The organism is Microbacterium sp. Root53 (genome assembly GCF_001426925.1).
In the GTDB taxonomy this organism is placed as follows: domain Bacteria; phylum Actinomycetota; class Actinomycetes; order Actinomycetales; family Microbacteriaceae; genus Microbacterium.
This window is the reverse complement of the sequence record NZ_LMFR01000005.1, coordinates 1-55,709: the sequence shown is the minus strand read 5'-3', so window position 1 is coordinate 55,709 and position 55,709 is coordinate 1. Positions and strand designations below refer to the sequence as shown.

Below are 55,709 nucleotides of genomic sequence, written 5' to 3'. Positions count from 1 at the left end.
GGTGCTGTACGGGCTCGACCTCGCCAAGCGCGACATCTCGCGCGGCGACCCGAAACGCGTCGTGGTCGTCGAGGGCTACACCGACGTCATGGCCTGTCACCTCGCGGGCGTGACCACCGCGATCGCGACGTGCGGCACGGCCTTCGGCTCGGAGCATGTGACGGTCCTGCGACGCATCATGGGCGACGAGTCGGCGTCGGGCGAGGTCGTGTTCACGTTCGACGGCGACGAGGCGGGCCAGAAGGCGGCGATCCGGGCGTTCGCCGAGGACGGCCGCTTCAATGCGCAGACCTACGTGGCGGTCGCGCCCGACGGGCTCGACCCGTGTGACCTTCGTCTGCAGCGCGGGGACGGCGCCGTGCGCGGCCTCCTTGACCACCGCGTGCCGATGTTCGAGTTCGTGATCGATCGGCGCATCGCGGGCTTCGACCTCGGGAGCGTGGAGGGACGGATCGGCGCGCTGCGGTCCGCCGCACCGATCGTGGCGGCCATCCGGGACCGGATGGTGCGCGCCGGCTACGAGCGCGTGCTCGCCCGCAAGCTCGGCATGGAGCCCCGCGACGTGCACGGCGAGGTCGAGAGCGCTGCGCGGCGCGCAGGCGGCGACCGGGCCGGCGGCTCCGGCGATCGTGCCGGCGGTCGCGGCGACAGCCCGGCACCGCGCGGCGACGGGCCCCGGCCCATGCCGGGCTCGGAGCCGGCGGCCCCGCCTGAGCAGCCGATGCAGCGGGTCACCCTCGAGACGCTGCCGCGCACCACCGACGTGGCGCTCGAGCGGGATGCGCTCACGGGCGTCCTGCTGTACGGCCACCGGATCGATCCGGGCATCCTCGCTCGCGCGCTCGCGATCCCGTTCCGCACCACCGCCCTTGAGGCCGTCCGCGCGAGCGTGGCCGCAGCCGCGGACCGCACGCGCCCGGGCTGGGCCATGGCGGCGATCGAGGCCGTGCGCGAGCCCTACCGTCTGCTCGCGGGCCAGCTGCTGGCGCGGGACTTCCCGGCGCGCGACGACGACCACGCGGTCGCATCGGTCACCGACATCTGCCGCCGCCTGGTGCTGCGCGCGCTGGATCAGGAGAAGACCGAGCTGCTCGGCGCCGTGCAGCGCACGTCGCCCACGTCGGACGAGGGCCGAGCGCTGCGGGTGCGGCTCCGCGACATCGATGCCGAGCGCCGCGCGCTCATCGAGGTCGACTGACCAGCGGGACTGGTGCTGGCCCGGCCGCCCTGCGGCGGGCAGGATGGGATGATGTTCCGCGTCCCGGATGACCCCGCCAACGCAGTCGTCTGCAGCGACCTGAGCGTGAGCCGCCGCGGCCGCGGTCCCGAGACCCGGGCGGTGGACGGGGTGACGTTCACCCTCCCGGCGGGCGAGACGCTGTGCGTGTCGGGCCCCACCGGATCGGGCAAGTCCAGCCTGCTGTCGGTGCTGGCCGGTGTGACGGACGACTCACTCGTGGTGTCGGGCGGGCGCGCGAAGGTCACCGGCATCGACGTGCGCCGCAAGGGCCGGGACCGGCGGGTGCTGACCTACCGCGTGGGGCACGTGCCGCAGGGGGCCGCGGCCATCCTGCCCGCACGGCTCACGGTCGGCGAGACGATCGCCGAGCCGATCACGTCGCGCGACCGGCGCGTCAACGCCCGGGCGGTCGCCGTGCGCGTCGCGGCGCTGCTGGACGAGATGCACCTGCCCCTCGGCGCGGCCGAGAAGTTCCCGTTCGAGCTCAGCGCCGGCATGCGTCAGCGCGTGGTCTTCGCCCGGGCGCTCGTGCTGGATCCGCGCGTGCTGGTCGCGGACGAGCCGCTCGCCAACATCGACCTCGAGGTGCGGCACGTCGTCTACGACGCGATCGTGCGCCGCCGCCGCGAATGGGGCATGGCGGCGGTGATCGCGACCAACGACGAGGCATTCATCCGGGAGCTCGGCGCAGCTCAGCTGCGCCTGCACGCGGGGCATGTCGTCGCCCAGACGGCCGGGGGACAGGTGCTGTGGACGCCCGACACGCCAGGGCGCACGCCCGTGTCGTGAGCACGCTCCGGCGTTTGCTAATATCGTCTGGTTGCCCCGATGCGGGCGACAGTGATCCTCGGTAGCTCAATTGGCAGAGCAGCCGGCTGTTAACCGGCAGGTTCTTGGTTCGAGTCCAAGCCGGGGAGCCACTCCGAAAGCCCCGTCCTCGCGACGGGGCTTTCGTCGTCTGTGCTCATGCCGCGGCCCGTGGCACCCTGCTACGGTCGGGGTCAGCGGCCTCCGGCCGTCGGACGAACGGGGGATGGCCAGTGGCGGAACGCAGGACCTGGGTCCTGGTCGACGGCGAGAACATCGACGCAACCCTCGGCGGCTCGATTCTGGGGCGTCGGCCGCAGCCCGACGAGCGACCGCGGTGGGACCGCCTGCTCACATTCGTCGCGGAACGGTGGGGCAACCCAGCCAACGGACTCTTCTTCCTGAACGCCAGCACGAATCTGCCCATGCCCTTCGTTCAGGCGCTGCTCGCTCTCGGTTACCAGCCGGTTCCGCTGTCCGGCGCGGCTGACGCGAAGGTCGTGGACATCGGCATCCAGCGCACCCTGCGCGCGCTCGCCGACCGCGAGGGTGACGTGGTCCTCGTCAGCCACGACCGCGACTTCGTCGACGACGTCGCGCGGCTCGTCGGCGATCGGCGCGTCGGCGTGCTCGCTTTCCATGAGTTCCGCAGCGCTGAGTTCTCCGGCATCCCGGGACTCGAGCTGTTCGACCTCGAGTACGACGCCCGTGCATTCGACGCTCCGCTGCCGCGCGTGCGCGTCATCCCCATCGAGGAGTTCGACCCCGCCGACTTCCTGCGATGACGGATGCCGCGGCCCGCGGCCGCTGGGCGTCTCGCCGCGATGTCTGCGGGGCCTGGGCCTGAGCGGTGCGCGCCGCGGAGGCGACGATCACGGACGTGGCCAGGACGCGTTCGGCGATCACGACGTGCCGAGCGCACTGGTGGGCGTGACCGTGCTGGGCTACGAGGACCAGCTCGTCGAGATCGAGGCTGTCGCGGCGATCGCGGCCGACAGGCCTGGCGACTGAACTGCCCTCGGTGGTGGGTCCCACATCCATCGCAGCGGTGATCTGGAATGGAGGGGAACCGGTTCCCCGCCGGGTGGGTGCAGGACGAACGGCCCGCCCCGCTCTCGGGTGATGCGGTGTCCGTGGTGGTGCAGGTTCATGTGATGGAACCGACAGAGGAGTATGCCCCGGTCGTGGTGGGCTTCGCAGTAGGAGGCGGGCATGCCGCAGCCGTGCCACATGCATCCGCCGTCGCGGACGGCGAGGGCGATGCGCTGTTTCGGGGTGAACAGGCGCTGTTCCCGGCCGACGTCGAGCGGGTTCCCGCACGCGTCGACGGTCACGGGGGTGTACCCGGTGTTGCAGATGGCCTGCTCGATCGCGGGGGCGGGCAGGGAGTGCCCGCCGTCCTCGGTGTGCCCGGGCCCGGGCTTGCTGTCCTCGAGCACCGACACGAGCCGCACCCCGGGCTGCCGCGCGCCGAACACCTGCTCGGCATCGGCGAGCGCGCCGGCCCGGAGCGCATCCATGAGCAGGTCGTACTGGAGCTGCTCGTTCGAGCGCGGGTCCTCCACCAGCGACTGCGCCTTCGCGGCCTCCTCGCTGTCGACGAAGCGGGGTCCGCCGAGTCGGGGTCGGAGCCCGGCGGCGATGAGGGACTGCACCCACGCGGCGCCTTCGTCGTCGAAGTCCAAGCGGGCGTGTTTGCCGCCGTGGGCGTCGGTCCACATCCGGAACCCGCGTGCCTCGTACCGGGCCAGGAACCTCTCTTCCGCCCCCTCGGGGTCCAGCCGGTCCCGCACTGCCCGTGCCGTGGCTGCGAGGTCCTCGACCGTGTACTCCGACACCGCCGTGACCAGCTGTTCGGCGGCGAGCCGCCACGCCTCCTCGGCTCCTTCCGGCGGGGCGCCCAGCCCGCGGGTGATGGCATCCATCTGAGCCGAGGTCAGCGCGCCGTCGAGGAGCGCGCGGTCCAGCGGCGCATGCCACGGCACGGCGACGGGCACATCCGGTGCGTCGGCGACATCCGGCCCCTCCGTCTGTGCGGTCTCGAGCAGCGACTGCCCCAGCCGCACCTGCCGCGCTGCTTCGCCGCGCGAGGTCCCGGCCACCTCCTGCACCAGCGCGACCGCGTTCCGGTGCCCGCGCCCCTGCGCCAGCCCGCCATGGCCGGCATCCCGCGAGGACCGCGAAGCGACCACCCCGGCCGCGATCACACTGAACCGGTCGCCGTGTTTGCGCAACGCGGCCGACAGGTCCATGAACCGCAGCGCATCGTCATCCGACATCGCTGCGACCTGCGCGACGTCCGAGGGCACGAGCGTGGCGATCGCGTCCACATGCGCCTGGAAGTCATCGAGGAACGTCATACCCCGATCATCCTCCGGGCCACCGACATCCGGACCCCGGGAATCCCAGGTCCAAAGTGAAAACCGCAACTTCAGTGGATAACTCCGCGAACGCGCATCCTGTGGACGAAGGGCGCGGCCCGGAGGGGAGGCTCGGTGACGTTTCGACTCCGGCGCTGGCGCCCCTCCGCTCAACGACCGGGGCGGAGGGTGAACCCGCGTCAGGCGTGCTGATCCGGCGCGTCCTCGGAGGGCTGCACGGTCCAGGCGGGCGGCTCGTCGGCGCCCGAGGACTCGTCGCGCTCGGCGTCCTCGCTCGTCTCCTGCACGATTCCGCTCGCGTGATGCACCGGCGCGTAGACGGTGTAGAGCCGCAGCGGCTCGTCACCCGTGTTGATGACGTCGTGCCACGTGCCGGCCGGCACCTGGATCGACCAGCCGTCCTCGACGTCCTGCTCGAAGTCGAGCCGGTCCTCGGCCGGCCCCATGACGCACCGTCCGCGGCCCGCGTCGATGCGCAGGAACTGGTCGGTCTCGGGATGCGCCTCGAGGCCGATCGACTCGCCGACGGGGATCGACATGAGCGTCACCTGCAGGTAGCGGCCGGTCCACGCGACCGTCCGGTAGGTGTCGTTCTCGATGGTGGCGGTCTCGATGTCGAACGCGTTCGGACGTGGGCCGTTGTCCTCGATGGTCATGGCGGCGGATCCCTCCTGTCGTTGCGGCTTCAGCGGGCGGATCCCTCGAGGGACCCTTCGATCTCGACCGGGGCGCCATCGCCCGGCTCATAGACGACGCACTGGATGAGCCGGTCCTGCAGGCCGGTGTCGGTCCATCCGGCCTCGGTCGGCGTGAGGTAGATGTACTCGAGAACGGACTCCTCGTAGGCCTTGCCGACGAACGGCTCGAACGCTTTGTAGCAGCCCTCGTCCGCGGCCTGCTGGACCGCCTCCTCGCCGGGCCAGTCGCCGTCGGGCAGCTCGAACTCGTGGTAGATCTCGTCGGTGTGCGGCTCGGAGCACGGGACCACCGACGCCGACGACAACTGGCTGTCGTCACCGAGGCTCAGGCAATCGCCCACCTGGAGCTGGAACACGTCGACGTCCGCCGACTCGGTCACCTGGTTGGTCTCGTCGTCACGCTGCGGCGCTCCGCCGCCGAACAGCTGTCCGATCGTCGCACAGCCGCCGATCGCGAGCGTCGTCGTCAGGATGCCCGCCGCCGCGATCGTTCGCGCCCGGTGCGTCTGGACCATGGTCCGCCTCCGATCGGGTCCGGGGCAGGCGTGCCGCCGCCTCTGCGGCTCACAGTAGACCGGTCCGCGGCGGCGGTGCCAGCGCCGGCCCCGCCCAACGGGCGGATCAGCTCTCGAGGTCGTCGATGCCCGGCATCCAGCTGGCGCCCGGGCGTCCCCATCCGCGCTTGCGCGCGATCTTCGCCACCAGCTTCGCGTCCGATCCGGTGAGCCGGTCGATGTACAGCACGCCGTCCAGGTGATCGAACTCGTGCTGCATGATGCGGGCGCGCCAGCCGTCGACCTCGATGCGGACGGACTCGCCGTCGAGGTCGGTGCCCGTCACGACGACCCGCTCCGAGCGGCGCAGCGCGAACCGCTCCCCGGGGAACGACAGGCACCCCTCGGACTCCTCATCCTCGTCCGGCTCGCCCGGGACGAGCGGCGTCATCCAGAGTTCGGGGTTCAGGATGACCCCGCGCCACGGCGCGCCCTCGTCGTCCTCGTACGAGTACGTGAAGATCCGCAGCGGGACGCCGACCTGCGGCGCGGCCAGCCCGACCCCGGGGGCGGCATCCATGGTCTCGAACATGTCCGCGACCAGTGCGCGGATCTCGTCCGTGATCTCCTCGACGGGGGATGCGGGAGCGTGGAGGACGGGATCGCCCATGATGCGGATCGGGAGCACGGCCATGCCTCCAGCGTAATGCGGGGGTCGGCGGGTACCGTGGGACCGTGCAGTGGGGGACTCTGGCCGGAGTGGACGGCGTCGGCGAGGTGCTCGTCGGAGCGTTCCAGAACCCCGGGCTGCTGCTCGGCATCCCGCTCGCGCTCGCGGGCGCGGTGTTCATGTCGCTCGGCGCGCAGTATCAGAGCCAAGGCGTTCGCAAGGTCGAGCGCATCTCGGGCGAGACGGGCGAGACGGGTCTCGGAATCTCGCACCTCTGGCGCCTGCTCACGCGTCCGTCCTGGGTGATAGGCACGATCCTGCTGGCCGTCGCGATCATCTGTCAGCTCAGCGCCCTCTCGGTCGCGCCGCTCATCGTGGTGCAGCCGCTCGGCGCGGTGTCGCTGGTGATCACGACGCTCCTGAACGCGCAGATGACCGGCCACATCCCCACGCGCGCATCGCTCGGGTCCATCGGTCTGTGCGTGGGCGGCATCTTCCTGTTCGTGATCGTCGCCGCCCTGTACGCGACCGAGCGGCCGCTGAGCGACTTCGAGCTGCTCACGGTGCTGGCGATCCTTCTGATCGTGACGATCCTGCTCATCACCACGTGGGTCATGCTGCGCCACAGGATGAGCGCCCTGTTCTACATCTCCGCCGCTGGCGTGCTCTACGGCTTCGTCGCCACGCTCGCGAAGGTCGTGATCGTCCGGATCAAGTCCGGCGACTTCGAATGGATCACGATCGTGTGCCTGGTGGCGCTGCTCGCCGCGGCCGCAGCAGGCGGGTACTTCGTGCAGACGGCCTACTCGTCCGGGCCGCCGGACCTCGTGATCGCAGGCCTGACCGTGATCGACCCCATCGTCGCGGTCCTGATCGGCGCCATCGTGCTCGGCGAGGCCTCGCACGCGCCCGTGTGGGCGCTGGTCGTGTTCGTGATCGCGGGCGCGATCGCCTCCTACGGCGTGTTCCTGCTCGCACGGCACCACCCGCAGGTCGTCAGCGAGAGCCAGGAGCTCGGGATCGCCCGCGGCCGCGACGAGGGCATCGACCGGGCCGCCCGTCAGACGGGGGATCAGCGGGGCGCGACGGCGCTCGACGAGCTGCGCGCGATGCGGGATCCGGACGACCTCCTGACCCGGCGCATGCCGCCGGACGACGAGTCCGACGACGCATCGCGCTAGAGCGACATCCGGCGGCTGTTCCCATGGCGGCGCGGCCGTTGTGCGCCTCCCGGCGCGTCTGCGAGAGTGACCGCATGGCCACGTGCGATCAATGCCGCAAGCGCTTCCCCGGACCGGGAAGAAAGACGGCCACCAGGACCCTCTGCGACGACTGCTTCGCGAGCTTCTCTGGACTCGCAGCGGGATACATGGCCGGCGGCACGGTCGAACAGGCGATCGCCACCGAGGGCTGGTTCACGAGGTCGATCGGGCGCGGGCGTCGCCGCTGACACCCCTCGGCGCGCAGGCGGTCGCGCCGCTCCGCGTTAGGCTCGTATCCACACGGGGCGGTGGCCAAGATGGTCAAGGCAGCGGGCTCATAACCCGACGATGCGTGGGTTCGAGTCCCACCCGCCCCACCACACCGCTCGGCTGTTGACCGGCAGGTTCTCGGTCCGGTTCATCCCGATGAGCGGGCCGCTGCGTCTATAGCGGAGCGCGGCCCTGCGGGGAAGAGCCTTTCGTCGGCGCCCGCGGCGTGCGCATGGTGGAGTATGCGCACGTTCGGCGTCGAGGAGGAGCTGCTGCTCGTGGATGAGCGCAGCGGGGTGCCGCGCGCGATCGCCCCCGCGATCCTCCGGAAGGCCGGCGAAGCGCCGATCCGCGGCTTCACGCTCGAGGCCGAGATGCAGCAGGAGATGATCGAGGTCATCTCGCGGCCCTGCACCGAGCGCGACGACCTCCTGCACTGCATGCGGGACGGTCGTCGCACGGCCGACGCGCTCGCCCGCGAACAGGGAGGCCGGGCGATCGCCCTGGCTGCCTCGCCGCTGAGCGTGCGCCCGCACGTCACAGTGAAGGAGCGGTACAAGGCCATCGAGGATGGCTACGCCGGCATGGCCCGCGCGACGCTCGAGTGCGGCTTCCATGTCCACACCGGCATAGACAGCCCAGATGAGGGCGTCGCGGTGCTCGACCGCATCCGCGTGTGGCTGCCCCTCTTTCTGGCGCTCTCCGCGAACTCCGCGTTCCGCGAGGGCGAGGACACGGGCTACGCGAGCTTCCGGTTCGTGGTGTGGCATCACTGGCCGACCGCGGGCCCCAACGACGTGTTCGGATCGGTCGAGGCGTACCGCGCGCTGGAGCGGGCGCTGGTCGACACGGGCGCGATCCTCGACACGGGCATGCTCTACTTCGACGCGCGCCTGTCGCACCGCCACGACACGGTCGAGACGCGCATCGCGGACGTGTGCCTCACGGCCGAGGACGGCGCCACGCTGGCCTGCCTCATCCGCGCGCTGGTCGACCACGCGGCGGACGAGTGGCGGCGCGGCGTGCCGCCGCCGGACGTGCCGACCCCGGTGATCCGGCTCGCGTCGTGGCAGGCCGCCCGGCACGGCGTGACCGACCGGCTCGTCGATCCCACGACCGGGCGTCCGTGCGCGGCACGAGACGTGATCGCGCGGATGATCGACACCGTGCGCCCCGAGCTGCGGCGCAACGGCGACGAGGATTTCGTGGAGTGCGGCGTCGCGGACATCCTGCGACGAGGCACGGGCTCGGACCGGCTGCGGGCGGTGCACCAGGAGACGGGATCCATCGACGCGGTGATCGCGGCGGCGGCCGCGGCGACGATCGGCGAATCGCGCGGTTGAGACGATCGCGCCGCGCGCGACACTCTCGGTCATGAGGACATCGCGGTTCCTGGCGGCCGCCGCCTGCGTGCTGGCCGTCGCGCTCGTCTCCGGATGCGCGAGCGGCCCCGGATCCGGTGTCCAGCGCGCGGGCGCGTCGATCATGATGGCGGCTCCGTCGAAGCCGGCGATGGGGATGGATGCGATCATCACCGGCACCCTGACCCGTCTTGACGGGGGGTGCCTGGGCCTGACAGTCGGCGGGCGCGAGACGCCGCTGCAGTTCCCGTTCGGCTCGATCCTCGCCGACGATGGCGAGAGCGTGGACGTGCCGGGGCACGGCACCGTGCGCATCGGCGATCTGATCCTCGGCGGCGGGGGTTGGGTGCCGATCCCCGATGCCCCGGAGGAGTGCGGCGTGGGAGCCGAGGGCGCGATGTGGCAGTCCGTGCTGTCCGCTCTGGAACGCGAGGCGATCTTCCAGGTCCCGGCCGTCGCCGCCGGATGGACGCAGGCCGACGACTTCCCGCTGGAACCGCGCGAGCACGCGGTCACAGCCTGGACGGGGGAGGAGCTGCTCGTGCTCGGCGGCTACGTCGGCCCGCCGTGCCCGCCGACCGCGGACTGCGTGATGGAGGGCTGGGCGGCCGACGGGACCGCGCTGAACCCCGACAGCGGGACGTGGCGAACGCTCGCGCCGGCACCGATGGAGCTCCGCGTGCCCGACGCGGCCTTCGCGGCGGGGCAGGTCTTCGTCAACGTCGGCACATCCGAGGGCTCCGCCGTGCTGGTCTACGACCTCGCCGAGGACGCTTGGACCGAGCTGCGCGACGTTCCCGACCTGCGCGGCATGATGCCGGTCGCCGACGGCGAACGGGTGCTGTTCGTCTCGCCCGACGATGAGCACGGTGAGCGCCCTGACCAGGCGTACGACCTCGATGCCCGAAGCTGGTCGGCCCTGGCGGACGACCCGTTCCCGTCGTCGTTCTCGCGGCACGCGGTCTCCACGCCCTTCGGCGTCGTGCTCTCGGGCGTCCCGATCTCGGACGTCGCCGAGAGCGCGCCAGGCTTCGAGCGTCTCGCGCTCCTCGAGCCCGGTGCCGAGGCCTGGCGCGAGCTGCCGACGACCGGGTCCATCCATCCCGAGGGCTGGGTCTGGACCGGCGAGCGGCTGGTGGATCCCGCGCTCGGCGGCTCCGACGGGGGAGAGGTGGACGGCTTCGGCGAGGTGCTGCCGTACGGCGGCGTCGTCGACCTCCCCGGAGGCGTCTGGTCCCTCCTTCCGGACCCGCCCGACGCCGAGGCGTTCTCGGGATGGCTGCACCGAGTCGAGGGCGGACGGTACTCGGTCGCCGACGGATACGTGTTCGACGACCGCCAGGGCACGTGGACGGCGCTGCCGCAGCCCGACGGCCTCCCGACCACGCCCGGCGACGCAGTGTGGGCGGGCGACCGGCTTGTGCTGCTCGGCGGCACGGACTGGGGCGGCGAGCACGGCATGGACGGCACGCGCAGCGACGCCGTGTGGATCTACACCCCGGGCGGATGACACCGCCGGAGAAGAGGAGCGAATGACACGCTTGTGATTCGAGGGCGCGCCGGTCATAATGCTGGGAGAACTGAAGAGATGTCAGCCGGATCCGCCGGTCAGGTCGTAGGGGAAGACGCACCTGACGAAACGGAGAGATCATGGCGACACCAATGGCGCGCGGAGTGGTGTACATCCACTCAGCGCCACGTGCGTTGTGCCCCCACCTGGAGTGGGCGGTCGGTCGTTCGCTCGGCCGGGCCGTGAACTTCGAGTGGGCGGATCAGCCTGTGCTGTCCGGATCACGACGCGCGGAGTTCTACTGGGAGGGCCCCGCCGGCACCGGCGCGGCCCTGGCCACGGGCATCCGCGGCTGGGAGCACCTGCGCTTCGAGGTGACAGAGGACCCCACGCCCCGCAGCGACGGCGGCCGCTGGATGCACACTCCCGACCTCGGCATCCACTACGCGCAGATGGACACCTCCGGCAATGTCGTCGTGCCCGAGGACCGGATCCGCTACGCGATGGAGCTCGCCGCGGGCGACCCGATCGAGCTGCAGCGCGAGCTCGACATCGCGCTCGGCTCCGCGTGGGACGAGGAGCTCGAGCCCTTCCGCCACGCGAGCGACGACGCGCCCGTCGTGTGGCTGCACAAGGTGGGATGAACCGCCCCTGAGACCACGGAGCGGCGTCGGTACCGGCTGTCGGTGAGCATTCCCGGCGGGTGAGAAGGCGTCACTCCGGAGACAGGAAAGAGGCCCCTGGAGAACCAGGGGCCTCTTTCGTGTGCGCCACCGGGGCGCGACGACTCAGTCGTCGTACGACGCGAACGCCGCGACGGCGTTGTGGCCGCCGAAGCCGAACGAGTTGCAGATCGCCAGCTGCGGGCCGTCGCCGAGCGGCTGCGGGCTGCTCGACGCCTTGAGCGGGATCTCCGGGTCCTGATCGACGAGGTTGATCGTCGGGGGAGCGACGCGATCGCGCAGCGCGAGGATCGTGAACACCGACTCGATCGCGCCCGTGCCGCCGAGCAGGTGGCCGGTCGACGCCTTGGTGGCAGACACGGGGATGTCGTGCACGCGGTCGCCGAAGACGGCCTGCAGGGCCTTGTACTCGGACGGGTCGCCGACCGGGGTCGACGTCGCGTGCGCGTTGATGTGGGTGACATCGTCGGCGGAGCGTCCCGCCTGCTCGAGCGCCTGGCGCACGGCACGGGCCGCGCCGGCGCCGCTCGGGTCGTTGGCGGTGATGTGGTGCGCGTCGGCTGTGACGGCCGATCCCACCAGGCGCGCATAGATCTCCGCGCCGCGGGCGACGGCGTGCTCCTCCGTCTCGAGGATGAGCACGGCCGCACCCTCGCCCATGACGAAGCCGTCGCGGTCCACGGAGAACGGCCGCGAGGCGGTCTCGGGGGAGTCGTTGCGGCGCGACAGCGCCTGCATCGACGCGAAGGACGCGATCGTGATGGGGTGGATCGCCGACTCGGCACCACCGGCGATCACCACGTCGGCGAGGCCGAGCTGCAGGTGCTCGTACGCGCTCGCGATCGACTCGACGCTCGAGGCGCAGGCCGACGCGACCGTGCGCGCGAAGGCACGTGCGTTGAAGTGAAGGGAGAGGTTTCCGGCCGCCGCGTTCGGCATGAGCATCGGCACGGTCATCGGCATGACGCGGCGCGGGCCCTTCTCGCGCAGCGTGTCCCACGCGTCCAGCAGCGTCCAGACGCCGCCGATGCCGGTCGCGAAGTCGACGCCGAGCCGCTCGGGCTCGACCTCGGGGGAGCCGGCGTCGGCCCACGCCTCCATGGCCGCGATCAGCGCGAACTGCGCGGACTTGTCCAGGCGCTTCGCGACGGGGCGCTCGAGCACCTCCTCCGGCCGGACGGACGCCTCGGCGGCGAACGTCACGGGCAGGTCGTAGGTCTTGACCCACTCGTGCTCGAGGGCGCGCGCGCCCGAGACGCCGTCGAGCAGGTTGCGCCAGTTCTCGGGGGCGGTGCCGCCCAGGGCGGAGGTCGCTCCGATGCCGGTGACCACGATGCTCTTGGTCATGCTGGTTCCTCGTACTCCGTTAGGTGATGCGGACGCGGGTGCCGCACCGCCGAGCGGCGATGCGGCACCCCACGACTCACTGGTTCGACGTGATGAAGTCGACGGCGTCCTTCACCGTCTTGAGGTTCTTGACCTCGTCGTCGGGGATCGTGACGCCGAACTTCTCCTCGGCGTTCACGACGATCGTCATCATCGAGATGGAGTCGATGTCGAGGTCGTCGGTGAACGACTTCTCGAGCGCGACCTCCTCGGCGGCGATGCCCGTCTCGTCGGTGATCAGCTCGGCCAGGCCGGCGAGGACCTCGTCGCTGGTGTATGCCATGGGGTTTCTCCTAGGGTTTCTCGGGTTATCGGACGACGGAACCGTGGTTCAGTCTAGGGTCGCGGCGCGCGCCGTCACGGGAGGACGACGACCTGCGCCGCGAAGACGAGGCCGGCGCCGAAGCCGATCTGCAGGGCGAGCCCGCCGCTGAGCTCGGGGTTCTCCTCGAGCAGCCGGTGGGTGGCGAGGGGGATCGATGCGGCCGACGTGTTGCCCGTCGTCTCGATGTCGCGCGCGATCTTGACGGTGTCCGGCAGCCCGAGCTGCTTCGCGAACTCGTCGATGATGCGCATGTTCGCCTGATGGGGGATGAACGCGGCCAGGTCCTCCGGCTGCACGCCAGCGGCCCCGAGCGCCTGCTTGGCGACCTTGGCCATCTCCCAGACGGCCCAGCGGAAGACGGTCTGGCCCTCCTGTCGGAGCGTGGGCCACTCCGACACGCCGTCGCGGAACTCCGTGAGCGTGTGGTTCATGCCCACGGCACCGGCCTTCGAGCCGTCCGAGCCCCAGATCGAGGCCGACACGCCGGGGGTGTCGCTCGGGCCGAGCAGCGCGGCGCCCGCGCCGTCGCCCAGCAGGAACGAGATGCTGCGGTCGGCCGGGTCGACGATGTCGCTGAGCTTCTCGGCGCCGACGACCAGCGCGTAGCGGGCGGCGCCCGCGCGGATGAGCGCGTCGGCCTGCGCGATGCTGTAGCAGTAGCCGGCGCACGCGGCGTTGACGTCGTATGCCGCGGCGGGGTTGGCGCCCACGCGGTCCGCGACGATCGCCGACACCGAGGGCGTCTGCTTCGGGTTGCTGATGGTCGCGACGATGACGAGGTCGACCTCGGCCGGGTCGACGCCCGCGCGCTCGATCGCCTGCTGCGCGGCCGCGCTGGCGAGGTCGATCGCGTCGGTCTCGGCGGTGGCGCGGACGCGCGTGACGATGCCGGTGCGCTGGCGGATCCACTCGTCGCTCGAGTCGATCGGTCCGATCAGGTCCTCGTTGGGCACGGCGTTCTCGCCGCGCGCGGCCCCGAGAGCGTAGATGCGGGAGTGCGGGGCCCCGACGGCCTCCTTGAGCGTGACGGTCATCCTGCGTTATCCGTTCTTCTTCAGGCCGCGAGCAGCTCGAGGGCTGCCGCGAGGTCGTCCGGCGTCTTCACGGCCACCGTGGGCACGCCACGCAGGCCGCGCTTGGCGAGCCCCGTGAGCGCGCCGGCGGGCGCGAGCTCGATCAGGCCGGTGATGCCCCGGTCCGCGAACGAGGCCATGCAGAGGTCCCAGCGCACGGGCGCCGCGACCTGGTGCACGATCAGCTCGAGCGCGCGCGGGCCGAAGCCCACCGTGCCGCCGTCGCTGTTGGTCCACAGGCGCAGGGCGGGGTCGGCGATGTCCTCGATCGCGTCGACCGCCGCCTGCAGGGCGTCCTTGGCCGGCGCCATGAAACGCGTGTGGAACGCGCCGGCAACCTGGAGCGGGATGACGCGGCTGCCGCGAGGGGCGTTCTCCGCGAGCGCCGCGAGGCCGGGCAGCTCGCCCGCCGCGACGATCTGGCCGGCGCCGTTGTAGTTCGCGGGGGTGAGGCCGTTGTCTGCGATCGCCTGGAGGACCTCGGCCTCGTCGCCGCCGACGACCGCGCTCATGCCGGTCTCGACCTGCGCCGCGGCGTCGGCCATCGCGCGGCCGCGCACGCCCACCAGTCGCATGCCGGACTCGGCATCGATCACGCCGGCGGCTACGAGCGCGGCGACCTCGCCGACCGAGTGTCCGGCGACGCCGTCCGGGCGGGCGCCGCTCGCGGTCAGCTGCTCCCACGCCAGCACGCTGGCCGCGACGATGAGCGGCTGCGCGATGCGGGTGTCGCGGATGGTGTCCGCGTCCGATTCCGTGCCGTGCGCGACGAGGTCCACGCCGGCGGCCTCGGAGAACGCGGCGAGGCGCTCGCGGGCGCCGTCCAGCTCGAGCCAGGGGGAGAGGAAGCCAGGGGTCTGCGAGCCCTGTCCAGGGCAGACGACGACGATCACCCGACCAGTCTGCCAACCTTCACGGGCGACCGCTGGCGGGGGCCTCACAAGATTCCCGCGAACAGTTGTATGTGTCGTGTAACGATCAGCGCGGGCGGCGGACCGCGGCGCGGCGCCGGCCGGCGTCGGCCGATCCGATCGACCCGAGGATCAGCGCGGTCTGCAGGATGAGCGCCTCACGCGGACCCGTGGCGTCCCATCCGATCACGTCGCTGACGCGCTTGAGGCGGTAGCGCACGGTGTTCGGGTGGACGAAGAGCTCGCGCGCCGTTGCCTCGAGCGACCGTCCGTTGTCGAGGTAGCTCCACAGCGTCGTGACGAGGTCCGTGGAGTGCGCCGCGAGCGGGCGGTAGATCCGGTCGACGAGCGTCTGCTTCGCGACCGGGTCGCCCGCGAGGGCGCGCTCGGGCAGCAGGTCGTCCGCCTCGACGGGTCGGGGCGCATGACGCCAGCCGCGCGCGACGGCAAAGCCCGCGAGCGCCGCCCGGGCGCTCTGGCTCGCGTCGACCAGCGCGGGCACGGTCGGACCCAGCACGAGGTAGCCCTCGCCGAACGACGGCTCCAGGTGCGTGGCGATCTCGCCGAACGGCATGCAGTCCGCGTCGGGCTCCTCGCCGGCGGGCTGCGCCCGGCCGATCACGACGACGAGCCGGGATCCCTGCACGCCCACCAGCACGTCCACGCCGAGCTTGCGCGCCGTGCGGCGCACCTGGTCCACGTCGAACAGCTGCGGGGCCGTGCCCACGAGCACGCAGACCTCGCCGTGGCCGTGCCACCCGAGCGCCGCGATGCGGCTCGGCAGCTCCTCATCGGCCTCGCCGGTCAGGATCGAGTCGACGACCAGAGCCTCGAGGCGCGCGTCCCACAGCCCGCGGGACTCGGCGGCGCGCGCGTACACGTCCGCCGCGGTGAACGCGACCTCGCGCGAGTACAGCAGGATCGCCTCGCGCAGGTCATCGCTCTTGGACGCGACCCGCTCCTCGACGACCTCCACCGTGATCCGGATCAGCTGCAGCGTCTGCTGGAGGCTGACGCTGCGCAGCAGCTCACGCGGCGCGGCCGCGAAGATGTCCGCCGCGATCCACGGGGTGGACGTCGGGTCGTCGTACCACTGGATGAACGACGTGATGCCCGCCTGCGCGACGAGGCCGACGGCCGATCGTCGCGCAGGCGGCATGTCGGAGTACCACGACAGCGACTGCTCGAGCCGCGTCGTGGTGGCCGTCGCCAGATCCCCGGAGATCCGGCGCAGCCATGCCAGCGTCGCGGTCTTGTCGAGCGGGGGCGTGGCGTCCTGAGCGTTCGCCACGACCGCGCTCAGCTCTCCCCGCCGGCGTTGCCGGACGTGCCGGCGTTGACGTCGTGGAGGCGGTACTTCTCGATGGCCTGGCCGATGACCGAGCGGTCGACCTTGCCCTCGTCGGCGAGACCCTGGAGCGCGCGGACCGCCATCGACGGGCCGTCGATCTTGAAGAAGCGACGGGCCGCGGCGCGGGTGTCCGAGAAGCCGAAGCCGTCGGCGCCGAGCGTCAGGTAGCGCTGCGGAACCCACGGGCGGATCTGATCCTGCACGGCGTGCATGAAGTCGCTGACCGCGATCACGGGCCCCTCGGCGCCGCGCAGCTTCTCCGTGATGTACGCGGTCTTCGGCTCGGCCTCCGGGTGCAGGAAGTTGTGCTCGTCGACCGCGAGGCCGTCGCGGCGCAGCTCGGTCCAGCTGGTGACGGACCACACGTCGGCGATCACGCCCCAGTCGTTCTTGAGCAGCTCCTGCGCCTCGAGCGCCCACGGCACGCCGACGCCCGACGCGAGCAGCTGCACGCGCGGACCGTCGCCCTGGCCCTCCGAGATGCGGTGGATGCCGCGGACGATGCCGTCGACGTCCACGTTCTCCGGCTCGGCCGGCATCACGATCGGCTCGTTGTAGACGGTGATGTAGTACATCACGTCCGGGTCCTCGTGCTGGCCGCCGTACATCCGCTCGATGCCCGAGCGCACGATGTGCGCGATCTCGTAGCCGTAGGCGGGGTCGTACGAGACCGTCGCGGGGTTGGTGGCGGCGAGCAGGTGCGAGTGGCCGTCGGCGTGCTGCAGGCCCTCGCCCGTCAGGGTGGTGCGGCCGGCCGTCGCGCCGATGATGAAGCCGCGCGCCATCTGGTCGCCGGCCGCCCACTGGGCGTCGCCCGTGCGCTGGAAGCCGAACATCGAATAGAAGATGTAGATCGGGATCAGGGGCTCGCCGTGCGTCGCGTACGACGTGCCGGTGCCCGTGAAGGCCGCGAGGGCGCCGGCCTCGTTGATGCCGACGTGGATGATCTGGCCCTGCGGGCTCTCCTTGTAGGCCAGGAGCAGCTCGCGGTCGACCGACGTGTAGTTCTGGCCGTGCGGGTTGTAGATCTTCGCGGTCGGGAAGTACGAGTCCATGCCGAACGTGCGCGCCTCGTCCGGGATGACCGGGACGATGCGGTTGCCGAAGCCGTCGACCTTGAGCAGGTCCTTCACGAGACGCACGAACGTCATCGTGGTGGCGACCTCCTGCGTGCCGGAGCCTTTCTTCAGCAGCGCGTAGTCCTTGTCCTGCGGCAGCGGGATCTGCGTGTACTTGCTGCGGCGCTCGGGCAGGAAGCCGCCCAGCTGACGACGGCGCTCCAGCATGTACTGGATCGTCTCGTCGTTCTCACCCGGGTGGTAGTACGGCGGCTGGTAGGGGTTCTCCTCCAGCTGCTTGTCGGTCACCGGGATGTGCATGGTGTCGCGGAACAGCTTGAGGTCGTCCAGCGTCATCTTCTTCATCTGGTGGGTCGCGTTGCGGCCCTCGAAGTGCGGCCCGAGGCCGTAGCCCTTGATGGTGTGGGCGAGGATGACGGTCGGCTGGCCCTTGTGCTCCATCGCGGCCTTGAACGCCGCGTACACCTTGCGGTAGTCGTGACCGCCGCGGCGCAGGCCCCAGATCTGCTCGTCCGTGTAGTCCTTGACGAGCTCGAGCGCGCGCGGGTCGCGGCCGAAGAAGTTCTCGCGCACGTAGGCGCCCGACTCGGCCTTGTAGGTCTGGAAGTCGCCGTCCGGCGTGCTGTTCATCAGGTTGAGCAGCGCGCCCTCGGTGTCGCGGGCGAGCAGGTCGTCCCACTCGCGGCCCCAGATGACCTTGATGACGTTCCAGCCGGCGCCGCGGAAGAAGCTCTCGAGCTCCTGCACGATCTTGCCGTTGCCGCGCACGGGGCCGTCGAGGCGCTGCAGGTTGCAGTTGACCACGAACGTCAGGTTGTCGAGGCCCTCGTTCGCGGCGACCTGCAGCTGGCCGCGGCTCTCGACCTCATCCATCTCGCCGTCGCCGAGGAACGCCCATACGCGGCTGTCGGAGACGTCCTTGATGCCGCGGTTGGTGAGGTACTTGTTGGTGAGCGCCTGGTAGATCGCGTTGATCGGGCCGAGGCCCATCGACACGGTCGGGAACTGCCAGAACTCCGGCATGAGGCGCGGGTGCGGGTACGACGACAGGCCGTTCGCGCCGGCCGACTTCTCCTGGCGGAAGCCGTCGAGCTGGCCCTCGGACAGGCGGCCCTCGAGGAACGCGCGGGCGTAGGTGCCGGGGGACGCGTGACCCTGGATGAAGATCTGGTCGCCGCCGGAGGGGTGGTCCTGGCCGCGGAAGAAGTGGTTGAAGCCGACCTCGTACAGCGACGCCGACGACGCGTAGGTCGAGATGTGGCCGCCGACGCCGATGCCGGGGCGCTGCGCGCGGTGCACGGTGAGGGCCGCGTTCCAGCGGATCCACGAGCGGTAGCGGCGCTCGAGCTCCTCGTCACCCGGGAACTCGGGCTCGTCCTCGGGGGCGATGGTGTTGACGTAGTCCGTGGTCGGCACCATCGGGACGCCGAGGTGCAGGTCCTTCGAGCGCTTGAGGAGGCTCAGCATGATCTCGCGACCGCGCTGGTGCCCCTTCGCGTCGACGAGCTCATCCAGTGACTGCTGCCACTCGCTGGTCTCTTCGGGATCGCTGTCGAGGGGTCCCTGCGAGTACGGATCCTGGTCGTGAACAGCCACCGGATGCCCTTTCGTCGAGCGGGGCAGGTCGTGCCTCGCGAAAACGTGCCTGCGCGTGCGCCGACGGGTCGGGTGCGCACGCGTGATCGCCCATCAGCCTAGCCCCACGCGGAGAGGCAGGATGGAAGCGTGCAATTCGTGCAGTCCCTGTACCGCCATCCTGTCAAGGGGTTCACGCCCGAGCGGCGCGAATCGCTGGTCGTCGGGCCGGACGGCCGGGTGGTGGGGGACCGCGTGCTCGCGCTCCGGTTCGCCGACGCCGCGACGCCGGAGGACCGGGACGGCCTGGACCACTGGCCCAAGAGCCGCGGCCTCGCGCTCGTGGACTTCCCCTCGCTCGCGCGCCTGCACGTGGCGTACGACGAGGAGCCGGGGCGCCTGCGGGTCGCGGACGAGGCCGACGTGCTCGCAGAGGACGTGCTGGACGAGGCGGGCCGCGAACGGATCTCGGAGGCGGTCGCCGCCTGGGTCCTGGACGGCCCGGACGCCCGTCGGCTGCGGGGCGAGGGGCGGCTCCCGCTGCGGCTGGTCGGCGACGGGGCGACGGCGCGGTTCCAGGACCGCCCGCGGGGCTTCGTGTCGCTGCACGCCGCGGCGTCGGTCGCGGCCCTGGACGCCGCGGTCGACGCGCCGGTGGACGACCGGCGGTTCCGATCCAACATCGTGATCGGCGGGACCGATGCCTGGGCGGAGCTGTCCTGGGCCGGCGGCGTCACGATCGGCGCGGTCGCCTTCCGCGTGCAGGGGCCGATCGGACGCTGCCTCGCCATCCACGCCAACCCCGACACCGGGGAGCGGGACGCGGGGCTCCTCCGGATCCTCACCCGCGAGTTCGCGCAGGCCGAGCCGACGCTCGGCATCCTGCTGCTGCCCGAGGCCGCCGGGGGCGAGATCCGCGTCGGGGATCCCGTCCGGCTCGGCTGACTCTCCTCGTCGCGGATGGCGCACGGCCGCCCCGTAGACTCGAGGAACGGGCCTTTAGCTCAGCTGGTAGAGCACCTGGTTTACACCCAGGGTGTCGTCGGTTCGATCCCGGCAGGGCCCACATGAAAGCCAACCCCTCCGCCCAGCTGCTCCTGCTCGACGTCGCCGACATCGACCGCCGCCTGGCGCAGGCCGAGCACGCGCGGAAGAACCCACCGCAGGCGGCCCGCGTGCAGGAGCTGATCGCGCAGCGCACGACGCTCGGCCGCGAGCTGGCCGCGCGCGCCGGCGCTCGCGACGACCTGCGGACCGAGCTCAAGCGCATCGAGGCCGACGTCGAGGTCGTGTCGGCGCGCCGGGCGCGCGACGCCGAGCGGCTCGCCTCGACCTCCAGCGCGAAGGACGCGCAGGGCCTCGAGCACGAGATCGCGAGCCTCGACCGCCGCCGCAGCGATCTCGAGGACGCCGAGCTGGAGCTCATGGAGAAGCTCGAGCAGGCCGAGGCCGCGCTGGCCGAGCAGCAGGCGCTCATGGACGAGACGACGTCGGAGGGCCAGCGGCTCAGCGCCGAGGCCAAGGCGCTCGTGGCGAAGGCGACGAGCGACATCGAGTCGCTCACGCGCGACCGCGCGGCCGTCGCCGGGCGCCTCCCGGCCGACCTGCTCGGGCTGTACGAGCGGATCGCGGCCCGCGGCGTCGGCGCGGCCCTGTTCACGCGCGGCATGTGCGGCGCGTGCAACATGGTGCTGCCGCCGAGCGATCTGCAGAAGCTGCGCGACACCCCCGCCGACGAGGTCGCGCACTGCCCCGAGTGCGGCACGATCGCGGTGCGGACGGCGGAGTCCGGCCTCACCCCGGGCGGCGTGCGGTTCACGGAGGGCGCCGAGTGAGCGCGGGGGCGCTCATCGTCGAGGCCGACGGCGGATCCCGCGGCAACCCCGGCGTCGCGGCGGGCGGCGCGGTCGTGATCGACCCCGCGACGGGCGAGGTCATCAGCGAACTCGGTGTCTACGTGGGCGTGGCCACCAACAACGTCGCCGAGTACAACGGCATGATCGCGGGCATCCAGGCCGCGCTCGAGCGCGACCCGAAGGCGATCCACGTGCGCATGGACTCCAAGCTGGTGGTCGAGCAGATGACCGGCCGCTGGAAGATCAAGCACCCCGACATGCAGGTGCTGGCGCGCCGCGCGCACGAGCTGATCGGCGGGCGCACCGTCACGTTCGAGTGGGTGCCGCGCAACGCGAACAAGCTCGCCGACGCGGCGGCCAACGAGTCGATGGACGCGCGCGCGAGCTTCCGCCGCGACCTCGACGCGCACTCGTCGGCGCCGGCGCCGGACGCGGTCGGCGGTGACGTCCTCTTCTGATCCGGTCGCGACCGCGTCCATGGGCGCGGACATGTCGCCGTGGGCGGATGCCGACCGGATCGCGCTGGGACGCACGCCCGGCGGGGGAGTCGTCGCGATCGCGCTGGACCGGGACCGCGAGCGCGGCCGACGGCCGCTGACCACCGCGGAGCTGCCCGCCTGGGTCGCCGAGCGCGAGTCGGAGGCGTCCGCCTCGGGGCGAGGGGTGCGCTGGGTCTGGTCAAGCACCGCCGCGTGGTACCCCGCACTGCTCGCGGCCGGCGTGCGCGTCGGGCGCTGCCACGACCTGCGCCTGTGTCACGCGATCCTCCGCGACGCGGTCCCCGGCGCGGCGGAGCTGCGGGCCGCGACGGCCTGGGATGCACCCGACGACGCGACGGCGGACCGCGCGGAGGCCCTCTTCGACCTCGATGCGGGGCCGTCGGCGCCGCGTCGGGACGACCTGCGCGAGATCGTGGCGGAGCTCGCGCGCCAGGATGACGCCGCGGCGCGCGCCGCGGATCCCGGGCGGATGCGCCTCCTGCTGGCCGCGGAGTCGGCCGGTGCTCTGGTCGCCTGCGAGATGCGCGTGGCCGGCGTTCCCTGGGACGCGGAGCACCACGCCGCCATCCTCGCCGACGTGCTGGGCCCCCGCCGGGTGGGCGGCGTCCCCGAGCGGATGGCGCGTCTCGCGGCGGAGGTGCGGGAGGCCCTGGACGACCCGACGGTCTCGATCGATTCCCCGCCGCGCCTGCTGAAGTCGCTGCACGACGCGGGGATCCTCGTGGAGTCCACGAGCAAGTGGGAGCTCGGCCAGATCGATCACCCCGCCATCCCGCCCCTGCTCGAGTACAAGCGCCTCGCGCGCCTGCTCACGGCGAACGGGTGGGCGTGGCTCGACGAGTGGGTGCACGACGGGCGCTTCCGCCCCGTCTACGTGCCCGGCGGCGTCGTCACCGGGCGCTGGGCGTCGTCCGGCGGCGGCGCGCTGCAGCTCCCGCGCCAGCTGCGCGGGGCGCTGCGGGCGGATCCGGGCTGGCGCATCGTCGGGGCGGACGTCGCGCAGCTCGAGCCGCGCGTGCTCGCCGCCATGGCGCGAGACGAGCGGATGGCCGACGCCGCACGAGGCCGCGACCTCTACGAGGGCATCGTCGCGAGCGGGGCGGTCGCGACGCGCGCCGAGGCGAAGATCGCGGTGCTGGGCGCGATGTACGGCGCGACGACCGGCGACTCCGGTCGCCTCGTGCCTCGGCTGCGCAAGGTCTTCCCGCAGGCGATGGGGCTGGTCGACGCCGCCGCGCGCATGGGGGAGGAGGGCGGCGTGGTCGCCACCTGGCTCGGCCGCACCTCGCCACCGCCCGAGGCGGCGTGGCGCGCGGCCCAGGAGCGGGCGTCCGGGCCCGCCGCATCCGCCGCCGACGAGAGCCGCGCCCGTCGCATCGCGCGCGACCGCGGCCGGTTCACGCGGAACTTCGTGGTGCAGGGGACCGCGGCGGAGTGGGCGCTCGCGTGGCTCGCCGACCTGCGCCTGCGCCTCGCGCAGCTGCCCCCGGTCGCGGCCGATCGGGCGGCGCCGCGGTCCGGGCCGGCGTTCGCCCGGCGCGCGCACATCGCCTTCTTCCTCCACGACGAGGTCCTCGTGCACGCGCCGGCCGAGCAGGCGGAGGAGGCGGCCGAGGCCATGCGCGCCTCGGCCGCCTCGGCCGGCCGCCTCCTGTTCGGGACCTTCCCCGTGGACTTCCGGCTGGACCTGCGGATCTCCGGCAGCGCCGCGAAGGACTGACGCCACCGGGGCCGCCCGAGCGAGACGGGCGGCCCCGGTTGCCGATTCAGCGGTCGAGCTCGACCAGGTGCTCGGCGTACGCCTTCACGGTGAGGAAGGCCGGGAACGTCTCGCTCAGTGCGACGTCGCGGAACACCGCGGCGGCCTCGTCGAAGCGGTCGCCGTCGTGGCGCGGCGAGGCGGCGAGCACTTCGTCGACCAGGCGTGACACGTGCTCGCGCGTGATGGGCGTGCCCTCTTCGGTGCTGCGCTCCTGCCGGATCCACTGCCAGACCTGCGACCGCGAGATCTCGGCCGTCGCCGCGTCCTCCATGAGCCCGTCGATCGCGACGGCCCCGATGCCGCGCAGCCACGCCTCGATGTACCGGATCGCCACCGAGACGTTGCCGCGCACGCCCTCGTCCGTGATGGGACGACCGATCCACAGATCGAGCAGCTGGCGGGGGAACACGGTGACGTCGTCGCGCGTGCGCTCCAGCTGGTTCGGCCGGTCGCCGAGCACGGCGTCGAACTCGGCGCGGGCGACAGGGATGAGGTCGGGATGCGCGACCCAGGTGCCGTCGAAGCCGTCGCCGGCCTCCCGGCGCTTGTCGGCGGCCACCTTCTCGAGAGCGCGCGCGTTGATCTCGGCGTCGTGCCGGCTCGGGATGAACGCGCTCATGCCGCCGATGGCGTACGCGCCGCGCCGATGCGCCGTCTTGACCAGCAGCTCGGTGTAGGCGCGCATGAACCCCACGGTCATCGTGACCTCGTTGCGGTCCGGCAGCACGAACCGTGCGCCACGGCCCCGGTAGGTCTTGATCGCCGAGAAGATGTAGTCCCATCGCCCGGCGTTCAGGCCCGCCGCGTGGTGGCGCAGCTCGTACAGGATCTCCTCCATCTCGAACGCCGCGGGGAGCGTCTCGATCAGCACCGTCGCGCGGATGGTGCCGCGGGGGATGCCGACGTACTGCTCCGCGAAGCTGAACACGTCGTCCCAGAGGCGGGCCTCCTCGGCCGACTCCAGTTTCGGCAGGTAGAAGTAGGGCCCCGCGCCGCGGGCGATGAGCTCCTCGGCGTTGTGGAAGAAGTAGAGCCCGAAGTCCACGAGCGAGCCGGATGCCGGGCGGTTGCGGCCGTGACGGTCGGTGAACCGCAGGTGGTGCTCCTCGAGGTGCCAGCCGCGGGGGCGCATCACGATGGTGGGCGTGCGTGCCGCCGTGACCTCGTAGCGCTTGCCCTCCGGGGTCGTGTGGATGAGCCGCCCGCGGATGGCGTCGCGCAGCGACAGCTGTCCGCCGATCACGTTCCGCCAGGTGGGGCTGGTGGCGTCCTCCTGGTCGGCGAGCCACACGTCGGCGCCGGAGTTGAGCGCGTTGACGGTCATCCGGGGATCGGTCGGACCCGTGATCTCGACGCGCCGGTTCTCCAGTCCGGGGCCGGGCCCGGCGACGCGCCAGCCGTCGTCGTCCCGGATGCGCGCGGTGTCGTCGCGGAACCGCAGATCCCGGCCGGTGCCGATCTCATAGCCACGACGCAGACGATCGGCGAGCCGGGCGTACCGCGCGGCGGCGAACAGCTCGTGGAGCTGCGCCAGGAACGCGAGCGCTTCCGGCGTGAGGATCTCCTCGAACCGGGGGTGGATGGCGCCCACCACCTCGATGGAAGGAGCGGTGGGTTCGGGCGTGGGGAAGTCCGTCCTCGTCGGGGCGGTGTCGATGATGGTCATGCTGCTCTCCTTGCGCTGGAGTGAATGCGGTGGCGCGCGGGGTGGGCGCTCAATGGAACTGCTCGGACTCGGTGGAGCCCACGAGGGCGAGGGTGGCGCTGTCGGGGTTGAGCGCCGTGGAGACGTGGTCGAAGTAGCCGGTGCCCACCTCGCGCTGATGCTTCGTCGCGGTGTACCCGTCCTTCTCGGCGGCGAACTCCGCCTCCTGCAGGTCGACGTACGCCGTCATGGCGTTCTCGGCGTAGCCGCGCGCGAGCTGGAACATCGAGTGGTTCAGAGCGTGGAACCCCGCGAGGGTGATGAACTGGAACCGGTAGCCCAGCGCGGCGAGCTCGTCCTGGAACGAGGCGATCTCGGCGTCCGAGAGCGCCCGCCGCCAGTTGAAGCTGGGCGAGCAGTTGTAGGCGAGCATCTTGCCCGGGTGCTCCGCGTGGATCGCTGCGGCGAACTCTCGGGCGAGCTCCACGTCGGGCGTGCCGGTCTCCACCCACAGCAGGTCGGCGTACGGCGCGTACGCCAGGCCGCGGGAGATGACCGGCTCGATGCCGTTCCGCACGCGGTAGAACCCCTCGCTCGTGCGCCCGCCGGTCAGGAACGGGCGGTCGCGCTCGTCGACGTCGCTGGTCAGCAGATCGGCCGCCAGGGCGTCGGTGCGGGCGATCTGGATGGTCGGGACGCCCGCGACGTCGGCAGCGAGGCGCGCGGCGTTGAGGGTGCGGATGTGCTGCTGCGTCGGCACGAGCACCTTGCCGCCGAGGTGGCCGCACTTCTTCTCGCTCGCGAGCTGGTCCTCCCAGTGGATGCCGGCGGCGCCGGCCTGGATCATCGCGTGCGCCAGCTCATAGGCGTTGAGCGGACCGCCGAACCCGGCCTCCGCGTCCGCGACGATCGGTGCCATCCAGTCGCGCGTCGTGCCGCCCTCGGCGTGCTCGAGCTGATCCTGGCGCAGCAGCGCATTGTTGATGCGGCGCACCACAGCCGGAACGGAGTTGGCCGGGTACAGCGACTGGTCGGGGTAGGTCTGGCCCGACAGGTTGGCGTCGGCCGCGACCTGCCAGCCGGAGAGATAGATGGCCTTCAGACCGGCGCGGACCTGCTGGACCGCCTGGTTCCCGGTCATCGCGCCGAGGGCGCGCACCGGCTCGGCGTCGGCCAGGCGCTGCCAGAGGGTCTGCGCGCCCCGCCGGGCGAGCGTCGCGTCCTCGCGGACCGTTCCGCGCAGCCGGATGACGTCCTCGGCCGTGTAGTCGCGCGCGATCCCGCTCCAGCGCGGGTCGGCGCTCCACTCCAGGCGCAGGTCGTCCGCGGTCTGCGTCTGATCGCCGGGGCGGGCGGGCATGGGGTGCTGATCGAGAGTGCTCATCGTCGTGCTCCTCGTCTCGGGGGACTTCTTGAGGTCCACGATCTGTGAAGAGAAGCGCGCGTAGACCAAGTTCGCCGGGAGAAGATCGCCAGATCTTCTGTTCTGCGGACGTTCTGTGGCATGATCCCGGCATGACCACGGCGGAACTTCTCGACGAAGACGGTCCCGATGCTCTCGCGGTGGGGCGCCGCATCCGGCAGCTCCGCGCCGAGCGCGGCATGACCCTGGATGCCCTCGCGGCGGCGGTCGGGCGTGCGCCGAGCCAGCTGTCGATGCTCGAGAACGGGCGCCGGGAGCCGCGCCTGTCGATGCTGCGGGCGATCGCGAAGGCGCTGGGCACCGGGCTGGACGCCCTGCTCGAGACCGAAGCGCTGGACGAGCGCGCGGGCTTGGAGCTGGCGGTCGAGCGCGCGCTGCGCTCTCCCCGGCTGCAGTCGCTGGGGCTGGAGCCGTTCCGGATCTCCAAGTCCGTGCCGGATCACGCGCTCCGGGCGATCCTGTCGCTCGCGGCCGAGGTCGACCGGCTCCACGACGAGCGCGCCGCGACACCGGAGCAGGCGCGGCGGGCGAACCTCGAGCTGCGCAGGCTCATGCGACGCCAGCACAACTACTTCGCCGAGCTCGAGCAGCACGCGCGCGACCTGCTCGCGGCGGTCGGGCACCCCGGTGGGCCGCTGACTCAGCGTGCCGCGAGCGACATCGCGGCCCATCTGGGATTCACGCTGCACTACGCACCGGACCTCCCGCAGACCACGCGAAGCGTCGCGGACCTGCGCCACCGGAGGATCTACCTGCCGGAGCGGGTGAGCGGCGATCCGCGCACCGCCGTCCTGCAGGCGCTCGCCAGCCGTGTGCTGGGGCATGCGGAGCCCGCCGACTACACGGAGTTCCTGCGTCAGCGGGTGGAGCAGAACTACCTCGCAGGGGCTCTGCTGATCCCGGAGGATCACGCGGTTCCGTTCCTGCGCGAGGCGAAGGCGCGGCGAGCGATCTCGATCGAGGATCTGCGAGACGCGTACGCCGTCTCGTACGAGAGCGCCGCGCACCGGTTCACCAACCTCGCGACGCGCCACCTGGACATCGCCGTGCACTTCCTCAAGGTGCACGAGTCGGGGACGATCACGAAGGCCTACGAGAACGACGACGTGAACTTCCCGACCGATCGGCTGGGGTCGATCGAGGGTCAGCTGTGCTGCCGCCGGTGGACGAGCCGGGTCGTGTTCGACATCGACGACCGGTTCAACCCCTACTACCAGTACACCGACACGGGAAACGGCACCTACTGGTGCACCGCGCGCGTCGAGCACTCGAGTCAGGGGGCCCACTCGGTCAGCGTGGGCGTGCGCTTCGACGACACGAAGTGGTTCGTGGGGCGCGACACGCCCCATCGCGGCGTGTCGAGGCACGCGGTGGAGACGTGCTGCCGACGCCCGCCGGCGGAGCTCGAGGCAGCCTGGCGCGACAGGGCCTGGCCCAACGCGGCCACGCCCCGCACTCTCCTCGCCACGCTCCCGACGGGCTCGTTCCCCGGGGTCGACACCACCGAGGTGTATGCGTTCCTTCAGGCGCACGCCCCCAGGGCCTGACGCGGCGCTCACAGGCGCGACGCCTACACTGGAACGTGCGAATGGGTCGGCCGGACGGCCGCGTCGCGGGCGGTCCGCCGCCGCGCGCCGAGGAACGTCCGGGCTCCACAGGGCAGGGCGGTGGGTAACACCCACCCGGAGTGATCCGCGAGACAGTGCCACAGAAAGCAGACCGCCAGGACCTCGTCCTGGTAAGGGTGAAACGGCGGTGTAAGAGACCACCAGGGGTCGCGGTGACGCGATCCGCTCGGTAAACCTCGCCCGGAGCAAGACCAGACAGAGGATGTTGACGCGGCCCGCCGAGTCCTCGGGTAGGTCGCTGGAGCGTCACGGCAACGTGTCGCCGAGAGAGATGGCCGTCAAGGGGGCGCGAGCCCCTGAACAGAACCCGGCGTACAGGCCGGCCCATTCGTCCCATGCAGAAGCGCCCGGATCCGTGAAGGATCCGGGCGCTTCTGTCTCAGGTCAGAGGGCCAGGGAGGCGGCGCCGATGATGCCGGCGTTGTTCAGGTGCGTCGCCGTGCGCATGGGCGCGCGCGTCTTCAGCAGCGGCATGAACTTCTCGGGGTTCTTGGACACGCCGCCGCCGACGAGGATCAGGTCGGGGGAGAACAGGAACTCGACGTGGTCGTAGAACTCCTGCAGGCGACCGGCCCAGTCCTCCCAGGACAGGTCCTCGCGCTCGCGCGCGGTCGGCGCCGCGTAGGCCTCGATCTTCTCGCCGTTCCACTGCAGGTGCCCGAGCTCGGTGTTCGGCACGAGGGCACCCTCGAACAGGAACGCGGAGCCGATGCCGGTGCCGAGCGTCGTCAGGATCGTGAGGCCCGGCTGGTCCTTGGCCCCGCCGAAGCGCAGCTCGGCCAGGCCCGCCGCGTCCGCGTCGTTCACGAAATGGATGCTGCGGCCGAGGCCCTCCTCGAAGAACTTCTCGGCCTCGAAGTCGATCCACTTCTTCGACACGTTCGACGCCGACATGGTGCGGCCGTGCTTCACGATCGTCGGGAAGCAGATGCCGACCGGGAGCTCCTCGGCGTCGGGGCCGAGCAGCTCGATGAGCTCCGTGACGGTCGCCAGGACGTCCTTCGGCTTCGCGCCCTTGGGAGTGGGGATGCGGACCCGGTCGCTGACAAGCTCGCCCTTGCCGAGGTCCACGATGCCGGCCTTCATGCCGGTGCCGCCGATGTCGATGCCGACGGCTCGATCCACGCTGTTCGCCATGCGCTCAGCCTATTGGAGCGGCGAGCACGCCGATGACGCATGACGTCCCGCGACGGCGGGCACACGAAAGACGCCGGCCACGCGGGCCGGCGTCGTCGTGGGGGAGTCGGTCAGGCCGACTTGGCGCGCGTGGGGTCCTCGCCCGCGCCGCGGCGCGCGCGGATGAACTCCAGACGCTCCGCCAGGATCTCCTCGAGCTCCGGGATGGTGCGGCGCTCCAGGAGCATGTCCCAGTGCGTGCGGGGCGCCTTGTCGCCGCTGTGGTCGACCTCGACCGTGCTGCCGTCGACCTTCAGAAGCGCCTCGCCGCCGCAGCCGCGGCACTCCCACGTCTCGGGGGCCTCGGCGTCGGCCGCGAACGTCAGGGTGGTGTCGCGGTCGCAGGCAGCACAGTGGTACGTGTACTGGGTCCGCTCCATGAAAACGACGCCCTCTTCGCTCTGGAGGCTCTGGGCGCCGAGTCGGATTCCGCGAAGGCTGCGATCTGCCATTGTGTGGTCCTCTCGTCGGTGACAGGTATAACGTCCCCGCCTGTGCACATCATCCGAAGCGGACGCCGCCATCCGCCTTTCCCAGCGGAATCCCAGCGGGATGGCGCGGTCAGCGCGCGAGCGTCTCGAGGGCGACGTCGGCGACGTCCGTGACGATCCCGTCCACGCCCATCGCGACCAGCTCGCGCATGCGCTCGGGGTCGTTCACGGTCCAGACGTGGACCTCCACGCCGTTCTCGTGCGCCCACGCGATGAGGCGCGGCGTCAGGACGCGGACCGCGCCCCGGCGCTCGGGGATCTGCAAGGCGTCGAGGCCGCGCAGCAGCCGGGTCGCGAGCGGCTTGAGGCGCAGGGCGACCGCCGTCACGAGGAGGGCGACCGTGCCCGTGCCGGGGGAGGTGGCGGGCAGTGCGGGCGCCGCCGCGGCGAGGGCCGCACGGCGGCGCGCATCCGAGAAGCTCGTGACGAGCACCCGATCGGCGTGCTCGGCGATCATCCGTCCGAGCGGCACGGCCGCCGCCGGCGCCTTCACGTCGAGGTTGAAGCGCGTCGTCGGGAACGCCTCGAGCGTCTGCGCGAGGGTCGCGAGCCCGCCGCGGTCGGCCATCAGCAGCTCGAGCTCGCGCAGCGTCACGTCCGCGAGCGGCCGCGGGTCGCCGGTCACGCGTTCGAGCGTGTCGTCGTGGAAGAGCACGACATGGCCGTCGGCCGTGAGGTGGCAGTCGGACTCGACGTAGTCGGCCCCTGCGGCGTGCGCGGCGGCGATCGCCGCGAAGGAGTTCTCGACCACGAACTCGTCGTCGTGCAGAGGTCCGCGGTGGACCAGGCCCCGATGGGCGAGGACGCGCGGGTGGGCCGTGCCCACCAGGTACGGGTGCGTCACGCCCTGTCGGCGGGGCGCGCGAAGCCGCCCGCGATGCCCTTGAGCGCCTCGGTGAGCTCGCTGGGGATGAGCCAGAGCTTGCTCGCCTCGCCCTCGGCGATCTTCGGCAGCGCCTGCAGGTACTGGTAGGCGAGCAGCTTGTCGTCCGGCGCTCCGGCGTGGATGGCGTGGAACACGGTCTGGATCGCCTGCGACTCGCCCTCGGCGCGCAGGACCTGGGCCTGCTTGTCGCCCTCGGCCTTGAGGATCTCGGCCTGCCGTGCGCCCTCGGCGACGAGGATCTGCGACTGCTTGTGCCCCTCGGCGGTCAGGATCGCGGCGCGGCGGTCGCGCTCGGCGCGCATCTGCTTCTCCATCGCGTCCTGGAGCGTCGCGGGCGGATCGATCGCCTTGAGCTCCACGCGGCCGACCTTGATGCCCCACTGCCCGGTCGCCTCGTCGAGCGTCGCGCTGAGCTTGGCGTTGATGACGTCGCGGCTGACCAGCGCCTCCTCGAGGTTCAGCCCGCCGACGACGTTGCGCAGCGTCGTGATCGACAGCTGCTCGACCGCGCCGAGGTAGTTGGCGATCTCGTACGTCGCCGCGCGAGGATCGGTGACGCGGAAGTACACGACCACGTCGACCGCGACCGACAGGTTGTCCTCGGTGATGACCTGCTGCGGCGGGAACGACACGACCTGCTCGCGCAGGTCGACCCGGGCCCGCGGCCGGTCGATGATCGGGAAGAGGAGGTGAGGGCCGCCGAACAGCGTCCGGTGGTAGCGCCCGAGCCGTTCGATGATGAACGCCTCGCTCTGCGGGACGATGCGGATCGCCTGCACCAGGATCGTGATGACGACGACCACCACCGCGGCGGCGAGGATCCACAGCAGGACCGTTCCGATGAGCTCCATGATTCAGGCCTCCTGTGCGGGGGTGGGCGCGGGTGCCACGACGGCGGTGGCGCCCTGGATCGACTCGACGACGATCGGGGTCTGCGGCGGCAGGTCGGCGCCCTCGCGCACGCGAGCCGACCAGGAGTCGCCGTTGACCAGCTTCACGCGGCCGGAGAGCGCCGTGACGGTCTCGGTCACCACGCCGCGGCGACCGACCAGCGCGTCGACGTTGAACTTCTGCGGGTCGGAGCCCTTGCGCAGGCGGCGCAGGAGCGGGGGCCGCAGCAGGAGGAGGAAGGCGACCGCGGCTACGGCCGCGATGATCACCTGCAGCCACAGCGGAGCATCGGCGAACGCCGCGATCATGCCGGCCGTGGATCCGAGGCCCAGCATGAGGAACGTCAGCTCGCCCGACATGATCTCGATCGCCAGGAACAGGGCGATCAGCGCCACCCAGCCGACCCAGGCCCACTGCTCGATGAACTCCATGCGGCCCTCCTTTTCCGCACCATACCAGCGCCGTGCGACGCGGGCATGGACAACGGCGCGCCCACGACATTGGAGGCTCGGCACACAGGCGCGCGCGACCGCGTTGGTACTGTCGAACAGACCCGGGCGCGCATCGCCGCGCCCATCCGGATCCCGCTCGAACCCCAGGAGTCCCCGTGACCGACGCCCCGTCGCAGCCCATCGCCCCCGGCACCCTGACCGGCAAGGTCGCGCTCGTGACCGGCTCGTCCCGCGGCATCGGCGCCGACACCGTGCGCTACTTCGCCCAGGCCGGTGCGGACGTCGTCATCAACTACCGCAACAAGGCCCCTCGCGCCGAGAAGCTGGCGAACGAGGTGCGCGAGCTGGGCGTGAAGGCGCTCGTGGTCGGCGCCGACCTCACGGACACGTCCACCGTGCAGGCGATGTTCGAGGCGGTCCAGGAGGAGTTCGGCGGCCTCGACATCCTCGTGCTGAACGCCTCGGGCGGCATGGAGTCCGGTATGGAGGAGGACTACGCCCTGAAGCTCAACCGCGACGCGCAGGTGGGCGCGCTGCAGGCGGCGCTGCCGCTGCTGCGCGAGGGTTCGCGCGTGGTCTTCGTCACGAGCCACCAGGCGCACTTCATCCGCACCACGCCGACCATGCCGGAGTACGAGCCGGTCGCGCTCTCCAAGCGGGCCGGCGAGGACGCGCTGCGCGAGCTCATCCCGTCGCTCGAGGAGAAGGGCATCGGCTTCACCGTGGTCTCGGGCGACATGATCGAGGGCACCATCACGGCGACCCTGCTCGAGCGCGCCAACCCCGGCGCGATCGCCCAGCGCCGCGAGTCGGCCGGCAAGCTGTACAACGTGTCGGAGTTCGCGGCCGAGGTGGCCCGCGCGGCCGTGGACCCCGTGCCCGCCGACAACACGCGCCTCGTCGGCGACGTGAGCGCCTTCGCGGGCGAGTAACGGGCGGCGGTCGCGGCCGCGGCGAGGTCCGCGGCCCGCACAATAGATCCATGCCCTCGCATGACGTCGTGGTCGTGGACCACCACGACAGCTACACCGGGAACCTCGTGCATCTGATCGCACGGGTCACCGGTGGGCTGCCGCGCGTCGTCGAGCACGATGAGTGCACCGCGGCGGACGTGCTGAGCCACGACTTCGTGGTGCTCTCGCCGGGGCCGGGACATCCGGCGGATCCGCACGACTTCGCGGTCGGGCGGGAGATCCTGCGCGCGGGGGAGCGGCCGGTGCTCGGGGTGTGCCTCGGCATGCAGGGCATCGTCACGGCCTTCGGGGGAGTGGTGGAGCGGGTCGACCCCGGTCACGGCGTCGACGCGACCGTGCGTCACGACGGATTCGGCCTGTTCGCGGGCCTTCCCGACGGCTTCCGCGCCATCCGCTACCACTCGCTCGCGGCGCTCGCGCTGCCGGACGACGTGCGGGTGACCGCGACGGACGAGCGCACGGGCCTCGTGATGGGCGTCGCGCACCGGACGCTGCCGATCGCGGGCGTGCAGTTCCATCCGGAGTCGATCCTGACCGAGCACGGCGAGGACATCGTGCGCAACTTCCTCGGCGCCGCGTGATGGGCGCGTTCCCGGCCGCGACGACGGCCGCCCGGTGCGTCTGGCTGCAGGCGGGCGACGGCGGGCCGCAGCTGGCGTGGCTGGAGCCGTCCGACGTCTCCCTGACGTACTCCGCGGCCCGCCGCGAGGTCACCCGCCACGTCGACGGGCGCGCCGAGGTCGTCGGCGACGATGTGTTCGCGGTGCTCGCAGCGGAGCTGGCCGGGGGCGCGGCGGATGACCGCTGGTACGGCTACTTCGGCTACGCGTCGCGCCCCGACCTGCCCGCGCGCTCCGACACGCGGCTTCCGGATGCGGTGTGGATGCGGCCCTCGCACATCGAGCGTCTCGACCTGCCGGCCGCTCCCGCCGCGGACGTGCTCGGCTCGCTCCCGCCCGAGCCGACCCCCGGCTGGTACCGGGACGCGTTCGACGCCGTGCAGGAGCACCTCCACGCCGGCAACTCCTACGAGGTGAACCTCACCCACCGGGCGAGCGTGCGGAGCGTGCTCGCTCCCGCCGAGGCGTTCGAGCGCCTGCGCGCCCTGAATCCCGCGCCCTACGCGGCGTATCTGCAGCACGACGTCCCGGGCGCGCGGGCGTTCGTCCTGGGATCCTCGCCCGAGCGCTACGCGCGGATCGATGTGGACGGGGGAGCGCGCACGATCGAGGCGAAGCCCATCAAGGGGACCACGCCGCGCGCCGCGACGCCCGCCGACGACGCGGCGGCAGCCCGGCGCCTCGCCACGGATCCGAAGTTCCGATCGGAGAACCTCATGATCGTCGACCTGCTGCGGCACGACCTGTCGCAGGTGTGCGAGGTCGGCACGGTCGAGGTGCCCTCCCTGATGGCGGTCGAGTCGTACGCGTCGGTGCACCAGCTGGTCTCGACCGTGCGCGGCACGCTCCGCGGTGACGTCGGGACGGTCGAGGCGCTGCGGGCGCTGTTCCCGGCCGGGTCCATGACGGGCGCGCCCAAGCTGCGCACGATGCAGATCATCGACGAGGTCGAGCCCACCCCGCGGGGTGCGTACGCCGGCGCCATGGGCTGGATCGCCGCCGACGGGCGCGCGGACCTCGGCGTGATCATCCGGACGCTCCTGACCGACGGCGGCGGCGAGTACGTGCTCGGAACCGGCGGCGGGATCACTGTGCAGTCGGACGCCGACGACGAGTACGCCGAGTCCCGCTGGAAGGCGGAGCGCCTCCTGCGCGCCCTGCGCGTGTGACCCGCCGAGGTCAGGTGCCGAAGATCATCGCGGCGGCGAAGACGACGGGGACGCAGCAGAACGTGGTGAGGAAGACGACGTCGCGCGCGAGCACCTCGCCCACGCCGTAGCGCTGCGCGTAGTTGAACACGTTCTGCGCGCTGGGCAGGGCGGCCAGCACCACCACGACCAGCATGGCGTGGCCGTCGAGCTGGAACAGCAGCCCGAACGCCCACGCGACCACGGGCATCACCAGCAGCTTCATGGCGGTGGCGAGCAGCACGTCGGGGCGCGACGCTCGGGTGGTCAGCACGCGCTGGCCGTGCAGGGACATCCCGAAGCTGAGCAGCAGGACCGGGACCGCGGCGCCGGCGAGCAGGCCCACGGGCTCCATGACGAGCGGCGGGAGGTCGACACCCGTGACCGCCACGAGAACCCCGAGTGCCGCGCCGATGATCATGGGGTTGCGCAGCGTGCGGCGCATCACGCGCCCGAGCTCGCGGGGCCCCGCGACGCCGCCCGACGACACCGCGTCGAGGATCGCGAGCACGATCGGCGTGATGACCAGCATCTGCACCAGGATGATCGGCGCGGAGTAGGCGCCGTTGCCGAGCAGGTAGGTGGAGATCGGGATGCCGATGTTGTTCGCGTTGACGTAGCCCGCGCCGAGCGCGCCGAGCACGATCTCGCCCGTCGAGCGCCTCCAGACCAGGCGCGCGACGAGCGCGTACACGAGGAAGATCGCGAACGCGGCGAGCATGGACACCGGCAGCAGCGCGGAGAAGAGCAGCGTGAGGTCGGCGTCCGACAGCACCGCGAACAGCAGGAACGGGTTGAGGACGAAGAACGTCAGCCGGCTCAGGACGTACCGCGCGTGCTCTCCCAGCAGGTCGATGCGCGCGACGATGTAACCGGTGACGATGGCGAGGCCGACGACCGCGAAGCCGGTCAGGACCCCGATCACCGGCTCGGGCGCACCCTGGGCGCCGGGAGCTCGGGCGGTGCGGCGGCGGGGGTCGCGGCCAGCCGGGCGAGCGCCTCGTCGATCGCGCGGTCGAGCTGCGGATCGTCCGCGCGGAGGATCTGCGCCGGGCTGTGCACGACCTCGATGTCGGGGTCGACGCCGTGGTTCTCGACGCCCCAGCCCTTGCCCTGCAACCAGTAGGCGTACCGGGGCTGGGTGATCTTCGTGCCGTCGACGAGGGCGAAGCGGCTGTCGATGCCCACCACGCCGCCCCACGTGCGCACGCCGACGACAGGTCCCACGCCGAGCGCCTGGGCGCGCGCGTTGACGATGTCGCCGTCGGAACCGGAGAACTCGTTGGCGACCAGCACGACCGGACCGCGCGGGGGGCGATCCGGATCCGGCATCATGTCGTCGAACTGCCGCGCGGCCGTCCACGCGATCACGCGGGACGCGAGCCGCTCCACGACGAGCTGGCTCGTGTGGCCGCCGCGGTTGTAGCGCACGTCCGCGATGACGCCCTCGGCGTCCGTCGCGATGCGCAGATCGCGGTGCAGCTGCGCCCATCCGTAGCTCTGCATGTCGGGGACGTGGACGTAGCCCAGGCGTCCGCCGCTGCGCTCGGCGACGTATGCACGGCGGGAGCGCACCCAGTCCTGGTACCGCAGCACCTCCTCGTCCGCCAGCGGGACCACCACCACCCGGCGGTCCTCGCCATCACGGCGGAGCGTGAGCTCGACCGGGCGCTCGGCCGCCCCGATCAGCAGCGCCGACGGGCCCGCCACCGGGTCCACCGGGGCGCCGTCCACCGCGACGATCACGTCGCCCGCACGCGCCCCGACGCCCGCCTGCCGCAGCGGGGAGCGGGCGTGCGGGTCGCTGGACTCGCCCGGCAGGATCCGGTCGATGCGCCAGCCGTCCGCCGCGGGGGAGAGATCAGCGCCCAGGAAGCCCAGACGCCGGCCCTGGTTCCCGAGCGGCGACGGGGGAGTCACGTACGCGTGCGAGGTGTTCAGCTCGCCCACCGTCTCCCACAGGATGTCCACGACGTCGTCGTGCGTGAGGGCGCGCTCGAGGACGGGGCGCCAGCGGTCGGTCACGGCGGCCCAGTCGACGCCGTCCATGTCGGCGCGCCAGAAGTGATCGCGCATGATGCGCGCGTTCTCGTCGAACATCTGGCGCCATTCGGCGCGCGGGTCGACGCTGAAGCGCAGGCGGGACAGGTCCACGCGCACCGCGTCATCCTTGGCGGGCCGGGTGGCGGGGACGACCGTGACCGCGTCGCGGTGGCGCACCACGACGCGCTCTCCGTCGCCCGAGACCGCGTATGCGTCGACGGCGTCGACCAGGGTCTCGACCTTGCGATCGGCGAAGGACCAGCGCTCGAGGCTGTCGGGCGTGGCCTCGTCCCGTACGCCCGCGCGCCGCGAGCCGAGCACACCCTGCTCGGGGTGCACGGCGACCCACAGCACGCCGCCATCGGCGCACGTGAGGTCGCGGTACTCCGCGGACGGCACCGGGAACGGCACGATCCGCTCCTCGGCGGCCTCGGCGTCCAGGTCGGGACACGCCACGGCGCCGTCCTCCGCCTTCCTCGGCGCGGAGAGCGGCCAGCCGTCGACGCTCGGGCCGAACGGGGCCGGCTCGGTCGCGGACAGGGGGATCAGCCAGGGCCGGGTCGCGCCGATGAACGCGAGGTCGAACGCGTGCTTGTTGTAGTGCGGATCGAACGTGCGGTCGGACAGGAACACGAGGTGCCTGCCGTCGTGCGTGAAGTCGGGGGAGCGGTCGTTGTACTGACCGGTGGTCAGGCGCACCGCCGGCGCCGATCCATCGGCCTCGGCGATCCAGATCGCGTGCAGGTCGCCGCCCGCGTCGACCGGCTGCGACCACGCCAGGTACCGGCCGTCGGGGGAGAAGCGGGGCGTGAGCGCCTCGCCGCGTCCGGAGCGGCCGATCTGCCGGGCCGTGCCCGCCACGGGGTCGATCACGCGGATCGCGCCGTCGTGCGAGATGGTCGCGATCCTGTCGCCCGCGGGCGAGGCCGCGAGGTGCAGCACCCGGCCGAGCTCCCCGGACAGGATGCGCCGCGGCGGCTCCGATCCGTCGAGCGCGAGCACGTCGATGCCGTCCTCGCCGGTCGCGTCGCTCACGACCGCGCCGAGGCCGGTGCGGCCCAGCACGATCGGCTCACGCGCGCGGATGCCGGAGTCGGCGAGCAGCGCGCGGGCCGGGCCCTCGCGGTGTGCGACCCAGAAGGCCTTGCCGCGCCACGCGACCAGGCTGCCCGAGGCGTCGTGGTCGGGCGCGAAGGCGTCGAGGCGGCGGTTCCCGCCCAGGACCAGGGACTCCGGCGCCGTGCCGGGCAGAGTGACCTCGATCGTGCGGGGCCGGGCGTCCAGCGCATCGAGGATCCGCAGCCGACCCCGGCTGTGCCACACGATCCGCGACCCGTCGGTGCTCGGGTCGCGGACATAGCCCTCGTCGGGGCCCTGATGTGTGAGCCGGCGCGGCTCGCCCTCGCCCGGGACGTCCCAGATCCACAGGTTCGCCTGCTCGTCGGCACGGTCGGGGAACGCGGCAGCCCGGTCGGACGCGAACACCAGCGCGTCGCCGACCCAGAGCGGGTCGGTGATCCCGGCGGTCTCGTCCGGCAGCAGCCGGCTCCAGTCGCCGTCGGCCTCGCGCAGCCACAGACGAGGAGCGGTGCCGCCGCGGTAGCGCTTCCAATGAGCGGGCGGGCGGCTGCCGGGCGTCGCCAGGGCGACGCGCCCGTCCGCGCGCAGGGCGACGCCCGAGGCCATCCCGAGGTCCAGGCGCTCCCACGAGCCGTCCAGGGCGACGGCCTTCACGACCGTGTGGCGCGTGTTCGACTCGCCGCCGCTCGACGCGACGAGGATGCGGCCGTCTTGCGTCCAGCCGAGCAGGATCGTGCTCTGCGCGCCCCAGTACGTGAGCCGGCGCACCCCGCCGCCGGAGACCTCCGCCACCATGACCTCGGGATGGCCGTCCCTGTGCGACACGTAGGCGATCACGCTGCCGTCCGGAGAGAAGCGGGGCTGGCGCACCGGAGCGATGTCGCTCGTCACGCGCCATGCGCGCCCGCCGGCGACCGGAGCGACCCAGACGTCGTCCGCCGCCGTGAACGTCACGAGCTCGCCGTGGAGGTGGGGGTAGCGCAGATAGGCGTCCTCTGTCGAGCTCACCTCTTCAACCTAGCCACGTCCGTAGGGTGGAGGCATGCACGCAACGCCTCCGAGCGACGGGCCGGCGCACATCCGCCGCGTCACCGTCTTCACGGGTTCCTCGCCCGGTCACGACCCCGCCTACCTCCGCGCTGCGGTGGACATCGGGCAGGCGTTCGCCGCCCGGGGGATCGGCGTGGTCTACGGCGGCGGGAACGTCGGTCTCATGGGAGCGGTGTCGACCGCGGCGCGCGAGGCGGGGGCGCCGGTGCACGGCGTCATGCCGCAGGCGCTGGTCGACAAGGAGATCGCGCACCCGGACCTCACCACGTTCGAGGTCGTGCCCGACATGCACGCGCGCAAGCTCCGGATGGCGGAGCTCGGCGACGCGTTCGTGGCCCTGCCCGGCGGCATCGGCACGCTCGAGGAGTTCTTCGAGGTGTGGACGTGGCTGCAGCTCGGGATCCACCGCAAGCCGGTCGCGGTGTACGACGTGCGGGGGTTCTGGCGCCCGATGCTGACCATGGTCGACCGGATGGTCGAGGAGGGATTCGTCGCATCCGCGTTCCGTGAGTCGCTCCTCGTCGCCTCGACCCCGCGCGACCTCATCCGCGGTCTGGAGGAGTGGGAGCCGCCCGCGCCGAAGTGGGTGAGCGACACCGGCGTCGAGGGCTGAGATCGTCGGGAGGGCGTGGCACGATATCCCCTGTGACCGGCCCCTCCGTCGACTCGACCGCGCAGGACGCGCGGCTGCGCGAGCTCGCGCTGCTGCGCCGCGTGCGCGACCGGATGGACCGCGAGTACGCCAGGCCGCTCGACGTCGAGGCGCTCGCGCGCGGCGTGCACCTGTCGGCCGGGCACCTCAGCCGCCAGTTCAAGGCGGCGTACGGCGAGTCGCCGTACCAGTACCTGATGACGCGGCGCATCGAGCGGGCGATGACCCTGCTGCGCCGCGGCGACCTGTCGGTCACCGAGGTCTGCTTCGCGGTCGGCTGCGCGTCGCTCGGCACGTTCAGCAGCCGGTTCACCGAGCTGGTCGGCATGCCCCCGAGCGTCTACCGCCGGGCCGCGCGGAGCGGGCTGGAGGGACTGCCGTCGCTGGTGGTGAAGACCATCACCAGACCGGTCAGCAATCGAGAAGCGACCCGTGCGGGTGCGCGGATAGCGTGACGGACATGGACAACCGACTCACCATCAACGCCAGCTTCCTGCCGCACACCGACTCCGAGGCGTCGCTCGCCTTCTACCGCGACGTGCTCGGCTTCGAGGTGCGCCTCGACGTGGACCAGGGCGCCATGCGCTGGATCACCGTCGGCCCCGCCGGGCAGCCCGACACGTCGATCGTGCTCACGCCGCCCGCGATCGATCCCGGCCTGACCGACACCGAGCGCCAGACGATCGCCGAGATGATGGCGAAGGGCACCTACGCCGGCATCGTGCTCGCCACCCCCGACGTCGACGCCGTGTTCGAGAGGGTGCAGGACGCCCCGGACGTCGACATCATCCAGGAGCCGATCGACCAGGACTACGGCGTGCGCGACTTCGCCCTCCGCGATCCCGCCGGGAACGCCATCCGCGTCCAGCAGCGCTGAGCGCTCTCATCCGTCCCGCATCTCAGACCCGCCACATCCCCGAATCGAAGGAGCGCCGGTGCATCCCGCCGACACCCACGACCTGATCCGCGTGCAGGGCGCGCGTGAGAACAACCTCAAGGACGTCAGCGTCGACATCCCCAAGCGCCGGCTCTCGGTGTTCACGGGTGTCTCGGGATCGGGCAAGAGCTCGCTGGTGTTCGACACGATCGCGGCCGAGTCGCGGAGGCTGATCGACGAGACCTACAGCGCGTTCGTGCAGGGATTCATGCCCTCCGTGCCGCGTCCCGACGTGGACGTGCTCGAGGGCCTCACGACCGCGATCATCGTCGACCAGGAGCGGCTCGGCGCCAACCCGCGCTCGACCGTCGGCACGGTCACCGACGCGAACGCGATGCTGCGGATCCTGTTCAGCAAGCTGGGGGAGCCGTACATCGGTGGTCCCACGGCCTTCTCGTTCAACATCCCGACGCAGAAGGCCAGCGGCGTGATGACGTCGGCCAGCGGCGAGAAGAAGATCGTCAAGGACGTCGTCTACCTGGGTGGCATGTGCCCGCGGTGCGAGGGCCGCGGCTCGGTGTCGGACATCGACCTGTCGCAGGTGGTCGACGAGTCGAAGTCCCTGCTCGAGGGGGCGATCCTGGTGCCGGGATACACGCCCGACGGATGGATGGTGAAGGGCTTCGCCGGGTCCGGCTTCTTCCCCGCCGACAAGCCGATCTCGACGTTCACCGAGCGGCAGCGCAAGGACTTCCTCTACAAGGAGCCCACGAAGGTGCGCGCGTTCGACATGAACATGACGTACGAGGGCCTGATCCCGAAGATCACGAAGTCGATGCTCTCGAAGGACATCGAATCGCTGCAGCCGCACATCCGGGCCTTCGTGGAGCGGATCGCGACCTTCGCGACGTGCCCCGAGTGCGACGGCACGCGGCTCACCGAGGCGGCGCGCTCGTCGAAGATCGACGGGATCAGCATCGCGGACGCGTGCGCGATGCAGGTCACGGACCTCGCCGACTGGGTGCGCGCGCTCGACAAGCCGGGAGCGGGGCCGCTGCTGAACGCCCTGCGAGCGAACCTCGAGGCGTTCGTCACGCTCGGCCTCGGCTACCTGAGCCTGAACCGGCCGTCCGGCACGCTGAGCGGGGGAGAGGCGCAGCGGATCAAGATGCTGCGCCACCTGGGGTCGTCGCTCACCGACGTCACCTACGTGTTCGACGAGCCGACCATCGGCCTGCACCCGCACGACATCCAGAGGATGAACGAGCTGCTGCTGCAGCTGCGCGACAAGGGCAACACCGTGCTGGTCGTCGAGCACAAGCCCGAGGCGATCGCGATCGCCGATCACGTCGTCGACCTCGGGCCGAAGGCCGGCAGCGGGGGCGGCACGATCTGCTTCGAGGGCACCGTCGAGGGCCTGAAGGCCAGCGGCACGCTCACCGGGCGGCACCTCGACTACCGCGCTCAGCTGAAGCCCGAGGTGCGGGCCGCCGCGGGCGCGATCGACATCCGCGGCGCCGCCGACAACAACCTGCAGGACGTGGATGTGGACATCCCTCTCGGCGTGCTCACGGTCGTGACCGGCGTCGCCGGCTCGGGCAAGAGCTCCTTGATCCACGGCTCGGTGTCGCGCCGCCCCGACGTCGTGGCGATCGACCAGGGCGCCATCAAGGGCTCGCGCCGCAGCAACCCGGCGACCTACACGGGGCTGCTGGAGCCCATCCGCAAGGCGTTCGCGAAGGCGAACGGCGTCAAGCCGGCGCTGTTCAGCGCGAACTCGGAGGGAGCCTGCCCGACCTGCAAGGGCGCCGGCGTCATCATCACGGAGCTGGGCTTCATGGACACGGTCGAGACGCCGTGCGAGGACTGCGGCGGCAAGCGCTTCCAGGCCGGGGTGCTCGAGTACAAGCTCGGCGGCAGGGACATCACCGAGGTCCTCGACCTTCCCGTGGCCGAGGCCCGGCCGTTCTTCTCCGAGGGCGAGGCGAAGATCCCGGCGGCCGCCGCCATCCTGGGTCGTCTCGAGGACGTCGGTCTCGGGTACCTCACGCTGGGCCAGCCGCTCTCGACCCTGTCGGGCGGCGAGCGGCAGCGGATCAAGCTCGCGAACCAGATGGGGGAGAAGGGCGACGTCTACGTGCTCGACGAGCCGACGACGGGTCTCCACCTCGCCGACGTCGAGAACCTCCTCGGGCTGCTCGACCGCCTCGTCGACTCGGGCAAGACGGTCATCGTGATCGAGCACCACCAGGCCGTCATGGCCCACGCGGACTGGATCATCGACCTCGGCCCGGGCGCCGGCCACGACGGCGGGCGGATCGTGTTCGAGGGCACACCTGCCGACCTGGTGGCCGACCGTTCGACCCTGACGGGCGAGCACCTGGCGCAGTACGTGGGCGCCTGAGCCGCGCGTAACGATATATTGGTCCTCGGGGGAGAATCAGGCCGCGTCACGCCGCGCACGGTGCGAGGATGACCGAATGGCATCCTGGCGCCCGGGCTGGAGCGAGTTCCCGCCGGCACTTCTCGAGTTCTGGACCGAGCGGCACCTGTGCACGCTGACGACACTGCGTCGCGACGGACGACCGCACGTCACGCCGGTCGGCGTCGCCCTGGACCTCGAGCAGCGCTGCGCGTGGGTCATCACGTCCGGGTCGTCCCTGAAGGCGCGTCTCGCCGCCGCGGACCCGCGCGTGGCCGCCTGTCAGGTCGACGGACGTCACTGGTCGACGCTCGAGGGAACGGCGCAGGTGCTGAGCTACGCCGAGTCCGTGCGACGCGCTGAGGAGCAGTACGCGGCGCGCTACCGGACGCCGAGGCCGAATCCGGAGCGCGTCGCGCTGCGGATCGACGTGGAGCGCTTCCTGGTGTCTGCATCGTTCGGCCTCTGAGAGGGGCTGTCTCGCGGGATCGACCACACGCCGATAATGCACATTATGTCAGTTCGCTGAGGCGCGCCCTTCGTCGCCGTCCCCCATTGCGCCGGGCATCGACCGCCTGCCGCCCGGCAGCCCGACGCGCTCTACTGTGAGGTTCATGGTCGAGGTGCGATTGACGGGTGAACTGCGGTGTGCGGATGCTGACGAGGCGCGACTTGTCGCGGAGCACCTGCCGGGCCACGTGGCGCTGACTCGCGCCGAGCCCGGCTGCCTCTCGTTCGAGGTGGCACCGACTGCCGATCCCCTGGTCTGGACGGTTGCCGAGCGATTCGCCGACGAACCCGCCTTCCGAGCGCATCAGGTGCGCGTCGCGGCGAGCGAGTGGGGTCGTCTCACCGCCGGGATCGAGAGGCGTTACTCCGTCGACGGGCTGGCCGGCTGACCCCGTGGGCGGGGGCCGTCGCCGGCACCCCGCCCACAGGGTCGCTCGCGGTCACTCCGCGGGCAGGATCAGCTCGTCGCCGACCTCGATGAGGTCGGGGTCGGAGATCGTCTCCTGGTTCACCGCGAAGATGCCGAGCCAGCCGGTCTCGACCTCGAGCTTCGTGGCGATGTCGAAGAGCGTGTCACCCGACTCGACCGTGTAGGTCTCGTCCGACGGCTCCACATCCGGAAGCTGATACGTCTCCTCGACCGGCGCCGGTGCGGGAGCCGGTGCGGCGGCGGGCGCCTGAGTGGACTCCCCCGCCGCCGGCGCGGACGGAGACTCGACCGGTGCGGCCGCGCGCGGCTCGGCCGATCCCGACGCGCCGATCTTCGCCGAGCACGTCGGCCAGGCGCCCCAGCCCTGCGTCGCGAGGACGTTCTCCGCCACGCGGATCTGCTCCTCGCGCGAGGCGTCCGCCGGGTTGCCGGTGCCGCCGTTGGCCTCCCACGTGGACTGCGAGAACTGGAGGCCTCCGTAGTAGCCGTTGCCGGTGTCGATCGCCCAGTTGCCGCCCGACTCGCACTGGGCCAGTGCGTCCCAGGTGGCGTCGTCGGCCGCGTTCGCCGCCGTGGGCACGAGCGCCCCGGCTGCCGCCGCGACGAGACCGGCGGCGACCAGTCCCCCTCGCGCGAACCGTCCAGGTCGGCGCGCTTCGGTGTTCTGTCGGGAATGCGTGTTCAGGATCACAAGGAGCTCCACGGCCCCGTCTCTGGGCGCGGCCACGGCCGCGCACTCGCCCGCCGACCGGAAGGTCGTCTCGTTTCGGGTGCGGAGGACTCGGGCGGGTTCGACGGCGGTCCTCCACGGTCGACGTGCCACGCTACGTCAAGATCACGAAAAGGTAACAGTGCACTCAGGGACCTGCCAGCGAGGTCATAGGCGTCCGGTGCTCGCGCTGCGCTCATCCGATTGAATCGGTCCGGGATCATCGGGCCATGCGACCCGCTTTCCGGGAGGCTCATCGAGGAAGGGAGATCCTCGTGATCGGTGCACTCAACCAGCTGGTCGACCATGTCGACCGTCACCTGACGCAGGACATGGATCTGGAGCTCTTCGCCGCGCGCCTCGGCACCACCGAGTACCACCTGCGGCGGATGTTCTCGTCGCTCGCGGGCATGCCGCTGTCGGAATACGTTCGTCGCCGCCGGATGACCATGGCGGCAGCCGACGTGATCGCGGGCCGCGATCTGCTCGGCATCGCCGTTCGATACGGCTACGGGTCCACCGAGGCGTTCGGCCGGGCGTTCCGGGCCGTGCACGGGGTCGCACCCGCCGATGTGCGCCGCGCCGGGGGTCCCCTTCGCACACAACCGGGGGTCCCCTTCGCACACAACCGCAGCTCAGGTTCCGCCTGACCGTAGAAGGGAGCTCCCCCATGGACGCCCGCATCCTCGATCGACCCGCGTTCCGCCTGATCGGCCGCGCCGCGCGCGTGCCGCTCATCCACCGCGGCGTGAGCACATCGCGTCGTTGCCGATCGCCGAGCACGCCCGCCTGAAGGAGCTGAGCTCCACCGAGCCCGCCGGCCTTCTCCAGGTGAGCGCCGACCTCGACCCGGACGACGCCGAGGGCAGCGAGCTCACCTATCTCCACGGCGTGGCGGTCGATGAGGCCACCGCGCCGCCCCACGACCTCGAGTGCATCGAGGTCCCCGCCGGCGCGTGGGCGGTCTTCCGCACGACCGGCGCACACCCCAAGGCGCTGCAGGACACCTGGGCGGCCACGGCCACGGAGTGGCGGCTGCGTCCGGGGCCCTCGATCGTCGCGGTGATCGAGCGCGCCGAGGACTTCTCGACGGCGACCTGCGACCTCTGGCTGCCGGTCGAGCGCGGCTGAGCCGTCACTCCCCCAGCCCGCACGTCCGCGTGATGAACTCGATCAGCGCGCGGCGTGCGGCATCCGGCACCGGGACGTACATCGGCGCCTGGCGGACGCCGTCGACGCTCGCGTGCACCGGGACGAACGTGCCGCGCTTGTCCTCGGCCAGCACGTGCGCGTCGCAGCGCGAGGGGATGATGCGCAGCGGGACCTCCCCGCTGCTCTGGCTCTCGAGCGCGCTCCCCGTCCAGGTGGCGCCGTCCGCGCGGGAGAACAGCGTGGTCGCCTGGATCTCCTCGATCCGCACCTCCGGTCCGCCCGGAACCGGCGCGATGCGCAGCCGGAGCTGTGCGGTGCCGTCTCCGAGATCCTCGACCCGGTCCTCGATCGTCAGAGCGGCCGCACCCGCCACGGCGGCCGCGGCGCAGTCCTCCTTGGGGATCACCGCGAGCCGGTCGAGAGGATCCGTCGCCGCCACCTCCAGGACGGTGGCTCCGAAGCCGTCCTGCTGCACGGTGAGCGACACCCGGGCCGACTCCTCGGAGGCGCTCGGGTCGAGCGCGACCGCTCCGTCGCCCGGGCCGCACACGGCCTGGCCCAGCGGGACGGGAACGGCCACGCCGCGGGGTCGGTCGGGCCCGATCCTCATCTCGAGGCCGTCCACGCTCGAATCCGTGAAGCCGTCGGCGCGGAGCTCCGCTGCGGTCAGCGTGAGGGCCTCCCCCGCCGCGCGCACGACCAGCGAGACGACGCGGTCGGCGTACTGGGTACGGGACTGGCTCACCGCGCCCTCGATCCCGCCGACCTCGATGGCCGATGCCGCGCACGCCGGGAGCGCGCCGCAGGCCAGGAGCGACACGAGGACCGCGCCGACCCGTGAGCGTCTGCGATCCACGATCCCCTCCCTCAGCGCGTCAGATCGAGTCGCATCTCGATCTCGTCGCCATACGGCTCGAGGTTGTAGGGCGTCACGTTCCCGGTGGGCTCGAAGCCGTGGCGCCGGTAGAACGCGATCGCGCGCGGGTTGTCCTCGTGCACCTCGAGGACGAGCGCGTCGCCGCGCATGCGGGCCCAGTCGACGATCCCCTCGAGCAGGGCATCCGCGACCCCGCCCTCACCGCCCCGCCATGCCGGGTCGACGTACACGCCCACGAGCATCGCCCCGCGGCGGGCCGAGACGAACCCCCGCATGATGCCGATCCAGGTGCCGTCGTCGGCGACGGCGACGAGGGAGATGTTGCCGGGCTCCTGGCCGCGGCCTGCACGCTCGCGCCACTCCGACTCGGGCAGCGCGGCGGCGTGCGCATAGGTCTCGTTGTACGCGATGGGGGTGTCGCGCAGCATCCGCAGACGCAGGTCGCGGAACGCCTGCCAGTCGGAGGCGCGGACCGTTCGTATCGAGAAGCCCATCCCGTCACGCTATCGCCCCGACAACGTCAAGCCTCGGGTGCGCGCCGGAGCGGTCGCGCACAATGGGGGCATGCCGATCACGCGCGTCGTCGACCTGGATGGGCACGTCTTCCGGGTGTTCTCGACCGAACGGCCGGGCAGCGGACGCGCGTTCCTCCTGGTGCACGGGATCGGGATCTCGCACCGCCTGTTCTCGCGCCTGCACGGCGTCCTGGCGCGGCACCACTCCGTGCACACGGTCGACCTGCCCGGCTTCGGAGGGCTGCCCAAGCCGGCCTCGTCGCCGGACGTCGCCCGCATGGCCGAGATGCTGGGCGGGGTGGTCGGCGACCTCGGCGAGGAGGCGGCGGTCGCGGTAGGTGACTCGATGGGGACGCAGTGGGTGGTCGAGCTCGGCGCGCAGCGCCCCGATCTCGTCTCGCACGTGGCCACGATCGGCCCGGTGGTCGACGACCGACACCGCACCGCGTTCGCGCAGGCCCTCGCGCTCGGCGTGGACAGCACCCGCGAGACCCCGTCCGCCAACGTCCGAGTGCTCACCGAGTATCTGCGCTGCGGCCCCCGGTGGTACCTCCGTCAGCTGCCGCACATGCTGGAATACCCGATGGAGGAGCGCGTCGGGGATCTCACGCAGCCGCTGCTCGTGCTGCGCGGCGGCCGCGATCCGATCGCCGGTGCGGACTGGTGCGCGAAGCTGACGCGCCGCGCACAGCGGTCCCGCTCGGTCACGGTCCCGGGCCATCCGCACCTGGTGCAGCACACCGCGCCCCGCGCGGTCGCGTCGGCGCTGGACTGGTTCCTGGGGGTCGGCGAGCCGTGATGAGCCTCCTCCGGCGGTGGGTCTGGTGGACGCTCGACTACGCGTACGCGGGAGTCTGGCAGGCGCGGGCGTTCCTGAACCGCACGCGGCCGTCGGCCTTCTGGACGGGCGGCGGCGTGCCGATCGTCGTGATCCCGGGCGTCTATGAGACGTGGAAGTTCCTGCAGCCGCTCATCGTCGCGCTTCACGAGCGCGGACATCCGGTGCATGTGGTCGATCCGCTTCAGAACAACCGCATCCCGGTGGACCGTGCGGCGCGCCTCGTCGAGCAGCACCTGGTCGCGCACGACCTGCATGACGTCATCCTCGTGGCGCACAGCAAGGGCGGACTGATCGGCAAGCACCTCATGGCGTTCGGCGCCGGAGCGGCTCGCGTGCGCGGAATGGTCGCGGTGGCCTCTCCGTTCGGCGGCTCGCGATACGCGGCGCTCATGGTGTCGGCCACTCTGCGCAGCTTCTCCCCTCGCAACGCCACGATCCTCGCGCTCGCGAGGGAGACCGCGATCAACGCCCGCATCACATCGGTGTACGCGGCCTTCGACCCGCACATCCCCGGGGGAAGCGAGCTCGCAGGCGCGAAGAACGTGCGCCTGGAGACCGGCGGGCATTTCCGCGTGCTGGCCCATCCGAGGGTGGTCGGCGAGGTCGCTGCGATGGCCGAGCACGCGCACGGGCACGCCGCGCACTGACCTGCCGCGGGGTCAGATCCGCCCGCGCACCGGTGTGCGCTCGATCTCGTCACCCGCCGGCATCGCCATCTCCGCGCGCACTCCGAGCAGGCGGATCTCGCGCTCGGAGTCGATCCGTTGCGCGAGCGCGAGCGCGGCGTCCACCAGGACGTGCTCGCTGCGCGCGGGCTCCGCGAGCTTTCGCCCGATGGTCTTCGTCTCGAACGGCGCGTACCGGACCTTCAGGTGCACGCGCACCACCGCTCGTCCGTCCGTCGCGCAGTCATCCCAGACCTGATGGGCCAGCTCGGCGACCGCCGTGTGCACCGCATCCGGCCCCGTGAGGTTCTGCTGGTAGGTCGTCTCCCGGCTGTGGCTGCGCGCGATCCACGGCGAGTCGTCCACCACGCGCGGTCCGATTCCGTGGCCGAGCTCGCGGTACCAGACGCCCATCCGCGGGCCGAACTCCGCGACGAGCACGGCGGGGTCGGCGTCCGCGAGCTGCCGCACGGTGTCGATGCCGTGAGCCGCGAGGCGCTTGTGCACCTTGGTGCCGACTCCCCAGAGCTCGCGCGTGGGCCGTTCGCCCATCACGTCGAACCAGTTCTCCTCGGTGAGGCGGAACATCCCTCTCGGCTTGCCGAAGCCCGTCGCGATCTTCGCGCGGACCTTGTTGTCGCCGATGCCCACGGAGCAGTGCAGCCGCGTCGCCGCGAGCACGGCCCGCTGCGCGTCATGCGCGACGGACTCGGGATCGGCGGTCGTCACGCCGAGGAAGCACTCGTCCCATCCGAGCACCTCGAGCACGACGCCGGGCAGCGCGCGCAGCGTGTCCATCACCTCGGTCGACGCGCGTTCGTAGGCCTCATGATCGACCGGGAGAAACACGGCGTCCGGGGGCGCCTTGCGCGCCGCGATCTTCAGCGGCATCCCGGAGCCGATGCCGTATGCGCGTGCTTCGTACGACGCCGTCGACACGACGGCTCGCTCGGTCGGATCGCCGCGCCCGCCGACGATCACGGGCCGGCCCGCGAGCTCCGGGTGACGCAGCACCTCGACTGCGGCGATGAACTGGTCCATGTCGACATGCAGCACCCACGCGCTGGCACCCATGAGTCGAGTGTCGCGGCTCCCGCGCCGGTTGTCACCTGCGCTCCGCTCACCGCTCGCGGTGGGCTGCCCAGCCGTGCCAGCCCGCGGCGTCGATCACGCAGAAGCGATTGCCCTCGGGGTCCTCGAGGATGACGTAGTCGGCGTCGGCGGGGCGCTTCGACCATCGCACCTCCGACGCGCCGAGGCCGATCAGCCGGCGCACCTCGGCCGACTGGTCCTCGGCGTAGAGGTCGAGATGGATGCGAGGCGGCAACACCCGCTCCGACGGCGCGGCGTCGAGCGAGACGTTGGGGCCTCCACCGCGGCGAGGGATGAGCACGACGAAGTCGTCGTCGGATGGGTCGCGCACCTCGTAGTCGAGGACCCGGGTCCAGAACTCCGTCTGCACGGCGATGTCCCTCACCCGGATGACGATCGACCCCACGATGAGCATGTCGCCACGCTAGGACCCCGGCGCGTCCCGATCCAGGCGTGGTCGTCTGGCGCCCTGCGGCGCATATGGTCGATGAATGCCGATGTCGCCCTACGTCCGCGCGATCCGCGATCGGATCGGACGGGACCTGCTGCTTCTTCCCGCAGTCACCGCGGTCATCCGACACGGGGATCAGCTGCTGCTGGCGCGCCACCGCGACTCCGGGTTGTGGAGCTTCGTCGGTGGAGGAGTCGAGCCTGGAGAGGATCCCCGAGCAGCGCTGGAGCGCGAAGTCCGCGAAGAGCTCGGTGTGGCTCCGTCCATCGTCCGGGTGATCGGCGCCTACGGCGGTCCGGAGCTCACCAACGTCTATCCGAACGGCGATGAGGTCGCCTACGTGACGACCGCGTACGAATGCCGCCTCGACACGACCGCCATCGTGCTTGAAGAGCAGGAACTGATCGAGACGCGCTGGTTCACGTTCGCTGAGGTGCGCGACCTCCGCCGCCACGCATGGATCGATCGAGTGCTCGCAGACATCCCGGCGAACTGAGCGCGCGCCATCGAGGACGCGAGCGGGTCAGCGATCGGAGGCCTGCTCGCGATCGGGTCGGAACGTGCCGGCGGCCCGGACGCGGAAGCCGAACGCCTCAACCGGATCCCGTCGAGTTCTCCACAATGCGGGGACATTCGAACGGATGTCCGACCCTCGTGGGAGACTGGGTCCATGGTCAAGCAGAGTTTCGCGGAGCGATGGGACCTGGATCCCGCCCGGCGTGAGGCGCTGCAGGCGGTCATCACGGGGGTGGCGACCGCGGATCGGATGATCGCGCAGCTCGAGGCGATGAAGGCGCACTTCCTTGCGGCGGGGCAGGCGATCGCGGTGGAGATCATGGCCGAGCTCGATCCGTCGTCGTCGCATGCGCTGCCGCTGCGGGCGATCGCGGCCGACATCGCCACCGCGACCAACGCGGCCGACGGCACGATCCGCAGCCGGATGAACGGTGCCGCGATCCTCACGACCGACTTCCCCGCGACGTACGCCGCCCTGTCGGAGGGGCGGATCTCCCGCGCGCACGCGGACGTGATCGTGGATGCCGGGCTGCGGCTCGACGATGAGCGCGCGCGGGCCCGGTACGAGCAGGTCGTGCTCGATCGCGCCGAGTCGCTGACGCCGGGTCGCCTGCGACCGGTCGCGCACGCCGTTGCCGAGCGGGTGGAGCCCACGTCGGTCGTCGAGCGGCACGAGAACGCCCGCGCGCGGCGGTGCACCTGGGTGGACGACCTCGGCGATGGGATGAGCGAGTTCCACGCGGTGGTCGAGTCGGTGCGGGCGCACGCGATCCAGGACCGGCTCACCCAGATGGGGCTCACGATCCGGCGCGCCGCACGTGACGAGGCGCGTCGCGCGTACGGGCCCGTCGTCGACGACCTCGCCGTCGAGGACGGCGACCCGGTCGATGAGCGCACGCTTGCGCAGATCAGGGCCGACGTGTTCGCCGACCTCGTGCTCACCGGGCACCCCACCGCGCACGTGTCCGATGCGACCGGCGGCAACGCGCTGGCGGCGATCCGCGGCTCCGTGCAGATCACGATCCCCGCCGAGACGCTCGTGGGCCTCGGCGACGACGCCGCGTTCCTGGCCGGGCACGGGCCCGTCTCCCCCGACATCGCCCGCCGGCTCGCCGCCGACACCGCGACCTGGACTCGGCTGTTCATGGATCCCGACACCGGGTGCCTCCGCACGGTCGACGCATACACGCCGACCGCCGCCCAGCGCCGCTTCCTCGCCGCGCGCGACGAGCACTGCAGGTTCCCGGGTTGCCGGCAGCCGATCCACCGGTGCGACCTCGACCACTCCCATGCTCACAGCGAGGGCGGCCACACCGCGGTGTGCAACCTCTCGGCGCTCTGTCGGGCGCACCACATGCTCAAGCACCACGGCGCATGGGGTCTCGAGCACGGACCCGGCGGAGTCATGATCTGGACGAGCCCCACCGGACGCCGTATCACCGACCGCCCCGGCCCAGCGGTACGCTTCATGGCCGAACTCGATGCGACCGACCCCGATCCGCCCCCGGTCGAGGTCGAAGAGACCGCGCCGTTCTGAACCGCTGACGCCGACGGCAGGGCCAACGCCGATCAGCGTAGCGGCGTCCACCCGGTCGGGAGCGGCCCGTCCTGCAGTGCGCGCTCGCGGTCGGCGGCCGCCGACCAGCCCTGGGCCTCGTCGCGCGCGTCGAAGCCGCCTCGCGCGACCCGGAAGCCGAGATCGTCGTGGTGCATGCGGGGTCCGCCGCCGCGGCGCACCGAGGCGCGCACGTTGTACGACTCGTCGGCGAACCCTCCGCCACGGAACACCCGGTAGTCGCCGTAGCGCGCCGGATCGAGCAGGTCCCAGCACCACTCCCACACGTTGCCGAGCGTGTCGAACAGGCCGAACAGGTTCGGCATCTTGCCGCCGACGTCCCGGGGCGAGGAGGCCCCATCCGCCGCCGTCCACGCGACGTCGCGCAACAGGCCGTAGTGGGGCCCCGTGGACCCTGCGCGGCAGGCGTACTCCCACTCCGCCTCGGTGGGCAGGCGATAGCCGTCCGAGTCCACGTGCCAGGTGACGTCCTCGCCGTCGAACGTGTACGCGGGGTCGAGCCCCTCCCACTCCGAGGCCGCGTTGCAGAACCGGATGGCACGCTGCCAGCTGACATCGACCGCCGGGCGACGGGGGTGCGGGTGCTCCTCCCCCTCGCCGAGCAGCTCGGATATCTGCTCCTGCGTGACCGCGAACACCCCGATCTCGAACGGCTCGAGACTCACCATCCGCCTCAGTTTCCGGCGCGCGTCGTGAAGCATCACCGTGCCCGACGGGATCCGCGCCAGCTCGATGTCCTGCATCCGTCCATCCTCCCCCGTGTCGACCGAGGTGCGGCCGATGTCGCTGATCCGGGCCCACTCCCCCTCGGCGGCTCCTAGCGTGGACGCCATGAGCGAAGACGCACCGTCCCCCGTCCGCCAGATGCGCCTCGTCGTGGCCGTGGACGATTTCGATCAGGCCGTCGGCTTCTATCGCGACGTCGGCGGCATGACCGAGCAGGCCGCGTTCAACGGCGAGGGCGACGCCCGCGTCGCGATCCTGCTCGCCGGCGAGGCGACGCTCGAGATCTCGAATCGCGCGCAGGTCTCCCTGATCGACCGAGTGGAGACCGACGGCGGCGTCAGCGACCCGCTCCGCGTCGCGTTCGAGGTCGACGACGCCGACGCCATGACCCGGCGCCTCGAGCAGGGCGGCGCGGCGGTCGAGGCGTCGCCCCGCGAGACGCCCTGGCGGTCGCTCAACTCGCGCCTCCGGGCGCCGGACGGGCTCCAGCTCACCCTGTTCCAGGAGCTGGAGACGCTCGAGGAGCGCCGGCGACGCGAGGGCTTCGAGAACGGGGCCGTCGACGAGGTGCTGGGGCGAGAGCGCGAGCTGCAGACACCCGAGGCCAGACGTGATCCGGGCCGGGTGCGTGACATGCTGTCCGCCGACTTCGTCGAGATCGGCGCATCCGGACGCCGGTGGGGGCGCGACGAGATCCTGGAGCTGCTGGCGAGCCAGGCGGACGGCGTCGACCCGATCGACGTCGAGGACCTCCAGGGCCGGATGATCGCGCCCGGGCTCGTGCTCGCCGAATGGATCAGCACGCGCGGAGCGCGCCGCGCCCGCCGCACCTCGCTGTGGCGACGCGAGGACGGGGCGTGGCGCCTGCTTCACCATCAGGGCACCCCGCTGCCCGCAGCCGATGCCGGTGCGGATGTCGGCACCCGCGACTAGCGTCGGCGCCATGTACGAGACCCCCGAAGAAGTGGAGTCGCTGCAGCGGCTGATCGACTCCTCGCGCGCCGGCGCCACGCCCCACCTGCGCGCGATCATCTCCGGCAACCACGTGATGACCGCGCCGCAGATCGTCGACGCGCTCACCGGCATGAAGGTGCTGAGCCTCGCGACCGTGACCGCGAAGGGCGAGCCGCGCGTGAGCGCGGTGGACGGGCACTTCCTGCACGGCCGCTGGACCTTCGGCACCGACGGACGTGCCGCCAAGGCGCGTCACCTGGCCACACGCCCGGCGGTCAGCGCGGCGCACGTCGACGGCGAGCGGATCGGCGTCTTCTGCCACGGCACCGCGGTCGCGCTGACGCCGGCGGATCCCGCCTGGGACGAGACGATCGCGCACTGGGCCGCGCACTACGGGTCGGATCCCACCACCTGGGGCGACGACATCCGGATGTACCGGATCGAGCCGACCTGGTTCGTCGGGTACCGGGGCGCGGACGCCGGCTGAGCCGTCGCGGCACGCAAGAGGCCCCGGGCGCGATGCGCGCGGGGCCTCGTGAGCGGGATCAGATCTCGCGGTGCGCGACGTGCTTGACGAAGAACGAGGCGACGAGACCGAGCAGCGCGCACACGATCACGTAGATCGAGATGGGCCACCACGCGCCCCCGGTCGCCTCCTTGAGCGCGGTCGCGATGAGCGGCGCGGTGCCGCCGAAGATCGCGGCGCCCACCTGGTAGCCGAGCGTCGCGCCCGAGTAGCGGATCTCCGGGCTGAAGTTCTCGGCGATCAGGGTGCCGAGGATCGCGTTCACGCTGCCCCACAGCAGGCCGAAGCCGATCATCGTGGCGAGGAACACCGCCCACGTCTCCCCCACGTTGAGGATCCAGTAGTACGGGAACGCGTACACGATCGTCGCGATCGCGACCACGCGGTACAGCAGGGCGCGGGGAATCGAGTCGGAGATCCGGCCGAACAGCGGCATCCACACGGTCGCGACCACGGCGGCCGCCGTGACGGCCGTGAGCACGACGTTGTTCTCGACGCCCAGGCCCGCCGCATACGCGATCACGTAGGTGCCGAAGATGTAGAACGGGCCCGTCTCGGTCGCCTTGGCGCCGATGGACACGAGCACGGCGCGCCAGTGCTTGCGGAACACCTCGGCGATCGGGAGCTTCACGACCGCGCCCGACTGCTGCACGCGCTTGAACTCGGGGGTCTCGTCGAGGCTCGAGCGGATCCAGACGCCGATCGCCAGCAGCACGACGCTGCCCACGAACGGGATGCGCCAGCCCCAGGACAGGAACTGGTCCGGGGGCATCAGCGTGAGCAGCGCCACGACCCCGGATGCGAGCGCCAGACCGATGCTGATGCCCATCTGCGGCACGGCGCCGTAGAGGCCGCGGCGGTTGCGCGGCGCGTACTCGTACGCGAGCAGCAGCGCGCCGCCCCACTCGCCGCCGATGCCGATGCCCTGCAGGATGCGCATCAGGATCAGCAGGATGGGCGCCGCGATGCCGATCGTGCCGTAGTCGGGCAGAAGTCCGATCAGGACCGTTCCGCCACCCATCAGCATCAGCGTGATGAACAGCGTCTTCTTGCGGCCGATGCGGTCGCCGATGTGCGCGAAGATCACGCCGCCCACGGGACGGAAGAAGAACGTGAGGGCGAAGGACGCCATCGAGAACATCATCGAGACGAACTCGCTGTCGGTCACGAAATAGGTCTTGCTGAAGACCAGCGCGGCGACCGTCCCGTAGACGAGGAAGTCGAACCACTCGATCACGCTGCCGGAGAGGCTGCCGAGCAGCACCTTGTAGTTGAGCCGCTCCGCGGGCGGCGTGCCCGTGGCTCGGGCCTTGTCTGTGATGGTCACGGGGACAGCTCCTCTTCGAGATCCGCACTTCGTCCACCACCGACTGTGTGGTTGGACCACACGAACCATAGCGCTCGACGCCGCTCCACGTCAAAGCGGATTCGGATGCCGCCCTAGCTGTACTGCCCAGCCAGGTTGTTTGAGATCCGGCTGATGGGCGGGAGCTTCCCGATCGCGGTGTGGGGCCTGTGGTGATTGTAGAAGTGCAGCC

55 protein-coding genes, 3 tRNA genes, 1 other RNA gene and 1 pseudogene (1 of these 60 running past the window's edge) are annotated in these 55,709 nt (G+C 71.7%); 34 read left to right on the top strand and 26 right to left on the bottom strand.

The genetic code is table 11. From position 1 onward, the window contains the following. From dnaG to ASD19_RS14700, 5 genes and pseudogenes are all read left to right on the top strand, one after another. Positions 1 to 1,198 carry the 3' portion of a DNA primase gene (gene dnaG, locus ASD19_RS03290; protein ID WP_055988733.1) on the top strand. The gene continues 728 nt to the left of window position 1, outside the view, so only the last 1,198 of its 1,926 coding nucleotides appear in the window; the start codon falls outside the window, past its left edge; the stop codon is at positions 1,196 to 1,198. Between the two features lie 48 nt (positions 1,199 to 1,246). Next, on the top strand, positions 1,247 to 2,029 hold the full coding sequence (locus tag ASD19_RS03285) for an ATP-binding cassette domain-containing protein (protein WP_055988732.1): 783 nt from the start codon (positions 1,247 to 1,249) through the stop codon (positions 2,027 to 2,029). A gap of 55 nt (positions 2,030 to 2,084) precedes the next feature. Continuing rightward, positions 2,085 to 2,160, top strand: a tRNA-Asn gene (locus tag ASD19_RS03280). A 120-nt stretch (positions 2,161 to 2,280) separates the two neighbouring features. Continuing rightward, entirely contained in the window at positions 2,281 to 2,832 is a 552-nt protein-coding gene (locus ASD19_RS03275; protein ID WP_055988731.1) for an NYN domain-containing protein, read from the top strand. Between the two features lie 100 nt (positions 2,833 to 2,932). Continuing rightward, positions 2,933 to 3,034: pseudogene (locus ASD19_RS14700) on the top strand (RidA family protein); the annotation flags it as partial. On the opposite strand, the gene ASD19_RS14980 reads toward ASD19_RS14700, so the two are convergent. The 4 genes from ASD19_RS14980 to def form a co-directional block, all read right to left on the bottom strand. Then, positions 2,992 to 4,407, bottom strand: coding sequence for a DUF222 domain-containing protein (locus ASD19_RS14980; RefSeq protein WP_055988730.1), 1,416 nt, complete (start codon positions 4,405 to 4,407; stop codon positions 2,992 to 2,994). The pseudogene ASD19_RS14700 and the gene ASD19_RS14980 overlap by 43 nt on opposite strands. A 200-nt stretch (positions 4,408 to 4,607) precedes the next feature. Beyond that, positions 4,608 to 5,084, bottom strand: coding sequence for a cupin domain-containing protein (locus ASD19_RS03265; protein WP_055988729.1), 477 nt, complete (start codon positions 5,082 to 5,084; stop codon positions 4,608 to 4,610). A gap of 29 nt (positions 5,085 to 5,113) precedes the next feature. Beyond that, complete coding sequence (locus ASD19_RS03260) at positions 5,114 to 5,641, bottom strand: septum formation family protein (RefSeq protein WP_055988728.1); 528 nt, start codon at positions 5,639 to 5,641, stop codon at positions 5,114 to 5,116. A 106-nt stretch (positions 5,642 to 5,747) separates the two neighbouring features. Next, positions 5,748 to 6,314, bottom strand: a complete 567-nt coding sequence (gene def / locus ASD19_RS03255) for a peptide deformylase (protein WP_055988727.1) — start codon at positions 6,312 to 6,314, stop codon at positions 5,748 to 5,750. Between the two features lie 41 nt (positions 6,315 to 6,355). Between def and ASD19_RS03250 the strand changes: the two genes are divergently transcribed. From ASD19_RS03250 to ASD19_RS03230, 5 genes are all read left to right on the top strand, one after another. Further along, entirely contained in the window at positions 6,356 to 7,471 is a 1,116-nt protein-coding gene (locus tag ASD19_RS03250; RefSeq protein WP_442922499.1) for a DMT family transporter, read from the top strand. 323 nt (positions 7,472 to 7,794) lie between these two features. Further along, a tRNA-Ile gene (locus ASD19_RS03245) sits at positions 7,795 to 7,872 on the top strand. Positions 7,873 to 8,004: 132 nt separating this feature from the next. Next, positions 8,005 to 9,105 (top strand): carboxylate-amine ligase, encoded by a 1,101-nt coding sequence (locus ASD19_RS03240; RefSeq protein ID WP_055988725.1) that lies wholly within the window; start codon positions 8,005 to 8,007, stop codon positions 9,103 to 9,105. Positions 9,106 to 9,136: 31 nt separating this feature from the next. Next, on the top strand, positions 9,137 to 10,633 hold the full coding sequence (locus tag ASD19_RS03235; RefSeq protein WP_055988724.1) for a hypothetical protein: 1,497 nt from the start codon (positions 9,137 to 9,139) through the stop codon (positions 10,631 to 10,633). A gap of 140 nt (positions 10,634 to 10,773) precedes the next feature. Then, positions 10,774 to 11,277 carry a DUF3145 domain-containing protein gene (locus ASD19_RS03230; protein WP_055988723.1) on the top strand — a complete coding sequence of 168 codons (504 nt, stop codon included), beginning with the start codon at positions 10,774 to 10,776 and terminating at the stop codon, positions 11,275 to 11,277. Positions 11,278 to 11,421: 144 nt separating this feature from the next. Here the strand turns inward: ASD19_RS03230 and ASD19_RS03225 are convergent, their stop codons facing one another. The 6 genes from ASD19_RS03225 to aceE all read right to left on the bottom strand — a co-directional run bounded on the left by ASD19_RS03225 (position 11,422) and on the right by aceE (position 19,037). Beyond that, entirely contained in the window at positions 11,422 to 12,663 is a 1,242-nt protein-coding gene (locus ASD19_RS03225; RefSeq protein WP_055988722.1) for a beta-ketoacyl-[acyl-carrier-protein] synthase family protein, read from the bottom strand. A 76-nt stretch (positions 12,664 to 12,739) separates the two neighbouring features. Beyond that, positions 12,740 to 12,985, bottom strand: a complete 246-nt coding sequence (locus tag ASD19_RS03220; protein ID WP_055988721.1) for an acyl carrier protein — start codon at positions 12,983 to 12,985, stop codon at positions 12,740 to 12,742. Positions 12,986 to 13,059: 74 nt separating this feature from the next. Then, positions 13,060 to 14,061: a beta-ketoacyl-ACP synthase III gene (locus tag ASD19_RS03215; RefSeq protein WP_055988720.1), complete on the bottom strand. Its 1,002-nt coding sequence runs from the start codon at positions 14,059 to 14,061 to the stop codon at positions 13,060 to 13,062. Between the two features lie 20 nt (positions 14,062 to 14,081). Then, positions 14,082 to 14,993, bottom strand: coding sequence for an ACP S-malonyltransferase (locus ASD19_RS03210; RefSeq protein ID WP_055988719.1), 912 nt, complete (start codon positions 14,991 to 14,993; stop codon positions 14,082 to 14,084). 85 nt (positions 14,994 to 15,078) lie between these two features. Then, entirely contained in the window at positions 15,079 to 16,302 is a 1,224-nt protein-coding gene (locus ASD19_RS03205) for a PucR family transcriptional regulator (protein WP_055988718.1), read from the bottom strand. 8 nt (positions 16,303 to 16,310) lie between these two features. Then, entirely contained in the window at positions 16,311 to 19,037 is a 2,727-nt protein-coding gene (gene aceE, locus ASD19_RS03200) for a pyruvate dehydrogenase (acetyl-transferring), homodimeric type (protein ID WP_055988717.1), read from the bottom strand. A 129-nt stretch (positions 19,038 to 19,166) separates the two neighbouring features. On the opposite strand from aceE, the gene ASD19_RS03195 reads away from it, so the two are divergent. The 5 genes from ASD19_RS03195 (at position 19,167) to ASD19_RS03175 (ending at position 23,092) form a co-directional block, all read left to right on the top strand. Beyond that, positions 19,167 to 19,961, top strand: coding sequence for an MOSC domain-containing protein (locus ASD19_RS03195; protein WP_055988716.1), 795 nt, complete (start codon positions 19,167 to 19,169; stop codon positions 19,959 to 19,961). Positions 19,962 to 20,009: 48 nt separating this feature from the next. Beyond that, positions 20,010 to 20,082, top strand: a tRNA-Val gene (locus tag ASD19_RS03190). 1 nt (position 20,083) lies between these two features. Then, positions 20,084 to 20,851, top strand: a complete 768-nt coding sequence (locus ASD19_RS03185) for a zinc ribbon domain-containing protein (protein WP_055988744.1) — start codon at positions 20,084 to 20,086, stop codon at positions 20,849 to 20,851. Further along, a complete protein-coding gene (locus tag ASD19_RS03180) occupies positions 20,848 to 21,330 on the top strand; it encodes a reverse transcriptase-like protein (RefSeq protein ID WP_082542937.1) in 483 nt (160 codons plus the stop codon). Before ASD19_RS03185 ends, ASD19_RS03180 begins: the two co-directional genes overlap by 4 nt. Before the next feature lie 19 nt (positions 21,331 to 21,349). Continuing rightward, the gene (locus ASD19_RS03175; RefSeq protein ID WP_055988715.1) at positions 21,350 to 23,092 is read left to right on the top strand and encodes a bifunctional 3'-5' exonuclease/DNA polymerase; all 1,743 of its coding nucleotides are present in this window, start codon (positions 21,350 to 21,352) and stop codon (positions 23,090 to 23,092) included. Between the two features lie 46 nt (positions 23,093 to 23,138). On the opposite strand, the gene aceB is transcribed toward ASD19_RS03175, so the two are convergent. Beyond that, positions 23,139 to 24,800, bottom strand: a complete 1,662-nt coding sequence (aceB, locus tag ASD19_RS03170; protein WP_055988714.1) for a malate synthase A — start codon at positions 24,798 to 24,800, stop codon at positions 23,139 to 23,141. 49 nt (positions 24,801 to 24,849) lie between these two features. Next, a complete protein-coding gene (aceA, locus tag ASD19_RS03165; protein ID WP_055988713.1) occupies positions 24,850 to 26,163 on the bottom strand; it encodes an isocitrate lyase in 1,314 nt (437 codons plus the stop codon). A 131-nt stretch (positions 26,164 to 26,294) separates the two neighbouring features. Here aceA and ASD19_RS03160 point away from each other — a divergent pair, with 131 nt between their 5' ends. Both ASD19_RS03160 and rnpB read left to right on the top strand, forming a co-directional pair. After that, positions 26,295 to 27,749, top strand: a complete 1,455-nt coding sequence (locus tag ASD19_RS03160; RefSeq protein WP_055988712.1) for an XRE family transcriptional regulator — start codon at positions 26,295 to 26,297, stop codon at positions 27,747 to 27,749. 42 nt (positions 27,750 to 27,791) lie between these two features. Then, an RNA gene (gene rnpB / locus ASD19_RS03345) (RNase P RNA component class A) lies at positions 27,792 to 28,161 on the top strand. Positions 28,162 to 28,214: 53 nt separating this feature from the next. Here the strand turns inward: rnpB and ppgK are convergent. The 5 genes from ppgK to ASD19_RS03135 form a co-directional block, all read right to left on the bottom strand. Beyond that, complete coding sequence (gene ppgK, locus ASD19_RS03155) at positions 28,215 to 28,967, bottom strand: polyphosphate--glucose phosphotransferase (RefSeq protein ID WP_055988711.1); 753 nt, start codon at positions 28,965 to 28,967, stop codon at positions 28,215 to 28,217. Between the two features lie 110 nt (positions 28,968 to 29,077). Next, on the bottom strand, positions 29,078 to 29,458 hold the full coding sequence (locus ASD19_RS03150; protein WP_055988710.1) for an RNA polymerase-binding protein RbpA: 381 nt from the start codon (positions 29,456 to 29,458) through the stop codon (positions 29,078 to 29,080). A gap of 109 nt (positions 29,459 to 29,567) precedes the next feature. Next, entirely contained in the window at positions 29,568 to 30,341 is a 774-nt protein-coding gene (locus ASD19_RS03145) for a glycerophosphodiester phosphodiesterase family protein (RefSeq protein ID WP_055988709.1), read from the bottom strand. Beyond that, positions 30,338 to 31,234, bottom strand: a complete 897-nt coding sequence (locus tag ASD19_RS03140; RefSeq protein ID WP_055988708.1) for an SPFH domain-containing protein — start codon at positions 31,232 to 31,234, stop codon at positions 30,338 to 30,340. The genes ASD19_RS03145 and ASD19_RS03140 overlap by 4 nt, the downstream gene beginning before the upstream one ends. Before the next feature lie 3 nt (positions 31,235 to 31,237). Beyond that, positions 31,238 to 31,705 (bottom strand): NfeD family protein, encoded by a 468-nt coding sequence (locus ASD19_RS03135; RefSeq protein WP_055988707.1) that lies wholly within the window; start codon positions 31,703 to 31,705, stop codon positions 31,238 to 31,240. Between the two features lie 176 nt (positions 31,706 to 31,881). On the opposite strand from ASD19_RS03135, the gene ASD19_RS03130 reads away from it, so the two are divergent. Genes ASD19_RS03130 through ASD19_RS03120 form a run of 3 tightly spaced genes read left to right on the top strand, consistent with a single transcriptional unit; the run spans position 31,882 to position 34,489 of the window. Further along, a complete protein-coding gene (locus ASD19_RS03130; protein WP_055988706.1) occupies positions 31,882 to 32,658 on the top strand; it encodes an SDR family oxidoreductase in 777 nt (258 codons plus the stop codon). 50 nt (positions 32,659 to 32,708) lie between these two features. After that, the gene (locus ASD19_RS03125) at positions 32,709 to 33,281 is read left to right on the top strand and encodes an anthranilate synthase component II (RefSeq protein ID WP_055988705.1); all 573 of its coding nucleotides are present in this window, start codon (positions 32,709 to 32,711) and stop codon (positions 33,279 to 33,281) included. After that, the gene (locus tag ASD19_RS03120) at positions 33,281 to 34,489 is read left to right on the top strand and encodes an anthranilate synthase component I family protein (RefSeq protein WP_055988704.1); all 1,209 of its coding nucleotides are present in this window, start codon (positions 33,281 to 33,283) and stop codon (positions 34,487 to 34,489) included. The genes ASD19_RS03125 and ASD19_RS03120 overlap by 1 nt, the downstream gene beginning before the upstream one ends. 10 nt (positions 34,490 to 34,499) lie before the next feature. Here ASD19_RS03120 and ASD19_RS03115 read toward each other — a convergent pair whose 3' ends face one another. Both ASD19_RS03115 and ASD19_RS03110 read right to left on the bottom strand, forming a co-directional pair. After that, positions 34,500 to 35,432, bottom strand: coding sequence for an AEC family transporter (locus ASD19_RS03115; protein ID WP_055988703.1), 933 nt, complete (start codon positions 35,430 to 35,432; stop codon positions 34,500 to 34,502). Then, positions 35,429 to 38,638: a S41 family peptidase gene (locus ASD19_RS03110; RefSeq protein WP_055988702.1), complete on the bottom strand. Its 3,210-nt coding sequence runs from the start codon at positions 38,636 to 38,638 to the stop codon at positions 35,429 to 35,431. The genes ASD19_RS03115 and ASD19_RS03110 overlap by 4 nt, the downstream gene beginning before the upstream one ends. Positions 38,639 to 38,672: 34 nt before the next feature. On the opposite strand from ASD19_RS03110, the gene ASD19_RS03105 reads away from it, so the two are divergent. From ASD19_RS03105 to ASD19_RS03080, 6 genes are all read left to right on the top strand, one after another. Then, positions 38,673 to 39,293 carry a TIGR00730 family Rossman fold protein gene (locus ASD19_RS03105; RefSeq protein ID WP_055988701.1) on the top strand — a complete coding sequence of 207 codons (621 nt, stop codon included), beginning with the start codon at positions 38,673 to 38,675 and terminating at the stop codon, positions 39,291 to 39,293. A gap of 113 nt (positions 39,294 to 39,406) precedes the next feature. Beyond that, positions 39,407 to 39,787 carry a helix-turn-helix transcriptional regulator gene (locus ASD19_RS03100; protein WP_156377089.1) on the top strand — a complete coding sequence of 127 codons (381 nt, stop codon included), beginning with the start codon at positions 39,407 to 39,409 and terminating at the stop codon, positions 39,785 to 39,787. Between the two features lie 5 nt (positions 39,788 to 39,792). Continuing rightward, positions 39,793 to 40,209 (top strand): VOC family protein, encoded by a 417-nt coding sequence (locus tag ASD19_RS03095; protein ID WP_055988699.1) that lies wholly within the window; start codon positions 39,793 to 39,795, stop codon positions 40,207 to 40,209. A 58-nt stretch (positions 40,210 to 40,267) separates the two neighbouring features. After that, positions 40,268 to 42,613: an ATP-binding cassette domain-containing protein gene (locus ASD19_RS03090; RefSeq protein ID WP_055988698.1), complete on the top strand. Its 2,346-nt coding sequence runs from the start codon at positions 40,268 to 40,270 to the stop codon at positions 42,611 to 42,613. Between the two features lie 76 nt (positions 42,614 to 42,689). Further along, positions 42,690 to 43,100, top strand: a complete 411-nt coding sequence (locus ASD19_RS03085; RefSeq protein ID WP_055988697.1) for a pyridoxamine 5'-phosphate oxidase family protein — start codon at positions 42,690 to 42,692, stop codon at positions 43,098 to 43,100. Between the two features lie 145 nt (positions 43,101 to 43,245). Continuing rightward, positions 43,246 to 43,530, top strand: coding sequence for a putative quinol monooxygenase (locus tag ASD19_RS03080; protein ID WP_055988743.1), 285 nt, complete (start codon positions 43,246 to 43,248; stop codon positions 43,528 to 43,530). 51 nt (positions 43,531 to 43,581) lie between these two features. Here the strand turns inward: ASD19_RS03080 and ASD19_RS03075 are convergent, their stop codons facing one another. Then, complete coding sequence (locus tag ASD19_RS03075; protein ID WP_235562955.1) at positions 43,582 to 44,274, bottom strand: transglycosylase family protein; 693 nt, start codon at positions 44,272 to 44,274, stop codon at positions 43,582 to 43,584. Between the two features lie 281 nt (positions 44,275 to 44,555). Here ASD19_RS03075 and ASD19_RS14975 point away from each other — a divergent pair, with 281 nt between their 5' ends. Together ASD19_RS14975 and ASD19_RS14970 are read left to right on the top strand one after the other, a co-directional pair. Next, positions 44,556 to 44,930, top strand: a complete 375-nt coding sequence (locus ASD19_RS14975; RefSeq protein ID WP_442922498.1) for a helix-turn-helix transcriptional regulator — start codon at positions 44,556 to 44,558, stop codon at positions 44,928 to 44,930. Positions 44,931 to 45,045: 115 nt separating this feature from the next. Further along, positions 45,046 to 45,411: a GyrI-like domain-containing protein gene (locus ASD19_RS14970; RefSeq protein ID WP_442922497.1), complete on the top strand. Its 366-nt coding sequence runs from the start codon at positions 45,046 to 45,048 to the stop codon at positions 45,409 to 45,411. 4 nt (positions 45,412 to 45,415) lie between these two features. Here the strand turns inward: ASD19_RS14970 and ASD19_RS03065 are convergent, their stop codons facing one another. Next, complete coding sequence (locus tag ASD19_RS03065) at positions 45,416 to 46,288, bottom strand: hypothetical protein (protein WP_156377087.1); 873 nt, start codon at positions 46,286 to 46,288, stop codon at positions 45,416 to 45,418. Between the two features lie 11 nt (positions 46,289 to 46,299). Next, complete coding sequence (locus ASD19_RS03060; protein WP_055988695.1) at positions 46,300 to 46,803, bottom strand: GNAT family N-acetyltransferase; 504 nt, start codon at positions 46,801 to 46,803, stop codon at positions 46,300 to 46,302. Between the two features lie 70 nt (positions 46,804 to 46,873). On the opposite strand from ASD19_RS03060, the gene ASD19_RS03055 reads away from it, so the two are divergent. Both ASD19_RS03055 and ASD19_RS03050 read left to right on the top strand, forming a co-directional pair. After that, the gene (locus ASD19_RS03055) at positions 46,874 to 47,623 is read left to right on the top strand and encodes an alpha/beta fold hydrolase (RefSeq protein ID WP_055988694.1); all 750 of its coding nucleotides are present in this window, start codon (positions 46,874 to 46,876) and stop codon (positions 47,621 to 47,623) included. Then, entirely contained in the window at positions 47,623 to 48,312 is a 690-nt protein-coding gene (locus ASD19_RS03050; protein ID WP_200941046.1) for an esterase/lipase family protein, read from the top strand. The genes ASD19_RS03055 and ASD19_RS03050 overlap by 1 nt, the downstream gene beginning before the upstream one ends. Positions 48,313 to 48,324: 12 nt before the next feature. On the opposite strand, the gene ASD19_RS03045 is transcribed toward ASD19_RS03050, so the two are convergent. Then, complete coding sequence (locus ASD19_RS03045) at positions 48,325 to 49,404, bottom strand: DNA polymerase IV (RefSeq protein WP_055988692.1); 1,080 nt, start codon at positions 49,402 to 49,404, stop codon at positions 48,325 to 48,327. A gap of 46 nt (positions 49,405 to 49,450) precedes the next feature. Continuing rightward, entirely contained in the window at positions 49,451 to 49,837 is a 387-nt protein-coding gene (locus tag ASD19_RS03040) for a VOC family protein (protein WP_055988691.1), read from the bottom strand. A 76-nt stretch (positions 49,838 to 49,913) separates the two neighbouring features. Here ASD19_RS03040 and ASD19_RS03035 point away from each other — a divergent pair, with 76 nt between their 5' ends. Further along, a complete protein-coding gene (locus ASD19_RS03035) occupies positions 49,914 to 50,369 on the top strand; it encodes an NUDIX domain-containing protein (RefSeq protein WP_055988690.1) in 456 nt (151 codons plus the stop codon). Positions 50,370 to 50,543: 174 nt separating this feature from the next. Beyond that, positions 50,544 to 51,926 carry an HNH endonuclease signature motif containing protein gene (locus tag ASD19_RS03030; RefSeq protein ID WP_055988689.1) on the top strand — a complete coding sequence of 461 codons (1,383 nt, stop codon included), beginning with the start codon at positions 50,544 to 50,546 and terminating at the stop codon, positions 51,924 to 51,926. A 32-nt stretch (positions 51,927 to 51,958) separates the two neighbouring features. On the opposite strand, the gene ASD19_RS03025 is transcribed toward ASD19_RS03030, so the two are convergent. Beyond that, positions 51,959 to 52,708 (bottom strand): formylglycine-generating enzyme family protein, encoded by a 750-nt coding sequence (locus ASD19_RS03025; protein ID WP_055988688.1) that lies wholly within the window; start codon positions 52,706 to 52,708, stop codon positions 51,959 to 51,961. A gap of 88 nt (positions 52,709 to 52,796) precedes the next feature. On the opposite strand from ASD19_RS03025, the gene ASD19_RS14580 reads away from it, so the two are divergent. Then, positions 52,797 to 53,624: a DUF4440 domain-containing protein gene (locus ASD19_RS14580; protein WP_200941045.1), complete on the top strand. Its 828-nt coding sequence runs from the start codon at positions 52,797 to 52,799 to the stop codon at positions 53,622 to 53,624. 10 nt (positions 53,625 to 53,634) lie between these two features. Beyond that, positions 53,635 to 54,132: a pyridoxamine 5'-phosphate oxidase family protein gene (locus ASD19_RS03015; RefSeq protein WP_055988687.1), complete on the top strand. Its 498-nt coding sequence runs from the start codon at positions 53,635 to 53,637 to the stop codon at positions 54,130 to 54,132. A 58-nt stretch (positions 54,133 to 54,190) separates the two neighbouring features. Here ASD19_RS03015 and ASD19_RS03010 read toward each other — a convergent pair whose 3' ends face one another. Continuing rightward, a complete protein-coding gene (locus ASD19_RS03010) occupies positions 54,191 to 55,498 on the bottom strand; it encodes an MFS transporter (protein WP_235562954.1) in 1,308 nt (435 codons plus the stop codon). Positions 55,499 to 55,709: the final 211 nt, after the last annotated feature.

Excerpts from the sequence above, each read along its gene's own strand:
- ASD19_RS03285 (WP_055988732.1), top strand. The coding sequence starts at position 1,247 with ATGATGTTCCGCGTCCCGGATGACCCCGCCAACGCAGTCGTCTGCAGC.
- ASD19_RS14980 (WP_055988730.1), bottom strand. The coding sequence starts at position 4,407 with ATGACGTTCCTCGATGACTTCCAGGCGCATGTGGACGCGATCGCCACG.
- ASD19_RS03265 (WP_055988729.1), bottom strand. The coding sequence starts at position 5,084 with ATGACCATCGAGGACAACGGCCCACGTCCGAACGCGTTCGACATCGAG.
- ASD19_RS03260 (WP_055988728.1), bottom strand. The coding sequence starts at position 5,641 with ATGGTCCAGACGCACCGGGCGCGAACGATCGCGGCGGCGGGCATCCTG.
- def (WP_055988727.1), bottom strand. The coding sequence starts at position 6,314 with ATGGCCGTGCTCCCGATCCGCATCATGGGCGATCCCGTCCTCCACGCT.
- ASD19_RS03240 (WP_055988725.1), top strand. The coding sequence starts at position 8,005 with ATGCGCACGTTCGGCGTCGAGGAGGAGCTGCTGCTCGTGGATGAGCGC.
- ASD19_RS03235 (WP_055988724.1), top strand. The coding sequence starts at position 9,137 with ATGAGGACATCGCGGTTCCTGGCGGCCGCCGCCTGCGTGCTGGCCGTC.
- ASD19_RS03230 (WP_055988723.1), top strand. The coding sequence starts at position 10,774 with ATGGCGACACCAATGGCGCGCGGAGTGGTGTACATCCACTCAGCGCCA.
- ASD19_RS03225 (WP_055988722.1), bottom strand. The coding sequence starts at position 12,663 with ATGACCAAGAGCATCGTGGTCACCGGCATCGGAGCGACCTCCGCCCTG.
- ASD19_RS03220 (WP_055988721.1), bottom strand. The coding sequence starts at position 12,985 with ATGGCATACACCAGCGACGAGGTCCTCGCCGGCCTGGCCGAGCTGATC.
- ASD19_RS03215 (WP_055988720.1), bottom strand. The coding sequence starts at position 14,061 with ATGACCGTCACGCTCAAGGAGGCCGTCGGGGCCCCGCACTCCCGCATC.
- ASD19_RS03185 (WP_055988744.1), top strand. The coding sequence starts at position 20,084 with ATGAAAGCCAACCCCTCCGCCCAGCTGCTCCTGCTCGACGTCGCCGAC.
- ASD19_RS03175 (WP_055988715.1), top strand. The coding sequence starts at position 21,350 with ATGGGCGCGGACATGTCGCCGTGGGCGGATGCCGACCGGATCGCGCTG.
- aceB (WP_055988714.1), bottom strand. The coding sequence starts at position 24,800 with ATGACCATCATCGACACCGCCCCGACGAGGACGGACTTCCCCACGCCC.
- aceA (WP_055988713.1), bottom strand. The coding sequence starts at position 26,163 with ATGAGCACTCTCGATCAGCACCCCATGCCCGCCCGCCCCGGCGATCAG.
- ASD19_RS03160 (WP_055988712.1), top strand. The coding sequence starts at position 26,295 with ATGACCACGGCGGAACTTCTCGACGAAGACGGTCCCGATGCTCTCGCG.
- ppgK (WP_055988711.1), bottom strand. The coding sequence starts at position 28,967 with ATGGCGAACAGCGTGGATCGAGCCGTCGGCATCGACATCGGCGGCACC.
- ASD19_RS03150 (WP_055988710.1), bottom strand. The coding sequence starts at position 29,458 with ATGGCAGATCGCAGCCTTCGCGGAATCCGACTCGGCGCCCAGAGCCTC.
- ASD19_RS03140 (WP_055988708.1), bottom strand. The coding sequence starts at position 31,234 with ATGGAGCTCATCGGAACGGTCCTGCTGTGGATCCTCGCCGCCGCGGTG.
- ASD19_RS03135 (WP_055988707.1), bottom strand. The coding sequence starts at position 31,705 with ATGGAGTTCATCGAGCAGTGGGCCTGGGTCGGCTGGGTGGCGCTGATC.
- ASD19_RS03125 (WP_055988705.1), top strand. The coding sequence starts at position 32,709 with ATGCCCTCGCATGACGTCGTGGTCGTGGACCACCACGACAGCTACACC.
- ASD19_RS03120 (WP_055988704.1), top strand. The coding sequence starts at position 33,281 with ATGGGCGCGTTCCCGGCCGCGACGACGGCCGCCCGGTGCGTCTGGCTG.
- ASD19_RS03105 (WP_055988701.1), top strand. The coding sequence starts at position 38,673 with ATGCACGCAACGCCTCCGAGCGACGGGCCGGCGCACATCCGCCGCGTC.
- ASD19_RS03100 (WP_156377089.1), top strand. The coding sequence starts at position 39,407 with ATGGACCGCGAGTACGCCAGGCCGCTCGACGTCGAGGCGCTCGCGCGC.
- ASD19_RS03095 (WP_055988699.1), top strand. The coding sequence starts at position 39,793 with ATGGACAACCGACTCACCATCAACGCCAGCTTCCTGCCGCACACCGAC.
- ASD19_RS03085 (WP_055988697.1), top strand. The coding sequence starts at position 42,690 with ATGGCATCCTGGCGCCCGGGCTGGAGCGAGTTCCCGCCGGCACTTCTC.
- ASD19_RS03080 (WP_055988743.1), top strand. The coding sequence starts at position 43,246 with ATGGTCGAGGTGCGATTGACGGGTGAACTGCGGTGTGCGGATGCTGAC.
- ASD19_RS03060 (WP_055988695.1), bottom strand. The coding sequence starts at position 46,803 with ATGGGCTTCTCGATACGAACGGTCCGCGCCTCCGACTGGCAGGCGTTC.
- ASD19_RS03055 (WP_055988694.1), top strand. The coding sequence starts at position 46,874 with ATGCCGATCACGCGCGTCGTCGACCTGGATGGGCACGTCTTCCGGGTG.
- ASD19_RS03050 (WP_200941046.1), top strand. The coding sequence starts at position 47,623 with ATGAGCCTCCTCCGGCGGTGGGTCTGGTGGACGCTCGACTACGCGTAC.
- ASD19_RS03045 (WP_055988692.1), bottom strand. The coding sequence starts at position 49,404 with ATGGGTGCCAGCGCGTGGGTGCTGCATGTCGACATGGACCAGTTCATC.
- ASD19_RS03040 (WP_055988691.1), bottom strand. The coding sequence starts at position 49,837 with ATGCTCATCGTGGGGTCGATCGTCATCCGGGTGAGGGACATCGCCGTG.
- ASD19_RS03035 (WP_055988690.1), top strand. The coding sequence starts at position 49,914 with ATGCCGATGTCGCCCTACGTCCGCGCGATCCGCGATCGGATCGGACGG.
- ASD19_RS03030 (WP_055988689.1), top strand. The coding sequence starts at position 50,544 with ATGGTCAAGCAGAGTTTCGCGGAGCGATGGGACCTGGATCCCGCCCGG.
- ASD19_RS03025 (WP_055988688.1), bottom strand. The coding sequence starts at position 52,708 with ATGCAGGACATCGAGCTGGCGCGGATCCCGTCGGGCACGGTGATGCTT.
- ASD19_RS14580 (WP_200941045.1), top strand. The coding sequence starts at position 52,797 with ATGAGCGAAGACGCACCGTCCCCCGTCCGCCAGATGCGCCTCGTCGTG.
- ASD19_RS03015 (WP_055988687.1), top strand. The coding sequence starts at position 53,635 with ATGTACGAGACCCCCGAAGAAGTGGAGTCGCTGCAGCGGCTGATCGAC.